The sequence below is a fragment of the Bifidobacterium commune genome (assembly GCF_900094885.1).
Lineage (GTDB): Bacteria > Actinomycetota > Actinomycetes > Actinomycetales > Bifidobacteriaceae > Bifidobacterium > Bifidobacterium commune.
On the sequence record NZ_FMBL01000001.1, the window covers coordinates 152,867 to 210,537 of the forward strand.

The following is a 57,671-nucleotide window of genomic DNA, read 5'->3' on the forward strand; positions in this document are numbered from 1 at the left end:
AACATGTTGCTCATGTCGGTGACTTTGGCGGTGTCCCAGGTGTCGACACCTTCGATTCTGCCCAGTAGGGAGACACCCAGCATTTCCGTGTTGAGGAATCCTCCCTGGCCGTTGACAAGGTGGAGACCTTTGGTGGCGGTGAAGACTGCGAGGGAGGGCATGGGGCTGAACATCGCGTTGTCGTTTACGCTGTTGTCTATGGTCAGGTCACCGTCGATGCTGACGGCTGTGATACTGTTCCTCCAAGGGTGCCATGGGATGGCTGAGTCGGAGGAAAGGTTGCCCGATATAGAGCCGCTGGTGAGGTGGAGGGTGCACTGGTCGGTGTCGTTGGTGATTCGCCATGTCGTGTGGTACCAGGGTGTCGGTACGGCACGGTCGATGGGGCAGGGTGCGGCGGCCTTTTCAGTTTGCGGCCCGACTTGGTCTTGCTTCTGCAATGGGGCTCCAGTGACTGTGGGTGCCGGAGCTGAGGACCGCATGATTTCCCTGTCGGCCACATGGGTACCTTGCGAAAGAGAGGACTGATTCAGGTACTTTAAATCAGATTTGTCGTCTCGCTGTGCTGCGGCGACGGAAGCGAGGGCCATGGCTAGGCACGTTGCCAATGAAACGATACTTTTTAAAACACCCATGAATCTGGGCTCTCCTTCTTCTCTTCGGGGCAGAGAGCTGGGGCTGCGCACATTCAGCGGCAATTGTTATTGCTCGAGTGATGAAAACAACCATTCTTGAACCTGTCAGGCCTAAGTGGGACAAAATCGTATCATACTTATACGAAAAAATCTCGACGCACATCGGTTACATGGACGTGCTGCGCCACCGTGATTCGTTGTTCGGATGGTGTACTGGTGTTGCTGGTTCTTACACACTGATAAATGCTATTAAAGCGGCATCGCTTATGCGTTGCAAACGGTAAGAGCGCCATGTCCTGTACAATGGAGCAAAAAGCTGTTGTGTGGAAAGTGAAGACTTATGCGTTGAGCCGTTTCATTGACAGTATGGACATGCGTTGGTCTGGGTCGGAGTTAGTCAGGGTCACGCCACCTTCGCTATTCGGTTCGGCGAGTTTACGGGCCGCGGCGAGTATGTCGTGCAAATGGCGGACGGTGCCTTCATTTCCGTCGATGACGGCGGTAGACTTGGGCAGCAGTTCGCGAAAATAGTCATGGTAGAAAACGAAATGCGTGCACCCGAGCACCACGGAGTCGATGGTAGAAAGATCATAGTTGTCGAAATAACGGTGCAGGGTATCCATAACAAGATTGCGATTTTCGAGTTTGTCGTGTTCGACGATTTCAACCAGGTCGGGGCATGGCTGGCAAAAGATGGTGTTGGTGGTGCTAAAACGATGCATCAAAGCCGTAAACTTTTCTTCGCGTAGCGTCAGCGGTGTGGCTGCGACGATGACGCGTTGAGGCTTGCCGTAGCCGCGATCGCAAGCCACTTTTAGAGCCGGTTCCATGCTGATGATAGGCAGTTCGTAGGTTGCGCGCAAGTCGTTGACGGCGGCGGAAGTTGCTGTATTGCAGGCGATGACGATGGCCTTGACGCCCATGGTCACGAACCGCTCGACGATGGCAAATGAGAGGTCTCGCACCTCCTGAGGGGTTTTGGTGCCATAAGGGGCGTTAGCTGAATCTCCGAAATAGACAACCTGCTCGGCTGGCATCTGCTTGGTGAGCTCGCGCACCACCGAAATGCCACCCAGTCCCGAGTCGAACACGCCTATGGGAGCGTTGCTTGTCATGCCATCCTCTTCCTTTAGGTCAGATTTGCTTGTGAGCCCATTCAAGTCTAACGAGTTTTCGGCTATAGCGTTACCGCTGTCGGTGAACGAATTGTTGCTGAGGCTGTGTAGGCAGGGTGGAAGAAGCAGACGTCTGATTTTGCTTTTCTTGCTGTCATAGATGCGAAGGGGTGGGTAGACTAAAGCCATGAGTCTTCCTCAAGAGGTTTACAAGGGCCACGGCACCGGCAACGATTTTATCGTTTACATCGACAGGGACGGCGTGCAGGAGCCTACCGGCGACGAGATACGCCATGTGTGTGACCGGCATTTTGGTGTTGGCGCCGATGGTCTGCTGCGTTTGACCAAGCCGGAACATGTCAGCGACCTTTCAGATCGGCAGATTGTGCAATGCCGAGATGACGGGGCCGAATGGTTTATGGATTATCGCAATGCCGATGGGTCGCTGGCTGAAATGTGTGGCAACGGCACGAGAGTGGCTGCCCTTGTTGCCCAACGAGCCGGTATTGCTCAAGAAACGGGTGACGACTCGTTCAAACTCGGTACGCGCGCAGGGGTCAAGGTTCTGCGGTCGCTCGGACAGGTCGAGCCCTACGGCAATGACGTCTTTCAGGTGGGTCTCGGTGGCGGTGGCATCGGTGCGCTAGATGCCTATGAAGTGACGGTTCCGGGTATGGCAGGTACAGCGGCGGGAACATACGTCGATATGGGCAATCCCCATGTTGTCGCGGTTCTGGAAGAAGGCAGGACGAGTTTGCCTGCGGTCGAAAAGCTGGATTTGGCTGTTAAGCCTGTGGTGAAGCCGAAAATCGACACAGAACAGAACGTCGAATTTGTGCGAGTTGATTTCTGCGATGTGACGCAAGATTTCGGCCGTGCCACCATGCGGGTCAACGAGCGTGGCTGCGGTGAGACGCTCTCCTGTGGCACGGGACTGGGTGCCACGGCTGTCACACTGCGTGCGAAGACCGGAGTGAGCCATTGGGATATCATTATTCGTGGCGGCTTGGTGCATGTCGATGTCAGCGATGATGATGTCTTGTTGACTGGTGCCGCCGCCATCGTGGCGAAGGTGGAGTTGCTTTAGGCGAAGATTGCTGCACCTTCCTTGACGAAGATCAGGGTGAGGACGACCACAATCCAAACCATGTCGGCCATCCAGTCGTAGTGCATCCGATAATACATGTTCAGCACGTTGCGATTTTGAGGAATACCTTGCACTGTTACCGTGGCGTGAGACAGGGCCATGAACATGATGGTGGTCGCAAACATCATCGCCATGCACCACGGGCACAAAGCTTTGATGGCAAACATGGATTGACTTGCGAGCCAGTAACTGTAGCAAAATGCGAACAAACCGCCGAACCAAGTGCAGATGGAGAACCAGCGTGGAAGTTTGACGCCGCAAAGCCCTACTACGGCAACGGTGATGAACACGGAGTAAACGGCGATGCCGAAAAATGCGTTCGGGAAGCGCAGGTCTCCGAACCTGATGATTTCCGCCTGCCAGGATTTTGCCACATCGGAACAGGAGAGCACAGAGTTCACATCGCAGCTCAACGGTTTGTCAGGCGTACGAGCAAGCTTAAGGGTCTCCGCGGCGAGAATGAATGAAGTGAAAAGACCCACGGTGGCTGCGACCAGCATCACCCCATAGTTCCATATGTGTCCGTGAAAGAAACCTTTCGGCTCGCGATTGGCGCAAAGGGTAGTGGATTGCTGCGGTTCGAATGCTCTCTTGGGTTTTATGCCTGCCGTGTCGGCTGTATTCTGTCGGGACAAGTGCGCACCTCGTGCCTTCGGTAGTTGATTCGTGTCGGGCGCATAGGCTTACGATGGGCGTATGACGAGCGACGAATATAACGATTGTACCGTGGCTATAGGCTGGGATCTGCATTGTCATACGGTTTTCTCTGACGGCACCAAGTCACCGGCCCAGCTCGTCGCGCTTGCTTTTCGGCTTGGCCTTGATGGGGTAGCCATTACCGATCATGACACCACCGCCGGTTGGCCCGACGCCCAGCGGGCAGCACGGGAGCAGGGTCTCGCTTTGCTGCGAGGCAGTGAAATCACTGCACAGGATGATCTGGTTTCCGTACATGTGCTGGCATACCAATACGACCCGCACGATGCCGGAGTGGTTGAATTGTTTGCTTCGACCAAGGCCGCACGAATCGAACGGGCACGACAGATGATTGCCCTCTTGTCAAGGGACTTTCCCATCGAATGGGACGATGTGCTCCGACAGGCCAAAAAGGGCGCCGATACTACGGTCGGACGGCCTCATATGGCCGATGCGCTGGTGGAGGCAGGAGTATGCCGAAACCGTTCGGAGGCGTTCGATGGGCCTATGTCCGCTTCTAGCAAGTATTACATTCCCACGCCTTCTCCTACCGCACTGCAGGTGGTTCAGGTCGTTGAGCAGGCAGGGGGAGTCAGTGTCATTGCGCATCCGGCCGATCGCAGTCGCAACTCGGTGCTGCTTTCTGATGCCCAAATCAGACATCTGGCCCAAGCTGGTCTTGGTGGCCTTGAGGTTCGGCACCGCGGCAACGATGTTCAGTCTCGGAAGCATCTGCTCGAGCTTGCCGATGAGCTTGGTCTGCTGGTGACTGGAGGCTCGGACTGGCACGGCGATGGCAAACCGAATGTATTGGGGGAGAATCTCACACAGGACTCCGTTGTCGCGCAGATCGTGCGGCGAGGAGCCATTGATTTGGTGCAGTAGTCGGCTAAAATGTTGTGTGTTTTGCGGTGACAGGTCCGGGTTTGCAACTCGCGCAGCGTTTTGGTAACGGCAGCCTATGCAAGTGAGTCCTGAATACGGCGATGCCCGGCAGAAACAAGGTCTGTACCGCCGGACATCGTATCCTGATCCGTTGCCGCGTGCGCCGAACAGAGCGGCAACGAAGAAAGTTAAAGGGCGCCGAAACCGACGGCGTGCTTTGTCTCAGAGCCCACGATGGCATATCCCAAAGCGCCGGCGGGAACTATGATATGACGGTCCTTATCGTCGACCAGATCGATTGGGGTGCCTTGCGTCAGCTCCTCTGAAATCACTTTGCTGACCTCTTCGGCGCTTTGCGTGGTGGTGAAATGAACCGGACGTGCGACGTTCTGAATCCCGAGTTCTACATCCATGAGTTACCTCTTTCTTTTTCGAAATTGTTGTTAGGCTTTATCTTGTGTTTATCAGTGGCCGAGCGGGCTGTTCATCTTGGACTCCCCTCGGGTTTACTGTGTTGCTCGGAGTCCTTGGATTTGTTCGTGCTGGAATCCACAGGCTTGCTGATTGTCGTGGCTTTCTCGGATGCGCTGTTTGCTCCGGATTCAGAAGATGTCAAATCGTGAAGCTTATGTTCTTCGCTTTGTACTTGTTTGATACCTTTCTGGGCATCGCGCAATGCCCGCTCCGTCCGCTCGAGTTCGGGGATGACGGTGGTGGGAGCATCATGGTTCGTGAGAGTGGTAGGCACGGATTTGTCATTCGTGTCGTCAGTTTCGGAGGACTGCGTGCCTGATGTGGTCCCATCGGCTGTTGCGTCGTCATCTTCATGGACGAAGATGGAGGACTTACCTGCCTGTGTGAGGACCATGGTGGCCGATGAAGAGGGTGCGGGCATGTCGCGATACGAAGCTTCGGAGGCCTGCGCAGACTTTGGCTGCTTGCCGTTCGTCCGGTCTTCGTCGTCGGCACTGTCTTCCGGACGTTCCGTTGAAGAATCCGAGTTCGTTGAACGGCCGGTGGCCGTTTCGTGTTTCGATACGAGTTTGGTCACTTCGGCAGAGGCTGTTTTGTCGGTCTCGCCGGTGGTATCGTCTTCGGGTTCTGCCGCTGCGTCGGTATCGTCTGCGTTCTTGGCCGGCACGACGGGTGAGGACGCGGTGGCCGCCCCCGCCGCTTTGTTGGCCACAACGGTCAGTTGATGCGCCAGATGTTCCACCTGTGCCTTGAACTGAAGAATCTTGGTGTTGTCGGCACGACCGAGCGCGTCGATGAAATCACCCACCTGTTCCATTTGCAGCCACAGATTGGCCCGCAAAAGTATCAGGTCATCCATGCGGGACCCCATAATCGCGCCATAGGCACTCATAAGAGTATTTCGATGATCTTCGTCCAGCTTGGCGAAGATCCAAGCCAGGTCGCGAGCCGGGTCATTGACCTGCATATCTTGCCAGTTATTGACGGCAGTGATGGTGGAATCGGAGAAACGAAAATCGCCATCATGGAAGCCGCCGTGCGTAAGCGTGGTAGAAAATGACCACAGTCCATCGGTTTCGATGATCCTTGCCCAGCTTGTCGTAATCGCCGGAGGAACATGGCCGGCCTTCTGCAAACGCTTGATCCAACCGGTGAGCTGCGAATGAATCTGGCCGGTCGTGAAGGACGGGTAGTTGGCTTCGCTCAGGAATCCGGTGCGTTGACGATGGATAGCGCCGATCGCTGTGCCTACGCTGGCCGCGTCCTGCAACGTCAGCAGATCCAGAGGTCGAGGTTCGCCTTCTACATGCGGGGTCACCAGCACGCTCATTTTACCTGTTGCGCTGTGCGCCCCTGCGGCACTGAAAGCAAGTGTGCGATCAACGGCGAAGCCGAGACCTCCCATTTCGTGTGATTTGGACAATGCCTTCGAGGACTTGACCCGTTTGGACAAGAGCTTCTTGCCGTCGTCCGAGCTTGCCGCGAACACATCGTAGCGTAGGCCGCCGGAGTCCTGCACCACGGCGTACTCGATACCAGCCCCATTGTCGGTAACGTTGCCCTCGTCTTGTTCGTACACTCCGGACATGGATGTATTGGGCATGGCTGCCGATGCGAGCGCCGCCATCATAAACTTGCTTTGTAAAGTCACCCTTCCAGATTAATACACCGTATGTCCCAGAGGCTTCTTGATTCCATGTCGGTCGCCCTTCTATCGGGTGGCGCTGGCACAATAGACGGGTATGACCACGAACGATGCCGAGACAATACTTGAAGGACTGGATGACGCCCAACGTGCAGCGGCTACGGCCCTTGAGGGTCCTGTGCGCATTGTTGCCGGTGCGGGGGCAGGCAAGACCCGTACGGTCACGCGCCGTATTGCTTATGCTTGTGCCAAAGGAAAATGGCGGGCGAATCGCATCCTTGCCGTCACCTTCTCGGTGAAGGCCGCGGATGAGATGAAACAGCGGCTGACGAAGCTGGGTGTGGGGGATGAAGTCACCGCCGCAACATTCCATTCGGTGGCGTTGCAGCAGTTGCGTACCGTTTGGTACGACATCAGTGAAGCCCCGTTGCCGCACGTCGTTGATGATCCTCAAGAGATTGTGGCACGCGCTCTGAAACGTGCTACCAACACCGATCAGTACGATGGCATCGCTCGGCGTAACGTTTTGGCTGAAATTAACTGGGCGAAAGTCTCCCTGATTGCCCCTGGCGATTATGTGCGTGTTTGTGCCGCCACCCATCGTATTCCTCCCGCAGAGCTTGACCCGCAGGCGTTTTCAGAGGTTTATCTTGCCTATGAGCAGGAGAAGACCGCTCGTGGCGAAATGGATTTCAATGACATTCTGCTGCTGGATTGTCATGTGCTTGAGGCTTTTGATGAGCAGGCTGCGCAAATTCGACAATCGATCGGATGGCTGACCGTCGACGAATACCAGGATGTCTCGCCATTGCAGCACAGACTCATGCAGCTGTGGCTGGGAGAAAATCGCAACGTGTGCGTGGTGGGAGACCCTGCACAGACGATTTATTCCTTCGCTGGGGCTTCCAGTTATGATTTGCTTCATTTTAGTGACGAATTCGGACGGCTTACCGCGGACGTAAACCTCAACACGGACTACCGTTCCGTTCCTCAGGTCGTGAGTGCGGCCAATCAGCTGCTAAGCGCGGCACCCGACCGCGATCAATATCTTCGGCTGGTGTCCGCCAGGGATAAGAGTGCGGGCATGAGAGTGGTGAAAACGGCGTTCGAAGATGACGAACAAGAGGCGATGGGAGTCGCCAAGCGCATCGCCCAATTTGTTGCTGGGGGTGCCAAGCCTTCTGAGTGTGCTGTGCTGACGCGTCTCAATGTGCAGCAGCAGGTGGTTTGCAAGGCGCTGAAGGAACTTGCCATTCCGTATCAGACCCGTCGTGACATGGGCAGTGAGGGTTTAGTACTTCAAGATGAGAATGCCAGTCGCCGTGAGGCCTTGGAGATTCTTGCCAATAGGAAGGAGCACGGCGTTACGATTTCTTCAGTTCATGCTTCGAAAGGCTTGGAATTCAAACACGTGTTCATCATCGGTTGCTCAGAAGGGCTGTTGCCGTATGGTTCGCCGGCTCCCGGCGAGGCGTTGGAAGAGGAGCGTCGGCTTTTCTACGTGGCTGTTACCCGTGCCGAGGATTCGTTGCATCTTTCCTATGCGCGTAGCAAGGATGCAGGTTCGGCCTTTGCTCGTCTGCCCAGCCGCTTTTGGTAAAGCCTGCGGTATACCAATTCAAATGGGCCGGTATGCAACTGATGCCGTGCAACAGCTGCATACCGGCACGGAAAATCATAAGGACTACGATTTTATTCCGGCTGAGTTGATATCAGACTTCCGGGCCATCCCCAGCATCCTTGTTGTCCCCGTCTGTATCGGTGCTTTCATCGCCCGTTTCGCCGGGGTTGTCGGCATTTCCATTATCGGCATCACCTGCACTGTCACCGTCATTGTTTCCATCGTGTTGAGCGTTGAGTAGCTTCTCAAGTTCGGCGTCCCAATCGATGCCTGGTTTGCCTGAGACGGGGTCGTTGGCGGAGACGTCGACGTCGGTATCGATGGCGTTGCCGTCTGCACCGTCACCGTTGTCCGTGATTGTCGTAGGATCCTGAGTGCTGCCATTGTTGCCGTCGAGTTCCGGTAGTTTGGGCAGCAGATCGGGATGTGACCACATTTCGTCACGCGCTTGGTCGCCCTTTTCCGTTCCGATTTTTTCCCAGATTTCGGCTGCTTCCCGCATTCGCTTCGGCCGCAGTTCCATCCCGAGCAGGCTTTCGAAAGTCTGCTCGGCGGGACCACCTACCGCACGTTCGCGTCGCACCATTTCGCGCAACTGCTCGATGTGTGGGATATGGGCCATGCCGGCTTTCCAGGTCACCGCGTCAACCCAGCCTTCTACCAGCGCCAGCAGCGTTTCCAGGCTATTCAACGCCTCTTTTTGTTCCGGTGTGTCAGAGATGCCCACCTTTGTTAGATCAACGGCGCCGGAAATGGAGTCGGGATCCATCGATGTGGCTTCCCTCAGCTGTTCTTCCACAGCATCCAGATCAATGCTGATGCCGCGAGCATACTTGCCGATCAGTGCTTCGAAGCGGGGCATCAGCCATGGCACATGAGCGAAAAGCCTGGCGTGGGCAACTTCCTCGAGGGAAAGAAAAGCAAGTACTTCGTCTTCGTTGATTTCCAAGGTCTTGGCGTATTCGATCGCATTTTGGGCGATGAGCGCTCCGGCCGGGTTCTTTTGCAAGGCAATACCTTGGTCAAAGCTGCCGCGTACCTCATGGGAAAGCTCGCCTGCTGCACGACCGAGCTGTGTGGAAAACGCCGTGTTGCCGAGAACCTTGATGATGTTGGCGGGATCTTTCATGTTTTCCGGAATCGGAACGGGTATCGGCCCGGCGAATATACCGGCGATTTCACCGCCATCGAAGGCGTCGTTGAATCGTTCAGAAATGACGCTGGAAAGCGCATTGCTCATTGATTCTTCCACTGGACTGGCGAATTTGGCCCATGAGTCAAGCGTTGCGTTAACCCAGTCGGCACGTGTGAAGACCTGTGGTTCGCCCGGGGCGGGATCGATATCGCATGTCGTGTCAAGCCAGAGGTTCGCCTCGCTCATCGCGCGACGCACGGCCTCGCCTTGGGAAGCGCTGACACTTTGTTCGCTACCGTCGTCATTGGCGATGGCCAAAGCCAGCGAAATCGCCAACTTGGTGTTGACGGGTCCCTCGTCAGCGCTTTGTTGCATATCGCCAACGGTGTTGAGGCCGCTGGAAGTAAACGCATTCATCAGTGCTTTGACTTCCGAAGGTTTGGGCAGCTTAGACAGATCCTGCCCGATAAGTTGATTCTTGATGGAATCGGGCAAGGCGCTTAGTTGTTGGAAAGCCATGTCGCCCTGAATCTGCCCAAAGCAATCGATCAGCCATTGGTGGATCGTATTTTCGTCCATACCGTTTTGTCCTTTGCCGTCGCTCGTCGAAGCACAGTGCCTACAGACGATTTCTGATTCAATAGTATGGTCTTCCATGGTCTTCATCGCCATTATTTACGCCAAAGAATGATAATTGACGCGCTGTGTCATTCTTTATCTATGGCCTTTATTGAAGGGAGTCTCTACGAGACGGCATAATTGGTAGCTATGGTACGCAGTAAACACAGTCAAACGAACGGTCGTCGAACGTCCGCGGCTAGGCGGGGGCGTCATGCGACGGTTTCGCCATCTGTGCGGCGACGGAGTACCGGCGTCACGAAAGGTCTTCGGGTAGCTCCCAGCAATGGCGCAAGAAGTGAGAGTGAAGGTATAGTCGATACCGGTTCGGAACCTCAGAATCCCCGTAACGTCGCTAGTACCCGGGGCGGTAGCGGTTCACAGGTAACGGCCAATGGTTGGCGCGGCTTGCTCGATAAAGTCAGGTACCTCTTCCTCGGTCACTCGCTGAGGTACCTCGCTGGGATGATTTGCGCCATGCTGTGCTTGATCGTACTGGTTCTTCCGTCCCCATACGTCATCGAAACGCCAGGTCCGACTCAGGACGTGCTCGGCAAAGTCCACGGTAAGGAAGTCATATCGGTTGGCGATGTCGATTCGCATGCAACCACGGGCAAGCTTCTGATGCTGACGGTTAATACCCAGGGCGCGCCGGGAGGGTCTCACAATCTGGGTGTCCAGACCTTGATTGCATGGATCGCGCCCGCGCAATACGCCATTCCTACCGAGGCAATCTTCCCTGTGGGGCAGACGCGCGACCAATACATGAAAATTTCTGCTATACAGATGTCCAATTCTCAGAAGAGTGCCACCGCCGCGGCACTTGATTATGCCAAGGAGCGTGGAATTGACGGTGCTGATACCGCCAAGGTCAGTGTGCACATCGGAGATATTGGCGGATCTTCGGCGGGCATGATGTATGCGCTGGGTGTTCTGACCAAGCTCACACCGGAAGATGAAACTGGTGGTAAGACGATTGCTGGCACCGGTACGATTGATAAAAAGGGCGAAGTCGGTGAAATTGGTGGTATCCAACTCAAGATGCTCGCCGCCAAACGCGATGGGGCCACTTACTTCTTGGCTCCAGCGGCCAACTGTAATGAGGTGGTCGGGCATGTGCCTTCCGGCTTGCGCGTTGTGAAAGTGTCGACGCTTGATGAGGCATATAGGTCGCTTGAAGCTATCGGTAACGGTAGGGACGCGGATTTGCCGTATTGCACTGCAACTCGACCGGGAGTAGATCAGAGGCAAAACTGATTTAATCGTTACGCGAGGAAACTGCGACTCCGGGGTTGCCGCGTTACTGACGTGGCGGCCCCTTCATGGTTTCGTGCTGATTGACGATAGGGCGTCGATCATGAGAAAATCGTGCTTTGAGGACAATAATTCACGGTTTGGGTATTGCAATATGGTTATTTTCTCGGTTGTTTTGCGTACTGTTCCTTACGGTTTGATATATTGGAAGTGTGAATGAAACGGCATCAAAAAACGCTGAAGAGTTCGGTTTCCATGAAGGTGACATCGTACAGGAATGGCTGTGGGATGACGACGTAAGTGAGACCATCCGAGAAAAGATCATGGATCTGACCGGCCAGGATTTGGTCGACGAAGATTACGCTTCCGCAGTGGACGGCGTCATCATCTGGTGGCGTGACGGAGACGATGAGGACGATTTGGCCGATACCATTGTGGACGCATATAGCGTCGTCGGTGAAGACGGACCGTTGTGGATTATCACTCCGAAGCCTGGGCGTTCGGGTGCTCCGGCGTCCAATACGGTGCAATCCGCGGCGAAGACGGCCGGTATGAATGCTGCCACCCCGCTTACTGTTTCGGAGGATTGGAACGGCATCCGTTTGCGTGCCTTCGGCAAGGGACGTTAAATACAATGTTCAAGGCTTTCAAATCGTAGCTGATACCGATTGAGGGCATTAAAAAGTCTCCGCCAACGTGCAGTTGGCGGAGACTTTTGCGTCTGTATTGCTTTACAGGCCGGGGTAAAGTGGGAAATCCACGGTTAGCTTGGATACACGCGCGCTGAGTGCCTCCACATCGGCGTCTTTACCGTTTGCCAAAGCGGTGCCGATGATGTCGGCTACCTCCTCATACTGAGGGGCCGCGAAGCCGCGAGTTGCCAAAGCCGATGTGCCGATGCGTAGTCCGGAGGCAACCGATGCTGGTCGTGGATCGAACGGCACGGTGTTGCGGTTGACAGTGATGCCGCATGAGGCGAGTAGATTTTCTGCGGCCAATCCGTCCATTTCACTGTTGCGTAGGTCAACCATCACCAGATGCACATCGGTGCCGCCTGTCAGAACACTGATGCCTTGGGCCTTGAGGTCTTCGGAAGTGAGACGGTCGGCGAGGATCTTTGCGCCTTCGATCGTGCGTTCCATACGCTGCTTGAAGGCATCTGAACCGGCTACTTTGAATGCCACGGCTTTGGCTGCGATGATGTGCATCAGCGGTCCACCCTGCTGGCCAGGGAAGACTGCTGAATTGAGCTTTTTGCCATACTCTTCTTTGGACAGGATGAAGCCGGAACGCGGGCCGCCAAGCGTTTTGTGGGCTGTCGAGGAGACTACATCGGCGTAGGGTACTGGGCTTGGATGAAGTCCTGCGGCTACCATGCCGGCAAAGTGTGCCATGTCGACCCAGAACTTGGCGCCCACCTCATCCGCGATTTCCTTCATCGCCTTGAAGTCCTCGATGCGCGGGTAGGCGCTCCATCCGCCGATGATGAGTTGGGGGTGGGTCTCAAGTGCCCGCTGTCGTATGATTTCCGGATCGATGAGGAAGGTTTCGGGATTTACTCCGTATGTTTCCGCCTTGTAGAACTTGCCTGAGAAATTCATCTTGGTGCCATGCGTCAAATGCCCGCCGTGGTCGAGCGCCAAGCCAAGCACGGTGTCGCCCGGCTTGATAAGCGCTTGGTAAACGGCGGCGTTGGCCTGCGCGCCGGAATGAGGCTGGACATTGGCAAATTCCGCGCCGAACAGTTCCTTGGCTCGGTTGCGGGCGATCGTCTCGACGCCGTCTACGAACTCACAGCCGCCGTAATAGCGTCGTCCGGGGTACCCTTCCGCGTATTTGTTGGTGAGAACGGACCCCTGTGCATCCAGAACTGCACGAGGTACGAAGTTTTCGGAGGCGATCATTTCAAGACCGTTCTGCTGCCGCTTGAGTTCGCTGTCGATCAGTGCCGAGATTTCGGGGTCCATTTGAGCAATGGGTTCGTTGAACATATCCGACGAACGCTGCGCGACCGCAGGATTGAATGTGTCGGTTTTATATGGTTCCGCCATTGTTGACTCCTTGTATTTCGTTGAATTGTCTGACATTGCATCAGGTGATGCCCGTTCTGTTCTCAATCGGTTTTCGCTGCAAAGAGGAAAATCCTAGGCGTAATGTTGTACGGACATCCGCCTAGTTGAAAATATTGCCAGAAACGTTCATCGGATGCGTCGTTCATCCTACTTCGTGGATAAAAATGATTTTAGATTGTTGTATCAGGGACATTTAGAAGCGTAACGATTTGGCGAAATTGAAAGGGTGGGCGATGAGGGACTCGAACCCCCGACATCCACCGTGTAAAGGTGGCGCTCTAGCCAGCTGAGCTAATCGCCCGTAATCCTAAACCAGTGTAGCGCAACGCTTGTCCATCGGGGTGTCGGGCCTGTTTTAATTCGGGGTGTCGGTCCTGTTTTAATAAAAAGGAATGGATGATGTTACTTCTTAATGCTTAAAAGTTATATTTCGTGCTTATTGAGAGATGTAGAAAAACAGCGAGGATTCTAGGGTGAATGAGCAAGCTCCGGAGAGTTGCAACAAGGTGGAGACCATCGTTGATTCCGTGGTGGAATGTGACCCATATAGAGAGCAAATTCCGGTGATGTCGGATGGTCCGTCTGCATGTGACGAGAAGGTGTTTGATTTCACGCTGATGGGTCCGATGTGGTGGGAGTTCGTGATGGCGTCGAACGCCTACGGCCGCGGGCTGCGCAGTATTTTCCTGCCGTGGGCTCTGTTCTTCGTTCCTATCGTTTGGGTGTTCTGGGATTCGATGGTTGGGTCGTCCTTTAATGATTCCGCGGCGACGGAGGATTTTGCCATCTGTGTTGGTCTGATGGTGCTTTGTTTGTCTCTTTGTGGTGGTCCGCTGGCTTGTTGGGGTGTGGTGAACAACGTGGTGCGGTTTGTGTCGGGTTGGTTTCCGGTGCGTGGTTTGAACACGGTTGATATCTGGCGGGTTTTGATCCAGCGGCGCAGGGGTGTTTTTGATTCGCGTTGGAGTACGCCGTGCCGTCTGATGGTGGACGGGGACGGGTTGGTGCTGGAGCGTTGGTTAGAGCCGTGCGACGGGCGGGGGCGAGGCTGTGTATCGTGTGTCCGGCGTGAGCTGGCGTCGGTTGGATTGCGTGCGGTTGACGGAGCATGCGGTGGTGTTTTCATCGTCGGCGGGGGACGAGTCTTCCTCGGATGTGTCGTCTGCGGCTGCGCATGTGGAGGCGGCTGGTCTGGACGGGTGCGTGCTGGTGGATCGTTCGGTGGAGCATGTCGAGGACACGAACCGTCTGCTGATGATTGCGGGCGCGATGCAGCGTGACGAGGAGACCCTAAGGACTGAGTGCTGACGTGAGTGGCGGATGCTGATGAGACCTTTGTTGTTCTATAGTGCATCGTTGGTAGACGGCGACTGTGTGCAAGCTTCGGATCACCGGCGGGGCAACGGTTTGGAGATTATTTCGTTAGCGTTGCGTCTCAGCGCTCCCGTACAATAGGCGCATTGTGTATATCACTAGGAGGCACAACTGATGGATGGACAGTCAGAGAACAATCACAGCTCGACCGGAATCAATTTTGCGGGGAAGCGTAAATGGGGCTATGACGTCGATCAGGTCGATGCTTTCCTTGATCTCGCACACGAGAAGTATGACAGGAATGATGGCTCGCTTACGCAGAAGGACATTCAGAGTGCTGCCTTCAAGTTTGCGAAAGGCGGCTATGTCATAGCCGAGGTCGATGCTGCTCTGGCCCGCCTCGAGCGAGCGGTGGTCGATAGAGAGACTGCACGTCAGATTGCAGGCGAAGGCCGCGTGGCGTGGCAGGCTGAGACCATGAAGATCTATCAGATGCTGAGGGAACACGCGCAACGCGCGCGTCGTGAGCGTTTTATGCGTGGCGAGAAAAAGTCCCCGTCATACGACATGAAGCAGGTTGATCGACTCATCGACCAGATCATCATCCGCACGTCGGATGATCTGGGAGTTGAATCCATGACTAAAGCCGAATCCCGCAACCTTGCTGATCTCAATGCCAGCGCTGTTTCCAATGTTATCTTTACACAGCGCAAGGGCAAGCGCGGTTACGATGAACGTCAGGTTGACTTCTATCTTCACGTGTGTGTTCGGTTGCTCAGCCGCATCGAATCTTATGAGCGTGTGGGTGATAATCCCGAAACGGGCAACACACAAGCTGTTTCCGCGCAGTTCGCGACGGGCCACACCATGCCATTGCAGAGTCCTGAGCCGGCTAATACCGGGGTCAGTCCGTTGATTGACGAGGGCGCCATGGCCGCGTTCAGTGATTCTGCGTCTGTTGTGCCCCAACCTGAACCAATGACCTCGGCGCAATCGTCAGTGCTCAACGATTTACCTTTGACAGCAGCTCAGCCGGATTCTGATTCTGTCTTCCAGACTCCTGTCCAGGCTGCTCCCGTTCCGGTCGTTCCGGAATCGCCCGGTACTCAGCCCGTTGTTTCCAATGACCCACCGGTTATTCCAGTGTTGCCTGATAATGCCGTCACTTCCGCTCAGGCGCAAAGTGTGCCGTCTGTGCAGAATCCTTCCTTTGCCGAGGCGAATACTGGGTCCGACGGTAATTCATCGTTGGCTGCTCTGGCCAATCTTTCAAATCCCCCCGAGGTTCAGGGGGAAACTGCTTCGTTTGGTTCTCCGGTGTCGGATACCGCGGCTGCACAGGTCAGTGAGAGCACCATGGTTGATTCGTTCGGGTACGTAACGAACGGCGACAGCGACGATGCGGGCATTCCGAATCTATCCTTCCAAGATTTCGAGACTTTGAACCACGAAGAACCGAAGTCCGGCGAATGATCGATTTCCGGAAAGGCTCGATGGAAACGATTATTACTCACTATGCATACTGCGCCATGTTCGCCGTCTGACAAGAACGATGTTCAGACTCGAGATAGCCATGCTTCGTCCGTCGGCTCCAGTTTGGAGGATGCGTCGATGAGCGGGGTCAATCGTAAGGGTGGACAGGGCGATTCCGGCACCGGCACAATGAGTGCTGATGAGTCTGTCAGCGTTTCTCGTCATAGGGATGCATGGAGTCTAGGTCACCGCCTATTGGTGACCATTCCCATCTTCATCATTTTGTTGGGTGTCCTCGTCACTGTCTCAAACCTGACCAGTGTACCTTGGAAACGTGAACCGACGGAACAGTCGATTGCGACTCTCTCACCCGATACCGCAGTTACGTTTGACAATTCTCAAGGTCTGCCGTTGGCGCACAAGGGTAGTTTTGAGGTCGAGTCCCATACGGTTGTGCTTGACATTGTCAGACCCGCCACAGGCGAGGTTCAGCATGTCAATGTTTTGATTCGTCAACCGAGTGATCCCGCCGGAGTTGAGACGAAACATCCCGCAGTAGTGTTCATGCATGGCGCGGGTTATGGTACTGCCGAAAACAGCTTTGGTGACGTTGCACAGGATCTTTCATCGGCTGGCTTCGTCACTGCAGTGCTTGACAAGCCCGTCTGGTCGACCAGCGACGTCAACCGAGATTATCTGGGGAGTGCCAAAGCCTACGACCAGGTGGTCGAGTATCTGCGTGACCAAAAAAACGTCGATCCCGATAAAGTCGGGCTTTACGCAACTTCCGAAAGTACCTGGATCTCGCCTTATGTCATCAAATACGATAAGCGCATTGCCTTTCAGCTGCTCCTGAGCCCAATGGCCTATGAGCCACGACAATCGCTGGGATTCTTTGTTGCACAGGACTTTTCGTTGGTTGGCGCCAATAACGGTTATCAATCCATTGTCCGCAGACTTTTCCATGCGGATACCACGATGTTCGGCAATGATACGCTCGATTTTCCCATGGACTTGCCGCAGGCGTATTCCGTGCCGACAATGGTGGTGTATGGTTCCAAAGATGTGTTGACCGCTCAGGTCGAAGGATTGGAGCACATCCTTGATTCCGCGCACCGATCGGGCAATCAAAACGTGACCGTGCGCAGCTATTCCGTGGCCAACCATGTGCTGAGACTCGGCGATGAAGCCGAAACCGGAACTCCGTTCGCAGATGATTACATCAACGATGTCGTTTCCTGGTCCGTGGGCACCGTTTCCGGCCTTAAGCAGACCAGCGAGCCGATTGCGGGCACCACAATTCGCCAGTCCATCGCCGTGCCGGTGGAACTTGAAGCTGACCGCAGGCTCACTGTGTACGGAACCATCGTCAACGCTTCGATGATGGTGCTGCTGGTTGTGACACTGCTTGTGGCGTTGGTTGCTTGTGGCATCAAAATCTTCCGTGTCGTCCGGCATGATCGTGCCAAGGTGTTCGGCTTCGTGCGTGGTTTCGGGGGAGAGCTGTCGGCCATAGCCGTCACAACGTCGGCAACGCTTGTATTGTTCGCCGCCGGTTTGGGGCAGGTCATTATGGCGGTGGTCAAACTCGGTTGGGGTAGTGCCCCCACGGAAGATCCGGGTATGATGTACTGGAGTTGGCCAGTTATCCAAGTGGTTTCGATTCTCGTCGTGTGGGCTTGGGCTCACATTCTTGCTCGCTGTATCGAGGTGGCGCAAACACATGGGTTGGCTCAGATTCCTCCTCGAAAAGATGCGATTCACGATGCACTGCACGGACGTGAACCGGTGTTCGCATCGAAGCGTTTCGGTCGTCTCTTCTTCTGGCTGGTCGCGGCTGCCATGTTCAGCGTACTGTTGTTCTTCGCGTTTTGGGGATTGTTCATCTTCTAACGAACGTAGATCTGCGTGGGTAGTGTGTCGATAGCAGTGAGAAGGTGAAGGATATGTCGTTGTATCGTGACGAGGGTGTGGTGCTCAAAACCGTAAAATTGGGGGAAGCCGATCGAATCGTTACCCTGATGACCAAGAATCACGGCAAAATCCGAGCCATTGCCAAAGGTGTTCGGCGCACCAAATCGCGTTTTGGTGGCCGTGTCGAACCCTTTATGCGCGATGACTTGCTTATCGCTGAAGGTCGTTCGCTTGACGTCATTTCCCAAGTGGTTTCCATTTCCTCATATGCCGCTCATATCTGCATGGATTACGACGCGTATACCGCTGCCAATGTCATTGCCGAAACAGCGGACAAACTCATCTCGAATGAGCATGAACCCGCCACGGGTCAATACATGCTGCTGATTGCCGCGTTGGCGGCTCTTAGTCGGGAGAGTCACTGTCCGCAGACCATCAGCGACTCCTATGTGATGAGGACGCTCGCACAGGCCGGTTGGACCCCGCGTCTTTCCTCATGCACCGTATGCGGTAAACGCGATGACTTGGATTATTTTTCCGTCTCCGGCGGCGGGATTCTTTGCTCCACCGACCACACTCCGGATTCACGACGCATCGATCTTGTCGGTCGAGAGCAGATGGAAGCGCTGGTCGAAGGTGATTGGAACGTGCTAGACCGTGCGCCGATCAACCCCGAAATACGTCGATTAGTTGAAGAATGGGGAGAATATTATCTGGAACGACCAATCCGTTCACTGGGATTGCTAGATTCGTAGTATGGCTTTTGAACATGTGGACTACACCTCGCTTGATGTTCCAGCGGCTCCTTTCTCCGACCCTTCCATCATTCCTGCGTTTCCGAAGAACAAGGTGCCCCGTCATATCGGCATTATCATGGACGGCAACGGTCGTTGGGCCCAGCGGCGAGGTCTGACCCGTACCAACGGACACCAGGCAGCGGAACCAGTGGTGTTCGACACCATCGCCGGCGCTATCGAGGCGGGTGTGCGCTATCTGAGTCTCTATACCTTTTCGACTGAAAACTGGAAACGCAGCCCACAGGAGGTGCGCTTCCTGATGGGATTTTCACGTGACATCATCCACCGACGTGTCGCTCAGATGGATGAATGGGGAGTGCGGGTGCGTTGGTCAGGGCGTCGTCCTAAGTTATGGAAATCCGTGATTGACGAACTTGAAGTCGCCATGGAACGCACGAAGTACAATTCGACCATCGATGTGGTTTTCTGTATCAATTATGGTGGGCGTGCCGAAATTGCAGATGCGGCTGCCGCCATTGCCAAAAAAGTTCGTGACGGCAAAATCAGCGGTGACCGGGTTACCGAGTCGATGGTTGCCGAGCACCTGTACAATCCGGATATTCCTGATTGCGATCTGGTTATCCGCACCTCAGGGGAGCAACGCACTTCGAACTTCCTGCCATGGGAAGCTGCTTATGCCGAACTTGACTTCTCGTCCCAACTGTTTCCCGATTACGGGCGAAAGGCCCTCTGGCGTTCGATAGATCATTACGTGCACCGTGACCGACGTTTTGGTGGTGTCAACGCGAAGTAAACCGTCATCATGGATACGGATATGCCATGCGCAGATCAAGCGTTTGCGATGATTGTGCAAGCTCCGGCAAGGTGTACCGTAGAGGCGATGGCAACTGAAGGTAGTCCAAGGTTATTCAGGTTTGTTTAGAATCTTGTTAACAAGACGTTGCTTTTCCTTGAGTTGTCCTGAAAAACCAGGGCGTATGTCGAGTTTGAGCGTGACGCCCGTGCGGTATCCCTGGCTTGCCAGCACCATCGTTGCGTCGCGCACGGTTCGAAGCACCTCGTCCAAATCACCTTCGATATTGGTGAACATTGCATTGGTTTCGTTCGGCAGACCCGATTCGCGGATGACACCGATGGATTGTGCGACATACTCGCTCAGCTCGGAACCTGTTCCGCTGGGAGCGATGGCCACAGCGGCGACGGTGTTGATGTAGGGCTTGCCGGTTTTCGGGTCGTTTGGAACGGTCTGTTGAATCGAGTTTCGCTCGATACTTTTATCCATGAGAATCTCCTTCAATCGCTGATTGCATGATACTTGTATGGCTCGGCATTGACGTGCTCTGAGCACGCTTCAAGTGTCACACTCTGCCGATACAGTGAACGCATAACTGATTCTCATGAAACGGCTGATTAAAGCCGATAAGCGGAAGGTGTGTCGTGGCTCAATCCAAACTTGATGAAGTGGTGTCGCTAGCCAAGCGGCGTGGTTTTGTGTTCCCTGCTGGTGAGATTTACGGCGGCACGCGCTCCGCGTGGGACTACGGTCCGTTGGGCATGGCTCTGAAAGACAATATCAAGCGTGAATGGTGGCGTGCAATGGTGGTCACTCGCGGCGATGTGGTCGGCGTCGATTCCTCCATCATCCTGCCGTCCGCCGTTTGGGAGGCCTCGGGCCACGTCAAGGTTTTCAACGATCCGTTGGTCGAGTGCCTCAACTGCCACAAGCGTCAGAGGGCGGATAAACTCGAGGAGTCCTATGCCGAGAAGCATGGCGACAAGCTCCCTGAAAACGGTTTGAAGGATATCGTGTGTCCAGGCTGCGGAACCCGTGGAGAATGGACCGAGCCTCGTGACTTCAACATGATGCTGCGTACGCATCTGGGGCCGGTGGACGACGACAACTCTTTGCATTATCTGCGTCCTGAGACCGCACAGGGCATTTTCGTGGACTTCAAGAACGTCATGGCCTCTTCGCGCAGCAAGCCTCCGTTCGGCATTGCCAACATGGGCAAGTCGTTCCGTAACGAGATTACGCCGGGCAACTTCATCTTCCGAACCCGAGAGTTCGAACAGATGGAGATGGAGTTCTTCGTCGAGCCCGGCACCGATGAAGAGTGGCATCAGTACTGGATCGACACTCGCACCCGTTGGTACACCGATCTTGGCATCAATCCCAAGAATCTTCGTCATTACGAGCATCCGAAGGAAAAGCTTGCGCACTATGCCAAGCGCACCGTCGACATCGAATACAAGTTCGGCTTCCAAGGTTCCGATTGGGGTGAACTCGAGGGTGTGGCTAACCGCACTGATTTTGATCTTTCCGCGCATCAGGAGCATTCCGGCGAAGATTTGAGCTACTTCGATCAGGCAACAGGCAAGAAGTACATTCCTTACGTCATCGAGCCGGCAGCGGGCCTGACCCGTTCGCTGATGGCCTTCCTGATGGATGCCTATGCCGTCGATGAGGCGCCGAACACCAAGGGTGGCGTCGACCGTCGCACCGTGCTGCGTCTTGACCCGCGCCTTTCTCCGGTCAAGGCCGCTGTCTTCCCACTGAGCAAGAAGCCCGAGCTGCAGGCCGTCGCACATGATTTGGCGGCCGAATTGCGTCAGCACGACTGGATGATTGATTACGACGAAGCCGGGGCCATCGGACGTCGTTATCGTCGTCAGGACGAAATCGGTACGCCGCTGTGCATCACAGTCGATTTTGATACCGCCGACGACCACTCAGTCACCATTCGTGAACGTGATTCTATGAAGCAGGAGCGCATCGATCTGGATAACGTCGTCAAGTATGTAGCCGATCGCATCGGTGAAAAGCGCGTGCGCTACGCTGAAGGCCCTGCTTCCATCGTGGGCAATGCCGCAGCCGACGGGGGAGTGGACTTCGCGAAGGAATCCGGAGTGGACGAGTCCGACCCGGTTAAGGTTATGGAAGCCGGAGGACTGTATTAAAGCGCATTGAAGGCCCCAAAGGACGTGAATCGACGAAAGTGACTGGATGCTATAGGGTGTCTGGTAAATACTGTCCGGATACCCGCTTGGCTCAGCCACGTGCCGGTTCCTCTCATAAGTCCGGTGTCCAACATGGGTTAAGGGCCGAATTTGAGGGGTGAATCCGTTCGGTTCCGTGTGGGCAGGATGGATGAAGGCGGTACTTGGTCAAAACGGAACCGAACGGCCTTAGGTTTGGTCGGGAGATCTGGAAAGCGTCGGGCATAGCATCTGCCTCAAGTGCATTGGTCAACGGTTAGTTGTGATAGAACAGGTGATAGGTGAAGAACTTTAAGCAATGGCTGAGCGCTGTCGATTATTCACTGGCTCAGCAACGGTTCGATGAAGGCTGGGACGAGGTGCTCGCAGGGCTGCCTGGTCTTGATTTGGGTGGGCATGACGAGCAGGTCGGCGGCGACCCGGCTGAAGATGGTACCAGCGGCGTACCGAAGATCGCACCGGTAGATTTAGGGCCGTTGCACATCGAGACCCCAGTTGTGCTTTCCCCTATGGCGGGAGTCACGAACTGGCCATTCCGGTCGATTTGTCGGGCGTACGGTCCAGATGGACTTTATGTTGCCGAAATGGTTACATCCAGGGCGCTTGTTGCTCGCAATCCCAAGGCGTTCCGCCTGTGCCGGTTCGCTCCGACCGAAGAGATTCGTTCGCTTCAGCTTTATGGTGTTGATCCCAATATCACCGCTCAAGCCGCGCAGATGATGATCGACGGCAATCTCGCGGATCATATCGATTTGAATTTCGGTTGTCCGGTTCCTAAGGTCACGCGTCATGGTGGCGGTTCCGCTTTGCCTTGGAAAAGCGATTTGTTCCGCGAGCTGATTCATCGCGTGGTTCAGGTGTGCAGTGAATCCAACATTCCTGTGACGGCCAAGATTCGAGTCGGTGTTGATGCGGACCATACGACGTTCCTCGATGCTGCGCGCATCGCTGAAGATGAAGGCTGCGCTGCGGTGACTTTGCATGCGCGGACTACTGCGGAGTACTACGGCGGGCATTCCGACTGGAGCCGAATAGCCGAATTGGTGCAAGCCGTGGATATTCCCGTGTTTGGAAACGGTGACATCTGGGGAGCTGAGGATGCACTGGAAATGGTGTCCCAGACGGGTTGCGCTGGTGTTGCAATCGGACGCGGATGCCAAGGTCGTCCGTGGATATTCTCCGATATCAAGCATGCCTTCGCAGGGCAAGGCGAACGATTTAACCCCACACTTGGTGGAGTCTGTCAGATCATCATGGCGCACGGTCGACTGCTGGTCCGTTTCTATGATGGCGACGAAACGATGGCTGTGCACGATCTGCGTAAGCATATCGCCTGGTATCTCAAAGGATTCCCGGTCGGCGGGAACACTCGCCGTGAGTTCATGGAGTCGGAGACATTGGACGATGTCCGAAAGGTGATGGACCATCTTGATCCTTCGGTCACCTACCCGGAACGTGTGGCTGACAAGCCCCGGGGTCGTGTGAGGTACGCAAAAAAAGTGCATTTGCCATACGGCTGGCTCGATTCAAGAACCACCACCCACGAGGAGCGTGAACAGCTTTTCGGTGATGATCCGATGGATGCCAGCTACTGATTTCAAAAACCGAAATAAAAATTGTGGTACACCCCGAGAAATAGTCTAAGCTTAGGCGTGTTCTGCGATAGAGTATTAGGTGTAACCGTGAAGTGACAGGAGACAATGGTGAGTGAGATTGCCCAGAATGACAACTTCAACGATAAAACAAGCATCAAAGTAGTCGGTGTTGGCGGTGCAGGTGGCAATGCCGTCAACCGAATGATTGCCGAAGGCTTGCAGGACGTTGAATTTGTAGCAATTAATACCGACGCAAAAGACTTGCTTCGCAGTGATGCGGACGTCAAGATTTCTTTGAGTGACAATACCAGTCGGGGACTGGGGGCAGGGGCTGATCCGGAAAAGGGCTCCAAGGCCGCTCAGGATCATCAGTCTGATATCGAGGAAGCGCTTAAAGGCGCCGATATGGTCTTCGTAACTTGCGGCGAAGGCGGTGGTACCGGCACCGGCGCAAGTCCCATCGTTGCCCGCGCGGCGCACCAGCAGGGTGCGTTGACGATCGCGGTTGTCACTCGTCCGTTTGTCTTCGAAGGTCCTCAGCGCGCCGCTTCTGCCAAGCTCGGTATCGAGAATTTGCGCAAAGAGGTCGATGCGCTGATCGTCATTCCCAACGACCGTCTCCTTGAGCTTTCCGATAAGACCATCGGCATCGTTGATGCCTTCAAGACCGCAGACACCGCATTGTTGGCCGGTGTTCAGGGCATCACCGACCTGATTACCACCAATTCTTACATCCACGTTGACTTCTCCGATGTCACGGCCATCTTGCGTGGTGCGGGAACGGCTTTGTTCGGTATCGGTTCCGCCCGTGGTGAGGATCGAGCCACCCAGGCCGCCGAGATCGCCATCAGCTCGCCGTTGCTTGAGGAAAGCATTGAGGGAGCGCACGGTGCCCTGATCAACATCGCAGGCCCGACGGACCTCAAGCTCCAAGAGGCGAGCGATGCTACCGAGTTGGTACGCAAGTCTATTCATCCGGAAGCACAGATCATCTGGGGCCTTGCCTTGGACGATGCCTACGGCGACGAAGTGCGTGTTACTGTTATCGCCGCAGGTTTCGATGCTGAAGGCAAGAAGGAGGAGGCGCAGCCCAACCAGGCGGTTGCAGGGGCTTCGTCTCCTGCAGTTGCGCAATCGCAGGTGAGCTACGAATCCGAGCCTCAGGACGCGCAACCAACGGCGCAGCCTTTGCCCGATCTGGACGCTCCAGTTATTCCAAACCAGTCGGAATCTGAGTTGTACGCGGACTCCGATAAGCCAACTTCTCCTGAAGATCCGGGCGATCTCGACATTCCCGATTTCCTGCGCTAAAAGAAGTTGAAAGGATTCTCCTATGGCTGGATACATGAAAAAGGCTATGTCTTACTTGGGCATGACTGATGTCGTTGACGACGATGAGATCGACCTGCAGGACGATGAGGATGTGACTTCGTCCGATTTTGACTCGGAGAGCACGGTAACGCCGATAGTGCAGCATGAGTCCTCGTCATCTCAGCAGGCCAGTGCGGCCAGGTCGAGTTCGATAAAGCCGTTTCCTGCGGGACCGGTAAATCGCATCACCACACTTCACCCCAGGACGTATGAAGAGGCGAAGAAGGTCGGTCGCGCTATCCGAGACGGTGTCCCCGTGGTGCTCAACCTCACCGGAGTAGCCGAAGCGGTGGCATATCGCATCCTAGATTTTTCGGCCGGTGTGGTGTTCGGTGTCCATGGTTCGCTTGAACGAGTCACCCCCAGGGTCTTCCTTTTGAGCCCTGCTCAGGTCAACATCAAAGTGGACCAAGCGCCATCCAGTGGTTCGGAAGAAGAGCTGTTCTGAGGGTCGTATGCTAATCCTCGTTCTGTCCCTGCTTAAATGGCTTATCGGCGTCTATGAGACTGTGCTCCTGATCAGAGTGCTGCTCGATTGGTTCTTTGTGTTGGTGCCTCAATGGAGACCTGGACGCGTGATGAGATCCGTCGTTAATGTGTTCTACGTGCTGACTGAACCGCCATTGAGATGGCTTCGTCGTTTTATACCTGTTATCAGGGTTGGTACAGGTGGACTGGATGTCACTCCTATGGTGCTGTGGTTCGGCCTCGCGGTAGTCGCCGCAATCATCTGAGCTGAGGCCTATCGGGAGATGTTCAGGTATACTGTTTGGTGTAGCATTTGGTTAAGAGTTGAAAATAAGAGGCATTATGCCCAAAGTGAGGTGTAAAAGTTTATGGCACTGTTAACGCCGAAGGATATCAGGGAACATGCCTTCCAAACCGTACGTTTCAAAGAAGGGTACGACGTCGAAGAGGTCGATGATTTCCTCGATCAAGTAACCGAGACCGTAGAAGCTCTTGGCAAGCAGGCTGTAGCGAACGACAACGGCCAGTCAACGCAGTCGTTGGGTCCGGATGTCAGTAAGCTGAACTCCAAGATTTCCGATCTTACCTCGCAAGTGCAGTCATTGAGTCGCGAAAACCAGGCGTTGAAGGCTGCTAGCAAGAATACCGATGCCGACAAGACCTCGATGGTCGCCGCATCCAAGCTCGCTGAAGTCGAAGAAAGTAACAAAAGCCTCACTCAGCAGAACAAGCAACTCAAGGATCAGATCGACCGCCTGAATTCCCAGATCGACCAGCTCACCGCTCAGGCCGCTCAGGCCGTTGGCAAGAAGGACCTCAACAACCAGCTTGTTGCCGTTCAGCAGGAGCGCGATGAGTTCCGTTCTGGTAACGAGAAGCTTTCTCGTGAACTTGAACAGGCTAAGAAGCAGCTGGCTAGTGCGAGCTCCCAGACTCAGCAGATTCAGGATCTTTCTCGACAACTTCAGGAGTCCAAGCAGCGCGAAAATCAGCTGCGTGCACAGGTCTCTAAGATTGAGCCGAACACAGAAACCGGCAGCTTGCAGAAGATTGCGGGCGCTGCCGCCGGCGCTTCCAGTGAACCCGAGCGCGCAACTGCTATGCTTGCGCTTGCCATGCAGCTGCATGACCAGTATGTGGATAAGGGCAAAGCCAAGGCCAAGGAAATCACTGAAGCCAGCCAGGTGAAGTATCAGGAAATACTTACCAAGGCCAACGATTATTCGACTCGCACCCGTGGGGAAGCCGATGAGTACGCCAAGCAGACGCGTGGCAAGGCTGAGGAATACTTGAAGCACACCCGCATCGAAGCCGATGGGTATGCGCAGAAGACCCGGACGGCCGCTGACGACTATTCAACTCAGAAGCGCGCCACCGCTGATGCTTATGAGGCAGAGGTCCAGCGTCGTGCCGGCGAGTACGATCAGAAGACCCGCTCCGCAGCTGAGGTTTACGCCAAGCACGTGCGTGAGAACCTTGCGGAGGAATCCAAGGCAGCTGAGGCCAATATTCAGAGCCTCAAGCAGTTCGAGACCGAGTATCGTTCTCGTCTCACTGATTTCCTCAAGCAGCTGGTCTCTCAGGTCGGCGAAAGCGACTCGTACAATGCCGTGGAAGAGTCCAAAGACTGACTTGGTCACGGTATGAAGAGCATATCAACTAAACGGCTGCGCTTTCGTGTGGCCGTTTTTCTTGCCGTAGCGGTCATAGCCGTATTGCTTGACCGTCTGACCAAGTTATGGGCTTTGGCATCGTTGGACGGTGATGAGAACGTCGTCGTTGTTCCCAAACTCCTTAGCTTGACTTTGGTTCATAATCCGGGTGCGTCACTGGGGCTTGGATCTTCCGTGACGTGGCTGATCTCTTGCCTGGCATCTGTCGCATGCGTTGTGCTGGCATATCTGGGGCTGACTACAGGTTCGCTGTGGTGGGCATCGGGGCTGGCATTGGCGTTTGCTGGTGCGTTCGGCAATCTTACTGACCGTGTGGTATACGCGCGTGGATTCCTTAACGGTTCGGTGGTCGATTTTTTGAACTATGGTTGGTCAGTGGGTAATGTGGCTGATATTGAGTTGGTGCTCGCTGTGGTAATTATCGTGGTCTTGTTGTTTGTTGGTGTGCCGTTGCGTGCGAAGGAAACACTTGAGCAGGCATCCGCAACCGCCGCGGGCAGTGGAGTGGATGACCGATGAGTCGCCTCGTGCCCGCTCCAGATGCTTTGATCGGCAAAAGATTCGATGTAGCCGTATCAAAGATGTTGGGTGTTTCTCGTTCTAAAGCAGTTGACCTTATTGATACCGGTGAAGTCAGCATTCTTCAGCGCGCACTTTCGAAATCAGGCACCCTTTCCAAAGGTGATACAGTTCAATTCAACCTTCAAGGCAAGCAGCTCGAACCGGAACCTCTTGCTGTAGATATGGCTGTTGTCTATGAGGACGAGGACATTGTCGTCGTTGACAAGCCGGTTGGTGTGGCAGCGCATGCTTCGGTTGGATGGACTGGTCCCACTGTACTTGGTAGCCTTCAGGCGCGGGGGGTGCATATCACTTCTCTCGGTGCCCCGGGCAGGCAAGGTATCGTCAGCCGGCTTGATGTGGGCACGAGTGGTTTGATGCTGGTATGCAAATCCGATCTGGCCTACCGCGAGATGCGTCGTCAGTTCGCCGAGCACGAGGTGACAAAAATCTACCATGCGTTGGTACAGGGAAATCTTTCGCACGATAAGGCAACCATTGAGGCGCCAATCGGACGTGCCAAAGTTTCGGATTTCCGGTTTACGGTTACTCCTCTTGGCAAACCGGCAATTACCCACTGGGATGTGCTGGAACGGTTCAGTGAAGCCACGCTGGTAAGTGTCAACCTTGAGACGGGTCGTACGCACCAGATTCGTGTCCATTTTTCTTCAATCGGACATCCACTGGTGGGCGATTCGATGTATGGGGCCAATCCGGTGTTTGCTCAGAATCTTGAGTTGGGCCGGCAATGGCTGCATGCCATGAGGTTGGAGTTCAGGCACCCACGTACTCGTGTCTGGACAACGGTTGAATCGCATTACCCCGCTGATCTTCGGCATGTCCTTGACCGAGTGCGTGCTGATAGGTAATAATTTCTGATTGTTTTTGGTTTGTCCTGCTTGCGACGAAAAATCCCGTGGGTCCGCGTTGACCCTTACATGAGGTTCCATCCCGCTTCATCTCAAACGAAGCTGTTGAATGATTATGTGGCAGGAGCCGGTGCGGCTGACCGATTGCGAAATTACCGTTTCGTGAATGACTGAATATGCGATACATTTATATTTTGATTGGATAAACGTATCTGCTGGTAAGGAGACTGACCGATCGAACAGCTTTCTAGACGTGGAGAGAGAGGAGCATGATTTTTCGTTTATCGATGATGTGCGAGCCTGTCCGTTTCGAAATCGTATGCGGGACAAGCTCACAAACTATAAGAACAGTGTGATCCTAATTGATTAATCGATCGTTTTCCGTTGGGTGAGTTTAACTTGTTGCGGAAACACAGAAAAGGGATGAAATGGAATTTACGTTTCTTCAAAAACTGGCGGCTGAGTTTCTTGGTACGATGATACTGCTGATTCTCGGTAACGGATCTGTAGCCAACACAGACCTGAAGGGAACAAAGGGGCATGCATCCGGGTGGCTTAACATCGCCTTGGGATATGGTATGGGCGTTATGGTCCCTGTAATGATGTTTGGCGGTGTTTCCGGTTCTCACATCAATCCCGCGATGACATTGGCGCAGGCTTTCACCGGACTTTTCCCGTGGTCGCAAGTGCTTCCTTACATCGTGGCGCAGCTGCTCGGCGCCTTCGTGGGACAGCTCATCGTCTTCATCATCTATATGCCACACTTTGAAGCGGAAACTAATCCCGACTTGATTTTCGGCTGTTTCAGTACATCCGACGCTACCGGCAACAAGATCAATTATTTCCTTACCGAGCTTTTGGCAACCGCTGTTCTTGTGTTCGCATCAGTGGCATGCCTGAAACTGCCTTGGGGGCAGGAGAATCCTGCTGTCGCTGCCATTATCCTTGGTCTGATCATCACCGCTATGGTAACTTCTATGGGTGGTCCCACCGGTTGTGCCTTGAACCCCGCACGTGACCTCATGCCGCGAGTCCTGCATCAGATTCTTCCCATTGCCAATAAGGGGACGTCGCGTTGGGAAGAAGCCTGGATTCCTGTGGTGGCTCCAATTGTTGGTGCGATCATTGGTCTCGGCTTGTTCAAGATCTGCTTCATGTAATCCGGCACTTTGCAGGAGTTCTTTGGCATCAGCAGAACAGCTGGCGACGATAACTAGTTCAAGAATATCTGAAATGAGAACAAGGCTCACTTTACCGCTTTATGGTGAAGGTGAGCCTTTCTGTGTTTCTGAGACCATCACCGCTGTGGCATGTTTTTCCCGACTGCTTATAGTCGCCTTGCTTCGCTATCGTTGAGGGCATGGCTCAGTCGGGAAATTTTGTTCACTTGCATAACCATACACATTATTCGTTGCTTGATGGCGCATCAAAGATTCCCGATTTGATTTCGCGCGCCAAGGAACTTGAAATGCCCGCCATAGCTATCACCGATCATGGCAACATGCACGGTGCTTACGAAATGTGGAGCAATGCCGTCAGTGCCGGTATCAAGCCGATTATTGGCATCGAGGCGTATGTCACGCCTGAGACGGCCAGGGGTGATAAGTCGCGTGTTCGCTGGGGAACCGAGGCTCAGCGCAGCGATGACGTTTCCGGTGGTGGTTTCATCACCCACATGACGATGTGGGCGGAAAACGACGAGGGGCTGGTCAATCTGATGAAGGCCTCGTCGGTGGCCAATCTTGAGGGTCGTGTCGGCAAATGGCCCCGTATGGATTATGACGTTCTGGAAACGTATCACAAAGGGATCATAGCGACTTCCGGGTGCCCCTCGGGCATCATCCAGACGCGTCTGCGCTTGGGGCAATACGATGAGGCCTTGCGTGCCGCACATCAGCTGCAAGACATATTCGGCCGCGACAATTTCTACATCGAACTGATGGATCACAATCTCGAGATTGAAAAGCGAATCGTGGGTGATTTACTTAAGATTGCCAAAGATTTGAACGCTCCCATCATCGCCACGAACGATTCGCATTACGTTCATGAAGCGGACCGCGGCTCACAGGATGCGATGCTGTGCATTAACTCGGGTTCGCAACTGGATGACCCGAACCGTTTCAAGTTCGACGGTTCCGGCTATTACATCAAATCGGCTCAGGAGATGCGCGAACTATTCAAGGAATTCCCCGAAGCCTGTGACAATACACTTGAAGTGGCCGAGCGTTGCAATGTCATGTTCGACGACCATGAGGATGGCGCATTCATGCCGGTCTTCGACTGCCCCGAGGGTTGGGATGAGACTTCCCTCTTCCTGCACGATGTGCAAAAGGGGCTTGAGAATCGTTATGACGGAAACATACCGGACGATGTGCGCAAGCAAGCGGATTACGAGTGCGGTGTGATTTGTCAGATGCAGTTCTGCGGTTACTTCCTCGTGGTTTCCGACTACATTAACTGGGCCAAGACCCATGGTGTCATGGTGGGTCCTGGTCGTGGCTCCGCCGCAGGTTCGATGGTCGCGTATGCGATGGGCATCACCGAGCTTGATCCGCTCAAGCACGGCCTGATTTTCGAACGCTTCCTGAACCCCGAGCGTGTGTCCCTGCCTGATATCGATATTGATTTCGATCCTGAGGGCCGGCAGAATGTTCTCGATTACGTGGCTGACAAATATGGGCATGACAAGGTGGCGCAGTGCGTCATCTACGGTACCATCAAGACGAAGCAGGCTCTGAAGGATTCCGCGCGAATCATGGGCTACGAATATTCCGTCGGGGAAAGAATCACCAAAGCGTTGCCGCCTAGCAAGAATGGCAAGGACGCAAGCCTCGTAGAGATATTCGACACGAATTCCAAGCATTATGCTGAAGCGCGCGAATTCCGCGAGCTCTATGATGCCGATCGGGATGCGAAGCGCATCACTGACCAGGCCAAGGGTATCGAGGGCCTGATTCGACAGACCGGCGTGCACGCCTGCGCCACAATCATGTCGGCTACTCCGATCACGGACACCTCGCCGTTGCTGGAACGCACCGATGGAACGGTGACCACGACTTTCGAGTATCATACGTGCGAAACCATGGGGCTGGTAAAGAACGACTTCCTCGGCCTGTCCAACTTGACGGTTATTCGCGATACGTTGAAGAACATCGAGCTCAACGGCAAAGAACCGATTGACTACACCAAGATTCCGCTGGACGACAAGGCCACATACGAGCTGCTGGCACGAGGGGACACACTTGGAGTTTTCCAGCTCGATAGTGATGGCATGCGGGCGCTGCTTAAAAGCCTTAAGCCCGATAACTTCAACGATATATCCGCGCTCATCGCGCTCTATCGACCGGGCCCGATGGATATGGATTCGCACAACAACTATGCCAAACGCAAGAACGGCCTGCAGCCGATTACGCCCATCAACGACGAGGTGGCCGAAGTGCTTGCACCGGTGCTCGACGAGACCTATGGTCTGATCGTTTATCAGGAGCAGGTGCAGTCCGCCGCTCGGATTTTGGCGGGATATTCCTTGGGGCGAGCCGATGTTCTGCGACGTGCAATGGGTAAGAAGAAGCCCGAGGTGTTGGCCAAGGAACAGATACCGTTCTTCGAAGGTATGAAAGAGCATGGGTACTCGCGCAAGGCGGCACAGGATGTCTGGGATATTCTCGTTCCGTTCTCAGGATATGCGTTCAACAAGGCGCATTCGGCGGCGTATGGCTTAATTTCCTACTGGACCGCCTATTTCAAAGCTCATTATCCGGTCGAATTCATGGCCGCCTTGCTGCAGAACGAACGTACCAACAAAAACAAGACCGCGCTTTATCTTGGTGAGGCCCGACGTATGGGCATCCAGGTGTTGCCGCCGGATGTCAACGAGTCACGGTTGGAATATGCCCCTGTCGGGGACATCATCCGTTTCGGTCTCGGCGCCATCCGCAATGTGGGTGACAAGGCCGTGCAGGACATTATCGCCGAACGCGAGAGCAAGCGCGGCAAATACGTCAATTTCATTGATTTTATTCGCCGTGTGCCGTTCAGTGCCATGAATCGACGGTTAGTGGAATCGCTGATCAAAGCAGGTGCCTTCGATTCCATCGACCCCAACCGTCGTGCGATCTATCAGATCCACGAACCGGCTATCGATTCGATGGTTGGTCTGAAACGAAAGCAGGCTGAAGGACAGTTCGATCTGTTCAGTGATCTGGATTCCGATGGCGGCGGCGAAGGCTCCGAAGCTGATTCGATGGGCGACGCTCAGGTCAGTGTCCCAGATATCGAGGAATGGGACAAGAAGACGAAGCTCAACTTTGAGCGTGAGATGCTTGGTCTCTACGTTTCGGACCATCCGCTTTCGGGTATGGCTTCCGTTCTCAACAGCCTGCGTGACATGTCCATCGCCCAGCTGATCAACAGCGCACCGAAAATGGATGACCGACAGCAGGTCACGATAGCGGGGCTGATCACTTCCGTTGACCGCCGTGTTTCCAAAAAAGGCAATCCTTGGGCCTTGGTAACCATCGAGGACATGGAAAGTTCCATCCAGTGCATGTTCTTCGGCAAGGCATATACTGCGTCCGCGGAATCGATGGCCGTAGATGAGGTGGTGCAGGTTCGAGGGCAGATCGATCTGCGTGACGAGACGGTGAGCATGAGGGCCAATGAAATGATCGTCCCCAACCTCGTGTCTGAAGATGAACGTCCATTGGTGCTGACTTTGCCGCAGACCGCTCTGAATCGTTCTCATGTCATGAAGCTGGGTCAGGTACTTGTTCATCATCCCGGCACCTGTGAGGTCAAGTTGGCCATTATCGATGGCAATGGCAGTGCGCAGGTATTGACGTTCGGCGACCGATTCCGTATCAAGCGTGAGACCTCATTGTTTGCGGAAATTAAAATCCTGTTCGGTCCAAAGTGTCTGCCGGCTTCCTAAGGGTCTACCGCACGCCTATTTGTTGGTGCGCGTGAAGGTTCTGGTTGCAAAGCCGTTACAGTTTCCATTGGGAACTGTAGCTTTGTGCCATACGCAAGTGATGTACGAGGTTGTTTGAGGGTCACGAAATCTGCAGGTAATGACCGGCTGGCACTCGTAATGCGTGAAGGTCTCAGCATATGAATCGTGTTTGTTGATATATAGGATGTGCCGGATACGATAAATCAGTATGAACGGTACTGTTATGCGAATGATTGACCTGCGCGGAAAGCGCCTCACCCGTGCGCAAATGCTGGAAGCCATGCCCAGAGCCGAAATGGGCACTGACGAAGCCAGCGATGCTGTGCGTCCCATCCTCGAAGACGTCAAGGCTCGCGGTGCTGCAGCATTGCGCGATTTTGAGGAGAAATTCGATCACATTCGTCCAGTTCATTTGCGTGTGCCGGTTGAGGCGATGTATAGCGCTCTTGAAGAGTTGGACCCGGAGATTCGTGCAGCCATCGAGGAGTCGGTGCGTCGTATTCGTAAGGTGTGCATTTCGCAGGTGCCGGAGAACTTCTATACCGATTTGGCCAAAGGTGCCAGGGTTTCGCAACGCTGGATTCCGGTCGAGCGCGTTGGTCTTTACGTTCCGGGCGGTAAGGCTGTTTATCCGACCTCCGTCATTATGAACACCGTTCCGGCTCAGGTAGCGGGTGTCTCCTCGCTGGCCATCGCCACACCTCCGAGTGCCGATAACGATGGTTTACCCAACAAGACCATCCTCGCCACATGCGCCGTTCTTGGCGTTGACGAGGTCTATGCGGTTGGTGGAGCCCAGGCCATTGCCATGTTTGCCTATGGTGCGAACGGTTCCGAACCGCAAGATGGCAAGGTGTTGTGCGAACCGGTCGACAAGATTACCGGTCCGGGCAATATTTTCGTGGCTACAGCCAAGAGCATGGTCTCCGGCATCGTCGGGATCGATGCGGTTGCGGGGCCTACGGAAATCGCTATATTGGCCGATAAGACAGCCAACCCCGACTGGGTGGCAGCCGATCTGATCGGTCAGGCCGAGCATGACGAGCTTGCCGGTTCGGTGTTGATTACCGACAGTGAAGAGTTGGCTCGCAATGTGCAGAAAAGCCTTGATTGCCGGGTGCCGAGGACGATGTCTCATGAACGAGTGAGCACATCCTTGGCCGGTCGTCAATCAGGCATCATTCTCACTGACGATCTTGAGCAGTCCGTCGATGCAGCCAATGCGTATGCCGCTGAACACCTCGAGATTCAGGTCGAAAACCCGGACGAGGTCGTGCCGCAAATCAAGAATGCCGGTGCAATCTTCTGTGGGCAGTACTCCCCGGTGCCCCTTGGTGATTACATGTCCGGCTCCAACCACGTGCTTCCCACCGGCGGTACCGCTCGCTTTGCCTCTGGTCTGGGTGTGCACACCTTTATGAAGCCGGTAGAGGTCATTGAATACGACGAGCAGGGATTGAAGGCGATTGCTTCCAAGATCAACACGTTCGCTGTTTCCGAAAGTCTGCCGGCGCACGGTGAATCGGTGCTCAGTCGTTTCGTTGACGATCCATACGATAAGGCCACGCTTAAGGACCAGGAGCGCCAGGCAGGGCTGCGATAATAGTGCGTTTTGAAAACGGGGCATTCGTTGTTAGTAGTGTCCCGAAGCCAAGCGTACGAGAACAAAGGAAGATGATGAGCGAATTGATTCCCAGCAGTCTGCCGCTGCGTAATGACCTCGTGGGTGAGGAACCGTACGGTGCTCCTCAACTTGATGTGCCGGTATGCCTGAACGTCAACGAGAATCCCTACGAGCCCACGCTTTCCGTGGTTGATGAGATTACTCGGGATGTGCGCAGCATCGTCCCGACCCTCAACCGTTATCCGGATCGTGAGCACATCGCGTTGCGTGAGGCTTTCTGCAAGTACTTGGAACGTGAATCCGGGGTGACGCTGGAAGTTGAGCAGGTATGGGGAGCCAATGGTTCCAACGAGATTATGCTTCAGCTTTTCCAGGCGTTTGGTGGTCCGGGACGTAAGGCATTAGGGGCCGCCCCGACCTACTCCATGTATCCGGAGTATGCGCGTGACACGTTCACTGGTTGGGCTACTGTCCAGCGCAACTCCGATTTCTCGCTTGACCTTGAAGGATTGCTGACTGCAATGGAGCGCGAACGACCGTCGATCGTACTGTTGACCAGTCCAAACAACCCTACAGGGACCATACTGCCGATGGATCAGCTTGAGAAGGTGCTTCAGGCATCGCAGCATATCGGGGTTGAAGGAGCCGGGCCTCACGTGCATCCGGTGGTCGTCGTGGATGAGGCATATATCGAGTTCCGCAACCTTGGCACGCCTACGGCGCTGGATCTGCTAGGGTCATATTCCAACCTAGCCGTGAGTCGGACTATGAGTAAGGCGTTCGCGTTCGCTGGTGCCCGTGTGGGATACGTTGCTGCGGATCGAGGCATCATTGACTGTCTGCGCATTGTACGTATGCCTTACCATCTTTCCGCCATCACCCAGGCCACCGCGCTCGCAGCGTTCAAACACACCGATGAACAGCTCGGCCAGGTGAATCACTTGCGTGAGGTTCGTGAGGAGACCGCTGAGTGGCTCAGGTTGCAAACCTGGCACGGCAAGCCGTTGCAGGTTGCAGCTTCTCAGTCCAATTTCCTCTTGTTCGGAGGTTCTTTCGAAGATCGCGATCGTATCTTCGAAGAACTGCTCAAGCGTGGTGTACTCATTCGTGTAGTCGGTCCTGAGGGTTGGATGCGTGTGTGTATGGGCAAAGATGAAGAGATGGCTCGTTTCCGCAAGACGTTGGCTGAAGTATTGGCTAAACTGGAAGAAGAGTAGCAATCGTTGTGATTTCGTGTACGCGCAAGAAAGTCGTGCACGGAATTTCCTGCTTTCTCAGTTCGGCGAAGTCGGATGCCTTGGTGATCAGGGCGTTGGGATCCTGATGGTTTCTCGCCGGCGTTGAGTGTCCACGTGGGTTTTGACGGCATCGCAGACCGTACTGGTCGTGCATCGTGGTGGGTGATTGCTAACGTAGGGCTGTGAACCAGCAATAAGGAGAAGTGGTATGACACGGACGGCTACGATAGTGCGTGAAACCAGCGAATCGAAGGTTGAACTGAGCCTGAATCTTGATGGTACGGGCAAAACCGACATCGAGACGACAGTGCCTTTCTATAACCATATGATGACCGCGCTGGGTAAGCATTCGTTGATTGACTTGAAAATTCGCGCCAGGGGTGACACGGATGTTGACGTGCACCATACTGTCGAAGACACGGCCATCGTCTTTGGCGAGGCACTCAAGCAGGCGCTGGGCGACAAGCGCGGCATCCGCAGGTTCGGTGATGCCACCGTGCCGTTGGATGAGGCGCTCGCGCGTGCAGTGGTTGATATTTCTGGCCGTCCGTATGCGGTGTGTACCGGTGAACCGGCAGGTTTTGAATATGCCATGATCGGTGGGCACTTCACTGGTTCGTTGGTGCGTCATGTCATGGAATCCATCGCTTTTCACGGTGGTCTGTGTCTGCATATGCAGGTGCTTGCGGGCCGCGATCCGCATCATATCGCTGAAGCCGAGTTCAAGGCACTGGCTCGGGCGCTACGTGTCGCCATCGAACCGGATCCGCGTATTGCTGGCATCATTCCCAGCACAAAAGGGGCGCTGTGATGGGCGAATATCGCGATGACGGTCAGGATTCGGACAAATTTGACGATGCCGAGAACAACGAGAACGACAACCTGTTCAGTGATGATGAGCTTGATGCGGCGCTTGCCGGTTTCGAAAAAGAATTTACCGATGATGCTGAGGACCCTTCTGCACAGTCCGATCGCAGTGTTACCGACGAACTCGACAGAATGGACTTTGACGAAGAGCTCGCTGGGCTCATCGGCAACAAAGCTAAGGTTGCAGTACTTATCACTCGGTTGATTTCTGCGGATTTGCTTGCGGCATTTTGTCAGATTTCCGACATTTCGGCTGACTGTGTAGCCGACAAGAACGGTGCTGTTGCGATTCTGCGCAATCTTGACGGGGATGCACCCGAATCCGCGGCAAAGGACCTGACGAATGTGGTCAGTGGAATGCCGGCCGTGTTGTCCGTTAATCGAGCGGACAAGTTGGTCTCTACACTGTATATGGCAGGGGAGCCCGGTCAGAAGTTCGCACCCCCCGTGCTGTTTGCGACAACGCCGGAATGCGTTGAAGATCTGATGCTCGGTATCACCAATGTGGCCGCGCTTCGGTCACAGGGAACACATGTGGTGTCAACGGCCGATTTCGACCGAGAGAAAGCCATTCGGGTTATTGCCGATTACACGCACCCGCGTGGCCGCGGCAAATCGAGTATCGGTTAGGCTGATCTTATTCGCCGCTATGCACTGCCGTCACGCTGGAATGTCGGCATTGTCGGAGGCGTTGGACCACGGTCGGTGCCATGGCTTGTCTTACGATAATCGGTGTGGCGGTTTTACCGGTGCATAGAGTAAGGAAAGTCGGCGGGCGGAAAGGTCCGGATGCTGGATGTTTGGAAAGATTCCTCTTGCGGTGCATTGATACTTGACATAGGCCGGCATACGGGAGGATGAGACGAAGGGAGCGACAATGGCGACAGTGGTGGTGTTTGATTACGGGTACGGCAATGTTCGCTCCATGATGCGTGCGCTCGACCATGTGGGGCTGGACTCGATATTGACCAGCGATAGTAAACAGGCCCTTGAGGCTGACGGACTGGTCGTCCCCGGAGTGGGCGCTTTTGCTGCTTGTATGGATGGCCTGCAGGCCATCCATGGTGGCCAGATCATTCTTGATCGTCTGGCGGCCGGTCGTCCGGTGCTTGGTGTCTGCGTTGGTTTGCAGGTCATGTTCGCACAAGGTGTGGAAGGCGGGACCTCAACGCATGGGCTTGGAGTCGTGGACGGAAGCGTGAACCTGCTTGACGCTGATGTAATACCCCACATGGGTTGGAACACTGTCGAAGAGCCGGAGGGGTCTGTGTTGTTAAATGGCCTTGAAAACGATCGTTTCTATTTCGTGCATTCATATGCCGCTATGGAGGCGCGAATTCCGGGTGAATCACCAAAACTCGTTGAGGAAGATGCCGATTTGGAGTCGGACGGCTATCGTGGCCATGCCCAGCCGAGTATCACCGATGTTGGAACCCAGAAGGTGGGTTGGTGCAACTACGGTCGAAGTCGCTTCGTAGCGTCCTACGAGCGTGGCCCGCTTTCTCTCACCCAGTTCCATCCCGAGAAGTCGGGTGAGGCAGGGGCTCACCTGCTTTGCAACTGGGCCGCAACATTGTAAAACCTGTGATCGGGGAAATGATGGGGATACGATAAGTCGCAGACTGTTGTTGTGCATGGTTTTCGATGCGTGGCAAGTTGCGATATTGTGTTTTCATTGCTGGCAGAACACATAACTGTTTTTATGAGACGTTTCAACATGAAGGAGACAGGATGCTGACATTGCTTCCAGCTGTGGATGTTCGCGGTGGCAAGGCCGTGCGCCTGAGGCAAGGCGAATCTGGTTCCGAAACCGATTACGGCAGCCCGTATGAGGCTGCCTTGACGTGGGCTGAAGAGGGCGCGAATTGGATTCATCTCGTCGATCTTGACGCCGCGTTCGGCACTGGTGATAACCGTGAAAAGCTGTGCGAGATAGGTGAGCGACTTGGAAACACAGTTCACATCGAGATGAGCGGCGGTGTCCGTGACGACGAGAGCATCGAGGCTGTGTTTGAGGCTGGTGCGGCACGGGTCAATATCGGCACTGCAGCATTGGAAAATCCCGAATGGACCGCGCAAATTATCCAGCGTTATGGTGAAAAAGTGGCAGTAAGCCTTGATGTGAAAGATCATGCGCTGGCTGGACGCGGTTGGACCAGTAAGGGTGGTGACCTCTTTGAGACCATGTCCACGCTTGATGAAGTAGGATGCCGACGCTACGTGGTCACAGACGTGGCTCACGACGGTATGATGGACGGTCCGAACCTCGAATTGCTTAGGGAAGTCGCTGAACGTACACCCGCTAACGTCACCGCTTCTGGCGGTATTTCAAGCATTGATGACATTCGAGCCGTGGCGCAGCTGGAAGAGGTCGGAGTTGATGCCGTGATTCTCGGCAAATCACTGTATGCGCATGCTTTCACACTCTCGGAGGCGTTCGAGGCGGTGCGTGACTGAAAATTGGTGTAAAAGTGGAGCACCGGCTTAGTTTCCAGCGTTCCACGGTAACAATACCCGCTTCTGTTTGGGTTCTGCCAGCTTATTGGAGATGTTTTTGGCTGTCGCTTTTAGCAAATCGGCAAGTTTGGGTCCCAAAGCGACCGTTCCTGTCTTGACGACGATGCCGATGGCCGCAACGGCATTCGTTCCTTGGATAAATATTGGAACGGCAATCGAATTGACGGGAATGTCTTTTAAATCAAAAAAGCAATGCGTTTGTGTGTGATTTTTTCCAAAGCCTCATGCACTGATTGTGAATTCGGACATTTGGTTTCTCATGAAGGCCAGATGAAATTGTCGTGGTCCAATACGGCAGACTGCATGGAGGGTGGGGCAAATGCCAACAGCACTCGTCCCACAGCAGTGGGTAACAATGGCAAAATATCGCCGATGTGATAATAAATCGACAACCGTTGCTTGCCGTTGTGACATGGTGAAGACTACGACGATACGATGCAAATCGAGGGTTGGCGGCCTGCGGTGACCATTGATCACGGCACCGATATGTTTGCTGACCGACTCAGCCCGCCGTTGAGCATTGACGAATATCTGGAGGTCAAAGGAGATCATTACTACTCCCACCGGTGAAACCGTACTTGATTTCGGTCAGAACCAGGCAGGCTGGCCGGAGTTCTTCAACCGCGAGCCCGAAGGTACCGCAATCACGTTGCAGGTCGGCGAAATTCTGCAGGACAGCAACTTCTATCGTGGCAATCTGCGCGAGGCTCGTGCGGCTTTTAACTCTACGTCTCTGGTGGGAAGAACTGTGGGTGCGTCCACATTCACATACTACGGGTAGCGCTACGTCAAGGTCACGGACAATACCAAACCGTTGCGGGCTGAGGATTTCCTGGGCAGCCGTCATGTTTCGAAGATGGACGTTACCGGTGGCATCGAAACCGACAACCCTAAGGTCAACCGACTCTTGAGCAACATTCTGTGGAGTCAGAAAAGCAACTGCTTCGATGTGCCGACGGACTCTCTGCAACGCGACGAGTGTCTCGGCTGGTCGGCTGACGCCGCTGTATTCTGTTCAACTGCGTTGCTGAATATGGATTCCTATGCCTTCTACAAGAAGTATGCCAAGGATATGCAGATCGAACAGAATCAGCATGACTGCATGCTCCCCGTGTTTGCCCCGGCGATGCCAACCTGTAGACCGATGAAGATTTCATCGCATCGGTCTACTACTACCGTTTCAGTTCCATTGTCGCGCGCACGACGGAACTGCTCGGCTTGTGTGAGGATGCCGAGCATTGCGAGGTACAGGCGGAGACCATCAAGGAAGCCACTGCGAAGGAATTCATCACTGCCAACGGCCGTCTATTAATCGACACCCAGACCGCCTATACTTTGACGTTGTACTGCGATTTGCTGCCGAAGCACCAGCAACAGTGCGTGCTGAACAATCTGGTTGTGCAGTTAGGAAAGGACGATAATCGCCTGAAAACCGGATTCGTTGGTACGCCGCTGATTTGTCAAGTTCTTTCCGGTACCGGGCAGCATAAGCTTGCGACCCAGTTTTTCCTCAACGAGGATTTCCCGGTCTGGCTTTATGCGGTCAACCTTGGTGCGGCTACCGTTTGGGAATGTTGGAATCCGGTGCTTGCCATTCCATTGTCATGACCGTGCAGATGCTGTTCGGGCAAGAAGTGAGCGTGAGGCTTCCGCGCTCGCAAGGTGCCGAAATCGTCGTCAATGGCGAAGCGTGCGAAAAGCAGCTGGTGCTGACCGGCGGAACATATCGGATTTCATATCGACCCGACACGACTATATTGAATACTGCGACCTCGGCATGTTGGTGTCGGCTATTATGTCCGACAAGGAATTACTGAAGCAGCTTGAACCCATCAATGGTGTCTTTGGATTCTTGCAACAGGATGGCAAGCTTGATAATTTTGGTTCGCTTTCCCTGGTTACGATGAACACGATGTTTCCATTCGTTAACATTCTGTCGGAGGAATTCGACGAAATCAAGGCCGTGATGGACAAGACCCCTCTCGAAAGTGAAAGGAGGTTCCTTGGTGAAAGGAGCACTCTTTGATTTGGGCGGCGTGATCGCCGATACTGCTGTCTACCATCTTAAAGCCTGGAGCAAGCTGGTGAAAGATCATTTCGACCGTGAACTTCCCGACAAACTCGAAGAGAAAACCTCAGGGGTCAGCCGTACCGATTCCTCAAGGTGATTCTTGATTATCTTGATTCACAGTTCCACTGGATCAGTTCGATGAAATGGCTGCCAAAAAATGAGGCGTATCGTGCGCTTCTGACAGGTTTGACCGCTGTGCCGATATTCTCCCCGGTATTCCCGAACTGATTGCCGCGATGAAGGAGCGCGAGGTCAAGCTTTCTCTGGCGTCGGCCAGTATGAACGGTCCTTTCATTCTTGAGAAACCTGATCTGTCGGATGCCTTCGACGCCATTGCCGATCCGAGCAAGGTCGCCGAAGGCAAGCCCGCTCCGGACATCTTCCTTGCCGTCGCGTCGGCCATTGGTCTTGATGCCGGCGATTGTGTGGGAATCGAGAATTCGGTTGCTGGCATAACCGCCTTAATGCCGCTGGAGCGTTTTCGGGTGGGTGTCAGCAGCCCTGATGAACTCGGACAGGCAGGATGCTGGTGCCAAGCACTGCGTAGCTTCGATTCGATGGCATCGAACAAGCTTGGCAACGTCGCTGAACCTCGAATAAAACCTCGAAATCGGTTAGCCGCACCGAGCATGCTGAAATTTCGGTAGCTCGAATGTCTGCTGACCGGTTTTGCGTTTCGAGCCATGTTGGTAAGGTGAGGAAACGTACAATCACCTCGTCATCCTTGCCGACTGGCATTTAACTGAAATGTAATAGTGATGTGAGACCATAGTAAGTATGGATAAACAGCAAGAGTTCGCTTTGCGTACCGTTGAGGAACGCGACGTGCGATTCATTCGTTTGTGGTTCACCGATGTGCTGGGGACGTTGAAGTCCGTGGCCATCGCACCTGCGGAACTTGAGGATGCCTTCGAGGAGGGCTTGGGCTTCGACGGCTCGGCAATCGAGGGTATGACTCGTGTTTCCGAGGACGATATGATCGTCAAGCCCGATCCGTCGACGTTCCAGTTGTTGCCTTGGCGCGACGGCCCTCAAGGGACGGCACGCATGTTTTGCGACATTCTGACTCCCGATGACGAGCCGTCGTTGGCCGACCCGAGACACGTTTTGAAACAAGAGCTCGACAAGGCCAAGAAAAAGGGCTTTACCTTCTATGTTCACCCTGAAATCGAATTCTATCTTTTCGAGCAGCAGGACGATTGGGGCATGGTTCCCAAGCCCGTTGACCATGGTACATACTTCGATCACGTTCCGCGCAGTCCGGGGATGGATTTTCGCAGGGCCGCAGTCAATATGCTTGAGCAGATGGGCATCTCCGTCGAATACTCGCATCATGAAGTGGGCCCGGGCCAGAACGAGATTGATCTGCGCTACGCCGACGCGATGGCGACTTCCGACAACATCATGACCTTCCGTACAGTGGTTAAGGAGATTTCGCTGGAGCGCGGCATCCATGCAAGCTTCATGCCCAAGCCCCTGACCGACGAACCGGGCAGCGGCATGCACACCCATCTTAGTCTTTTCGAGGGGGATTCGAACGCCTTCTACGAGGCCGGCCAAGAGTTTAATATGTCGTTGATCGCCCGACAGTTCGCTGCAGGCATTTTGTACCATGCCCGTGAGATCAGCGCCATCACCAATCAGTATGTCAACTCCTACAAGCGACTTTGGGGCGGCAAGGAAGCCCCAAGCTACGTGTGCTGGGGTCACAACAACCGTTCGGCGCTGCTGCGTATCCCGCAGTATAAGCCCGGCAAGGGCAATTCGGCCCGTATGGAATTCCGTGCGCTTGATCCAGTGGCCAACCCGTATCTGGCGTTTTCGGTGCTTCTGGCATCCGGTCTCGACGGCATTGAGCAGAAGATGACCCTTGGCGAGCCGACTAGCGATGCTGTTTGGGATATGACGGATGCTGAGCGCAAGGCGATGGGTATCGAACCGCTGCCCCAGAACCTTGACGAGGCCCTCAAGGTCATGGAGAAGTCCGATTTCGTCGCCGGAATTCTAGGTGAACATGTTTTCGAATACTTCTTGCGCAACAAGCGTCAGGAATGGGAAGATTACTGCCGTCAGGTCACACGTTACGAGCTGGAAAAATTCCTGCCGAAGTTGTAGGCGATTCGGTCGGGGGTTGGAATCCACCCACCCCCTAATGGTTGGTTTGCCGGTTGTGAATGCGCATGGTGTCCGTCATGGGCGTCGATGGTGAACCGTCTTCGCCCTATGAGGGAAGGAAACGCATGACGTTGGGGGTTGATGAGCCGATCCGCGGGGTGAACCTCGGCAATTGGCTGGTACTGGAGAAATGGATGTCTCCGGGACTGTTCACTGAGTGCGGCGAAGACGATGAAATCTGGATGCATAGGAGCATGGATCCGCAGCGCTTGAAGGTCAAACTCAAGCAACATCGCGACAAATATATTCGTTTTGAAGATTTTGAGGCCATCGCTGAGCATGGCTACAACCTTGTGCGTCTGCCCGTTCCGTATTTCGTTTTTGGTGATGTTGAAGAACACCCTGGTTGCATCGCATACGTGGATGATGCGTTGCGATGGGCGAACAAAACCGGTCTGAAGGTCTTGCTGGATCTGCATACCGTCCCAAGGTCGCAGAACGGGTTTGACAACGGCGGTCTCATAGGGGTCTGCAAGTGGCACAAGGATCCTGAAGCAGTCGAATATGCCTTGGATGTTTTGACCCGGTTGTCCAGGCGTTATCGAGACGATGAGGCCCTGTACGGCATCGAAGTGCTTAATGAGCCAGCTGATTGGCGTGCGTACGCGACTTCCCCTTCCACCGGTCAGGCCAAAAACAAGGACGAAGCCGAGGGAAGCGGCTACATTCCTATGGGATTCCTCAAGGATTTCTATCGTCGTGCCTACCAGATGCTTCGTCCGATTTTGCGAGATGAAACCGTGATTGTGTTCCACGACGGTTTCCGGCTGCGTTTCTGGGGAAACTGGTTCAGCCGACAGGCGATGCGCAACGTCATGCTTGACACGCATGTCTATATTCACACGCTGGAACAGTTCTTGCCGCTGCGAAACATGCTGGTCTATAAGTGGTATATCGCGTACAACAAGCGGATGATCGCGCGTGCTGCCCGCCATATTCCGGTGGTTGTCGGTGAATGGAACATCGTCAATGACTTGGCAGACCGCAAGGCAGATGGAGCGGGGAAGGATGAGGGGCGTGTAAGGCGTGATATCTACCGCCAAATAGCTCGTTTCGAGTTGTCTGCGTGGGAGGTCTGCGCCGGTCATATCTATTGGAGTTACCGCTTGAAGAGAAACTGGCGGGAAGTGGACCCGGACGGACATGGTGGTAGCGAGGACTTCGAGGCATGGGACCTGACCCGAGTTTGGGCGCATCGTTGGATGGGGGATGGAAAGCGAGGGCGGTAGCCGATCTTTGGCTGCTAACTATTTACGTGGATCTCCGAACCAGTTGTTGTAGATTAAGGCGAAATTGCGGTTGCCGTAGCTGGAGCAGGAATCACCTTCGCCGAAACCTGCCGCCAGCGAAGCCGTGTTGGGCTGATAGGGTGTGTAGACATAAAGCAGGGCAGTGGCGGAATTGCGGATGTAAACCTGAGAGCCGCCGCAACTTTTGTTCGGGTGATACTGCACGTAGTTGAGTGTATTGGGATGATAGGCGTATTGGTTTTCGTAGGCTTGGTAATACTTAAACCGTTTGGCGGAGCCATAGACCTGGCGGAAGAAGCCAGCATACCGAGGGTCGCAATCCGCGTCATCAGGACAGCTAAGGCCCATGGCGGACTTGTATTGAAAGTCGCTGGGGTTGGCGGTACCGATGAGATGCTGCTCCTTCTGCATGACGGTGAGCAACACTTTTTCGCTGATGCCGCATGCTTGCGATGATTTGTAAATGATGGCGCTTGCGGTTTCCGCCTTGGCGCCCTTGTATGCCTTGCACAACTCGTCGGCCGGCATATCTTCGGTGTCAAAGGTTTTCAGTGGCAGGCAGTCGGACGAGGTGCAGTTTGGGCCATGCTTGATGATGAAGGCCTGTACCTGGGCCTGGCTCATGGCGTCTGGATTGAAGAACTGAGCGTCGGAAATGATATTGCCTGGGTCGAAATCGTACTTTTTGACCAGCGCTTCCTGTTGTTTCTGCGCATCCGTGACTTCGATATGCCATTGGACCATCCGAATGAGTCCCATTACCAGTGCCATCACGCAAATCATCGCGATGATGCCGAAAAGTGTCACCCCGACTTTGGCGGGGGTGTCAGCCTTGTTCCACTTGCGTTTGCAGGACGTAGGGAATGCTTTGGGGGATTGCGAACGGGGACGAGATTTCGAAGATGGTGCCACAGCTCCAATGCTAACGCGCGCCGTGAATGTTGAACACGGTGATTCGCATTATGAGCGATATTCGGTTTTTGACAGCTGGACGGAGAACGGGTTTGCATATATCGCTGTACAGAAATGAGTGTGCTGTCTGATCGATGCACGTCTAATAAGTACGCAGCATGGCCTTGATATGTCCGTATGCCTACGCTGATGGGTACGGATGAGATCACTGTTATGATTCCAGCAGTTTACGAATGCGCTTGAGACTGGCGGGTGATTTCGTACCCAGTTCCTGCGCCCACAGCGAGACATAAAACTCCTCCAGCATCCAGCGGGCCTGTTCCACTCGTGCGCCAAACGATTCTCGTTTCGGTCCTGCAGGTTCGCCCTTGAGCTTTTCTTTTGCTTCAGCGACCACAGCTTTGGCTTCATCGGCTTCCCAGGCCCAGCGTACATCGCGGTTCTTGTCGACTTTGGCCTTGTCCAGTCGCATCAGATCGGCGTGAAGGTATCGTTCGATGTTTGGCAGCGCCTCTGGTGGTGTTTTGCCGATGAAACCGGGATAGACGAGTGTGGCGATATGTTCCCGCACCGATTGGAGAACGGCCAGCATTGCCAGATCGGCTTTTCCCGCCACTGCTGAGTCCACGACCGCGTAGCGTTTGAGAATGGCAATGACATCGTGTGCCACCGAATAAACGGTATCTTCAAAAGTCTGCGTGACATCGTTGATGGCTTCGGCCAGTGCTGTGTCGTCCGTCAGTTGGTCGATGTGGGGAAGCAGTCGTTTGACAGCCGCAAGTTCGAGGTCGTCAACCAGCTGTTTCGTGGATTTGTAGGGTGCGCTGGCCAGCATCAACGCCTCTGCGCTAAGCCAGCGAGACGAGATGCGCGCCTCGGGCAGTTTGAGCTTTTCGCACGCAGCTTGCCATAGCATCTCGGCACGGGAAGCCGTGGTGGCTCCTGCCTTGTGCAAAAGATTTGCCTGGGTAACCGCTTTGCCTTGAGTTTTGGCTTTGTTGGCCTGTCGTTCCACGGTTTTGCGGGCGCTGGCCTGTGCCTGTCGGATGAATTTGCGTTGCAGTTCCGTCAGTGATTTTCCGCAACCCAGCACTCGATAACGTTGGGCTTTGCCCTGTCGTTGACTGCGGAAAGCTGCATCGTCGATGACGGTCGGTTTCTCTTTGCCGTTTGCATTGTGCACTTGTTTGTCGTCGGAGCGGTTGCGGGAGCCGTGTCTTCCTTTTTCGGACAATTCGGGCAGCGGTTCCTCGATGCTGAAGGTGACGCGCAAATAAGGGGGAAGCTTGTCGAGCTGGTCGCTGTTGAAATCCTCAGGATGAATGGTGGCATTGACGCTGTTGATTGCGGTGTAAGTGAAGGCATGTGCAAAATCGGGCCAGCGTATGGTGCCGTTTGCTTTGTCCACCGGTGGTAGGTTTGGTTTGCCTTCTGAGCCCGATCCGGGCAGATTCGGGTACTGCTGATCAAGAGCGGCTCGAATGGTGCGGGCTGTGTCTGGTGCCGGTACGAACTGGACACGCAACGATTTCGGAAGTGACTTGATGTACCCCAAAATCAATTCGTCCAAAAACCCCGGAACATTCCATGTGAACTGCTCAGGTGTCAGTCGAGACAATGCTTTGATGGGGATATGTACCGTCACGCCATCGGCCGGGTCGTTGGGATTGTAGGTATAACTCAATCGCAGGTCGATGGGCAACCCGTCGGTGCCGATTGTGTGCCATTGATCGGGGTAGTCCCGCAAATCTACTGATTCGCGAGATTGCAGACGTTCCACCTTTTCCGGGTCGAAGTCAAGCAGGTGAGGTTGCGTACCGTGGATGGATTTAACCCATTTGCCCAGATCGGCCACGTTGGTCACATCTTGCGGGATAACGGCATCGTAGAAGTCGAACAGGTCCTCATCGCTGGCGGAAGCGGAAACTTGCCGTGTTCGGTTGGTGTCGTCTACGGCATCCTGGAGAACGTCTCGGTTCGCGTCGATGAAATCGTCATAAGGGAAGCGCTGCTGAATGTCCCCTTCGACCAAACCTTGGCGGATAAGGAAATCACGCGCTTCCTGAGGATTGATACGGCCCCATTGCACAGGTCGGTTCTGCACGATAGGCAAGCCGTAGAGCAGAACTTTCGAGCTTGCGATGGCACTGCCTCGCAAACCAGACCAATGTGGCTCGGTGTAAGTGACACGTGTGAGACTTCCCGCCAGTGGTTCGGCCCAAGCGGGATCTATGGCAGCGGAATAACGTGCCCAAAGTCGTGAGGTTTCCGTTAGGTCTGTTGACATCACCCACGGCGGTGTTGACTTGGAAACCGACGAAGCCGGAAATAGGGCAAAGTGCGTGCCTCGTGCACCTTGATACTCATTCTTGGACTGCTTGGCCGCCCGTTTCATGGCGCGTGCCTTTGCTGCCCCTTTAAGCCCGGAGAAGTCAGACGCCTTGGGTTCGCGTACCACCTGCATGCCCATCATAGAGAGCAAGCCGGCGAGCATCGACGAATGAATGCCCTGCGTATCCCAGGAACAGCATAGTGAATGCGCCGCCTGCTGGTTGATGGGCAACATGAGGATTTCCGGAGTCGGCCGTGAAATCGGCTGAGGCTTGCCTACTTTGAAATGCATCTGTCGACACATCTGCCGTAGTTGTGAAACCAAATCACGCCATTGGCGCAACCTGATGAAACTGAAATATTCGGACTTGCAAACCTTGCGCAGGTTGGCATTGCTGATGCGTTTGCCGTCATCGCCTTCGTCGAGACCGAAAATGTGGTCCCATATATTTAGGGCTGTGAGGAAATCGCTGCTTTCATCGGCGTAGCGATTGTGCACGCGGTCGGCTTCTTCTCGAATCTCGTCAGGCCGTTCTCGCGGATCCTGCAAGCTTAGGAATGCAACGATTACCAGCACGGCAGCCAGTGTGTTTGGAGTCGCCTTATGCGCCGCTTCGAGAATCATACGGCCCAGCCGGATATCGATGGGGATGCGTGAAAGTTGGCGTCCGGTGTGCGTTAGGCGTACTTCGCCGTGTTTGCGGGCGATGGCGCCGAGTTCGGTCAGCTCGTTGAAACCGTCGGAAACCGAACGTGTGTCTGGCGGGTCGATAAAACCGAAATGTGTTACATCGTCTGCGGTGTGGGCTACACCTACCGAAAGCATATGCAGTACCACTGCTCCAAGTGAGGTACGTAGAATCTCGGGTTCCGTGAAACGGGAACGGGACTCGTAATCGTCCTTTGAATACAGACGGATGGCGATGCCGTCGGCTATGCGTCCGCATCGGCCGCTGCGCTGGTCGGCGCTCGCTTGGCTGATAGCTTCGATGGGCAGACGCTGCACCTTGGCGGATTTGGAATATCGCGAGATGCGCGCTTCACCAGGGTCCACCACGTATCGAATGCCGGGAACGGTCAGTGAGGTCTCGGCCACGTTGGTGGCAATGACGATGCGCTGATGTGGATGATGTTCAAAAACGCGATGCTGTTCCTTGGATGAGAGTCGGGCATAAAGAGTAACGATTTCAAGTGCGTCGGGGCGGCGCATGTCCGAAGTTCGGGTGCCGAAATGGTGACGGATAGCGTCTTCATACTCACGGATGTCGCGCTCGCCGGAAGCAAAGACGAGAATGTCTCGAGCGCCGTTGTCGTGGGAGGAATGGATGACCAGCTCCGCACAGGCCCGTGCCACGGCTCGAGGCACGTCTTCGTTGCCGGTGGATCCGCTGCCGCCGCGGCCGTCGGTTCCGTTCGTGGATCTGATCTCACCGTTCTCGTCGGGAAGTGACCCGTCGGCAAAACCCGGCACATGCTGCATCAAGGACGGCATTGCGCCAAGCGGTTCGTATAGGATTTGCACAGGATAGGTGCGACCGGAAACTTCGATGACGGGCACCTTGGTGTGAAGTGTGTCCTCGAAATGCTCCTTGAATTTTACCGAGTCGATGGTCGCGGAGGTGATGATGAGCTTGAGATCTCGGCGCTTGGGTAGCAGTGCGGTGAGGTATCCGAGCAGGAAATCGATGTTGAGACTTCGCTCGTGCGCCTCGTCGATGATGATGGTGTCGTAGCGAGATAGTTTCGGGTCGTGCTGGATTTGGGCGAGCAGAATACCGTCGGTGACTATGCGTAGGCGGGTTTCAGGTGAACTCTCGTCTGTGAATCGTACTTGGTAGCCGATTTCCTTGCCGAGTTCTACGCCCATCTCGTCGCAGACACGCTCGGCTACCGTGCGTGCGGCCAGACGGCGCGGCTGTGTGTGCACGATCTGATGGCCGTGAGTACCACGCCCCATCTCAAGCATCATCTTCGGTATCTGGGTGGTCTTACCGCTTCCGGTCTGGCCGGAAACAATAACAACCTGCGAATCCCGAACGGCCTGCTGGATTTCGTCATGTGCCGCGCTGACCGGCAGTTCTTGTGGATATTGGTATTTCATGTGTGTCTCTATTGTACGCATACGGCCAGTCGGATATTGGCAAGGGCCCGATGGCGCCATCGCGGCTGTGTGCATATCCCGTCACGGATTGCCCCTGTTGTCTGGGTGCTGTTCTGACAGTGCCCGTGTGTGGCATACGCCCGTATTGACGGTTGTACGCGTTATTGCTAATTGCGACTTACTTCGATAATGCGATAGCCTTTTGAACTCGCATATTTTCCGACTGTGAACTCCTCGCCAAGTTCGGCATCGAGCCACTTGATTAGCGAATCGCTGCCCAGGTTCTTCTGCACGACGAGATAGGCATATCCGCCGACCTTCAAGCGGGGGAGCCAAGACATGAGCAGGATGTGCAGTTCTTCTTTGCCTACCCGGATCGGCGGATTCGACCAGATCAGATCGAAAGTCAGGTCCGCCGGGATGTCCATGGCAACGCCGGTGTGCACATGGTCCAGTCCAAGGTTACGGGCGTTGGTCGCCGTCAGATCGAGTGCCCGTTCGTTGATGTCAAGTGCCCAGACCTCAGCCTCGGGCGATTCCAGCGCCATCGCCAGTGTGATTGGTCCCCAGCCGCATCCGATATCGAGAAATGTGCCGTTTCCCGGTGCTTGCGGTGCTTGTCGGAGTAACACCGAAGTGCCTAGATCGACGCGGTGCGAGGCGAAGACCCCATTGGAGACTTCGACATCGACCTTATGTCCGCGTAGGGAAACAAGCAAGTGTCGGCGCACATCTTGGGAAGTGGGAACGGCCGAAAAATACTGTTCCGCAGGCTTCTCGACGATGTTGCTATCATCTGTGCGATTATCTGGCTGATTGCGCATGGTTCCCCGTTCGATTCTCATGCCCGTTGGCGTCTTGGTTTCCTGCACAGGGCAGGACTTCAATATTAGTTCCACACAGGAACAGTGAAATGCGTTCACCGCTTCGAATATGCTGGTAAAAGAGAATGCATATCGAAAGGTGTTTTTTTGACAGTCGAAGAAGATCGCGAGACCGACAAGGACGAGGTGCTCGCGCATCAGTCCGACATTTTGCAGGAACACTCGGATGGATTGGCTTCGGGCGCCGAGCAGTGGAACGAACGTGAATCGCGTAACGAGCTCAAGCATGTTTCCGGTTTGGGCGAGATGCAGGACGTCAGTGATGTCGAATACCGAAAGGTTCGTCTTGAGCGGGTCGTCTTGGTGGGAGTGTGGTCCAACGCCGACACCACCATTGAGCAGGCTGAGGAATCTCTTCGTGAGTTGGCGGCTCTGGCGCAGACGGCAGGTGCCGTGGTCTGCGACGGTGTTCTTCAGCATCGTCTCAAGCCTGACGCCGCAACGTATGTCGGCCGTGGCAAAGCCGAGGAAATCTCCGGTATCGTCGCACGGTGCGAGGCTGATACTATCGTCGTCGACGGCGATCTGGCCCCAAGTCAGCGTCGCGCGCTCGAGGACGCCGCAAAAGTAAAGGTTGTTGACCGTACAGCTGTTATTCTCGATATTTTTGCAGCTCATGCCACCAGTCGTGAAGGCAAGGCGCAGGTTGAGTTGGCGCAGCTGGAATACATGCTTCCGCGTCTACGTGGTTGGGGCGGTTCGTTGTCCCGTCAGGCTGGTGGTCAGTCGGCCGGTGTCAACGGCGGCATCGGTTCCCGAGGTCCCGGTGAAACGCAGATTGAGCTGGATCGTCGTGTTATCCGAACCCGTATCTCGAGGCTCAAGAAGCAGATTCGTCAGATGGCACCGGCCCGAGCAGTCAAACGCGGCTCGCGGCATCGTTATGGATTGCCCACCGTGGCGGTGGTGGGCTACACCAATGCCGGCAAATCTTCGCTGGTCAATCGCCTGACAAACTCCGGCGAGTTGGTAGGCAATGCGCTGTTCGCCACCCTCGACACGGCCGTTCGGCGTGCCAAAGCCGGTGATGGGCGGCTTTATGCCTATGTGGATACCGTCGGGTTTGTTCGGCGGTTGCCGACGCAGTTGGTTGAGGCATTCAAATCCTCGCTCGAGGAAATCGATGAAGCCGACGTTATCTTGCATGTGGTCGACGCTTCCACGGTTGACCCGTTCGCGCAGATTGAAGCGGTGAACGACGTGCTTTCCGGCATCGACGGAGCATCCGACATTCCCAGTATTCTTGCGTTCAACAAAGTTGATCAGGTCGATCAGGCCACGATTGATCGCTTGAGTAATATTCGCCCAGATGCTGTCATGGTTTCAGCAGCCGACGGCAGCGGTGTGGAAAAACTGCGGATTGCCGTGGAACAGCTGTTGCCCATTCCAAAGGTTCATGTCGAAGCGTTGTTGCCTTATGGGGACGAGGCGGGTTCTTTGCTTTCCCGCGTGCGTCAGTATGGCAAAGTGGAGAAAGAAGAGTATCTTGCAGAAGGTGTCGCGATTGAAGCGGATGTCGACTCCCACTTGGCGGCGCAGGTGATGGGTTTGGCGGTGGACTGAACCAAACGTTTCGACGAAATAGAATGTGCAGCAGTGGATGTACTGGACGTCTTCTGTCTTTGTGGAGGCCCCGTCGCCCCGACATGTCGTAATGATCATGATTTTGCCCGTAATATTTTCGCCAACAGTGTTAATTCCGGAGCGTATACATACGGATCGGCGCACCTTTGCGTTGCATTGCGTCGTATTTGCGACTTTCCCGCGGTTGCCGTGTTTTATGAACTCCCCGTGCTACAGTGGAAAACACTGCAGATGTTCGTCCGCCGTCGTACTGAGACTGATTGGGCGTTTGCCGGTGGCCGTGGAAGTGTGGATTGTCTAACGGTCGATCCAGTTTGCGGTAATCACAATGATGAGGTTGCATGGCATGGCAGGTATGTTCACGCCGTTGCATGCTTGTCGGTTGTGCCAAGAAAGGTTCTGCTGCGCTGAAAGGCTAAGACCGGCGCCGGATGTCTTTGTAAACATTCATTTTGAAAGGGTTCAGTTATATGGCCAATTCGATTAAACCAACCAAGCTTGCGATCATCGGTGCCGGTGCTGTCGGCTCCACACTCGCCTTCGCTGCCGCCCAGCGTGGTGTCGCGCGCGATATCGTGCTTCAGGACATCAACAAGGATCGCGTAGAGGCCGAGGTGCTCGATATGCAGCACGGTTCGAGCTTCTATCCTTCTGTCTCGATTGAAGGTTCGGATGACGTGGAGATTTGCCGTGACGCCGACATGGTCGTTATCACCGCCGGTGCTCGTCAGAAGCCCGGACAGACTAGGCTTGATCTGGCCGGCGCGACCATCGACATGATGAAGTCCATCGTCCCGGGCGTTATCAATGTCGCTCCGAACGCAATCTACATGCTTATCACCAACCCTGTTGATATCGTCACGCATGTCATGCTTAAGCTTTCTGGCCTGCCGGTTAACCAGATTTTCGGCTCCGGCACCAACCTGGATACCGCGCGTCTGCGCTTCCTGATTGCCGAACAGACCGGCGTCAACGTTAAGAACGTCCATGCATACATTGCTGGTGAACATGGCGATTCCGAGGTGCCGCTGTGGTCTTCCGCCACGATCGGTGGTGTTGGTATGTGCGATTGGGAAGCTTTGCCCGGACACGAACCGCTCGATGCCGACAAGCGCGAAGAAATCCACCAGGAAGTGAAGAATGCCGCCTACCGCATCATCAACGGTAAGGGTGCTACCAACTTCGCCATCGCCATGTCCGGTGTCGATATCATCGATGCGGTGCTCAATGATTCGAACCGCGTATTGCCGGTGTCCTCGCTGTTGCAGGATTTCCACGGCATCTCGGATATCTGCATGTCCGTACCTACGCTGGTGAATCGTTCCGGTGTCAACTCGCATATCAACACGCCGCTTTCCGACCATGAGCTCGCTCAGCTGCGTCGTTCGGCCGATACGCTGAAGGAAACCGTCGCTAAGTTTGGTTTCTGATCGCTCGACAAATGCGGGTCCTTGTACCCGCTTTCCGATCGGTTGTGCTGATCGGTGATTGATCTGGCAGTCTCATGTCGTCCGCCTTGCTAAGGCGGACGACTTTTTTATGGGCCATGTATATCTGCACCAGCTGCGCTGCCAGGCTTGAGAACGGCGGCTTATCGATGGTTTGAAATGCTAAAGTAGATGAGCGTATTGGGTCGTTCGGTATTGCCGTTTTATGTGAGAATGATTGTCGGTCTCAGTGTCAAAAACACGGCAACATCACAATGTTGTTTGAGTCTTGTTTCCTTAAGCTCAGAGTCTCAAAAGGCTACTGCCATATAGGTTTTGTTCGGTATAGTGTCCTGCGTGCGCGGCTGCGCTGAGGCGGAATACAGAAATGTGTTTTGCTTGGGTGTTTTCGCAAAACCGCTGACCGTTGAGGAACGACGAATCAATAGTCGGAGATGAACCATGAAAGCGCGGGCGGAACGACCAGTGGAGGAACAGAACGATATGAATACCAACAAGGCGAAGGGTAATCAGAATCGACTGATAGTGACTTTGGGGCTGACGTTGACGATTTTTGCGGTTGAGGTGATCGGTGCCCTGATGACTGGCTCGTTGGCGTTGTTGGTCGATTGCGCGCACATGCTTACGGATGTGGCAGTGCTTGCAGCTTCTACGATGGCTGCCGTGCTTATGCGTAAGAAACCGGATAAGGAGCGTACTTGGGGGTGGGCCCGGCTTGAACCGATTACTGCGGGTTTGGGCGCACTGATTCTGATAGCTGTGGGTGTCTACGCTCTGGTTGAAGCGATATTGCGCCTGGCTGGCTTATCCGGTGAAGAGGTGCAGGATATGGGCATGCTGCTCGGTTTTGGCATTTTGGGCCTTGTGTTCAACCTGGTTTCGGTTCTGGTGCTTTCCGATCAGCGTGAAGACAATATGAATATGCGTGCCGCGTTTCTGGAAACTCTCAACGATGCAATGGGCTCGTTTGCCGTAGTTGTTTCGGCAGTTGTAATCATGGTTACCGGGTGGCATGGGTTTGATGCTGTTGCTGGTGGCATCATTGCATTGCTTATCGTGCCGCGCGCTTTGGTACTGATGAAAAACTCTGTGAAGATTCTTCTCGAAGAAACCCCGAGCGGACTTGATCTTGATGAGGTTCGTAAGCACATAAAAGATGTTGAACGTGTCGTCGGCGTTCATGACATCCATGCTTCCACGGTGGCGACCGGCATGCCGATTCTCACCGCTCACGTTGTTGTGGAACGGGGGCTTTCGATGGAACAGGGTGCCAAGATTCTTCATCAGCTACATGACTGTCTGACCGATCATTTCTCGGTTTCAATCCCGCATACGACTTTCCAACTTGAGCCGGAAGGGTTCTGTAGCCTGCAAAGCGAGCAGGTTCATCGTTAAAGAAACGGTGAAACCCTTCAAAGGCGACGTATCGGCCTCAGATTTTACGCAGTACGGTGACGACCTTACCCATAACGGTGGCATAAGTGCCGTCGATGGGCGAGTATGCCGGGTTGTGCGGCATGAGCCACACATGCCCGTGATCTTTCTGGAAGGTCTTAACCGTGGCTTCTCCATCAAGTAGAGCTGCCACGATATCGCCGTTTTCCGCAGTCTCCTGTTCCCGGACGACAACGAAATCGCCATCGCAAATGGCTGCATCGATCATTGAATCGCCATGAACCTCAAGCATGAACAGGTTGCCGTTTCCGGTAAGTCGTTCCGGCAACCGCATCACGTCTTCGACGTGTTGTTCGGCGGTTATGGGGGCGCCTGCGGCAATCCTGCCAACCAGCGGGATGTCGTGGGATTCGGCGATGGCTTCGCTCAAGTCCAGATCCGGGCCGAAGGGGAAAACGTTCGATATATTGTTCGTTTCGCTTACGTTCGGTTCGTTGTCGACCAATTCGATGGCCCGACCCTTGTTGGCATTCATTTTGATGTAGCCCTTTTCTTCGAGGGTCTCCAGCTGATGCTTAACCGAAGAAGGGCTCTTTAGGCCGGACACCTCGCCTATTTCACGGAATGAAGGGGCGAAGCCGTAACGCTGGATATGCTTGCGGATAGCGTCCAGCACTTTTTGCTGACGGTCGGTCAGCGGCTGGTCATGCTCGGAGCGGATGGCGTTCCCGTTCTGGTTCTTGGTGGAGAGGGTGCTCACAGTACTTCCTTTCAGCGTTTGACTTACAGCATAACCCTTTTCGCTTGTGAAATCAAACAGATGTTCGATTCCGGCTTGCAAACATCGAACAAATGTGCGAATATAGAACAAACGTTCGTTAGTACATATGTTCGAAGGAGTGCAAAAATGAGTGAAAAAGCCGGTAAATCAAGTTCTGTTCGTAGTCAGGCGCATCGTCGCCCGATTGCATTTCACCGCTTTGTCGTCGCTCTGATGTTGGCTGCGGTAATCTTGGTCAGTTGGAAGATTGCGGCACCTCATGTCGCCAATTCCGCTGAAGGTGATGCTAATCTCGTCGGATATACCGTTCGTCCCGGCGACACTCTTTGGTCATATGCGACAAAAATAACGCCTGCTGACAAGAACGTGGGGGACACCGTCGATCGGTTGATGCAGCTGAATCAGTTGGATTCCGCCGAGCTGCAACCGGGGCAAAGGCTTGTTGTGCCTGAGGCATAAACGCAGTCTTCGGGGCCTTTGACTAGGCTGAGTACCATGCACTGTCCTTTTTGCCAGAATGATGATACCAAAGTCGTGGATACGCGTATCAGTGAGGATGGCCACTCCATCAGGCGTCGGCGTGAATGTCCGCATTGCGAACGCAGGTTCACGACCGTTGAATCGACTATGCTGTTGGTGACCAAACGATCGGGGAATCTTGAACCCTTTGATCGTCGGAAAGTTATTGTCGGAGTACGTAAAGCATGCCAAGGCAGGCCGATTGATGAGGATGCATTGAAGCAACTCGGACAGCGTGTCGAAGAGGATTTGCGCAGTCAGGGTCTCGCCGAGGTAAAATCCGAGGACATTGGCAGGGCCATTCTTAAGCCGTTGCGTGAGTTGGACGAAGTTGCCTATCTGCGTTTTGCAAGTGTTTATCAGAACTTCAACGGACTTGACGATTTTCAGACGGCAATTAATGATTTGAAGCAGGGCAAAAGTTCCGATAAGTAATGCAAAGCGCTGGTACGGAACTTTGTAACTTGGAGTTCCGCACCAGCGTTTTGCATCCCATTTATATGCTTAGTATCTCTTTATCGGATTTCGTCTGAACGATAACAAGGCGCTGTGTTGGTCTGGTCAGCGCCACGTAAAGGTCAGCTGCACCGGATGGTCTCGATGGGGCGCTTTCTGAAATCGCTCCAGGTTCCGCGAGGACTACTGCGTCATATTCTAACCCTTTAATGGTTTGGGCGTCGCATACGCTTAGCGGTGCGTCGCTGAGTGAGTCGGAAGTGATCCTGCTTTCATA

51 protein-coding genes, 1 tRNA gene and 2 pseudogenes (1 of these 54 cut by a window edge) are annotated in these 57,671 nt (G+C 54.4%); 39 read left to right on the forward strand and 15 right to left on the reverse strand.

Annotated elements, in window-relative coordinates; genetic code table 11:
* The coding region (locus GA0061077_RS06810; protein WP_159426888.1) for a hypothetical protein at window positions 1–635 on the reverse strand (635 nt) is incomplete at its 3' end.
* 338 nt (window positions 636–973) lie between these two features.
* Entirely contained in the window at window positions 974–1,750 is a 777-nt protein-coding gene (gene murI / locus GA0061077_RS00530) for a glutamate racemase (protein WP_091847541.1), read from the reverse strand.
* A 187-nt stretch (window positions 1,751–1,937) separates the two neighbouring features.
* On the opposite strand from murI, the gene dapF reads away from it, so the two are divergent.
* Window positions 1,938–2,837, forward strand: a complete 900-nt coding sequence (gene dapF / locus GA0061077_RS00535; RefSeq protein WP_091846998.1) for a diaminopimelate epimerase — start codon at window positions 1,938–1,940, stop codon at window positions 2,835–2,837.
* Here dapF and GA0061077_RS00540 read toward each other — a convergent pair.
* Entirely contained in the window at window positions 2,834–3,499 is a 666-nt protein-coding gene (locus GA0061077_RS00540; protein ID WP_375773983.1) for a vitamin K epoxide reductase family protein, read from the reverse strand. The two genes, dapF and GA0061077_RS00540, sit on opposite strands and share 4 nt — an antisense overlap.
* Window positions 3,500–3,593: 94 nt before the next feature.
* Here GA0061077_RS00540 and GA0061077_RS00545 point away from each other — a divergent pair, with 94 nt between their 5' ends.
* Window positions 3,594–4,478, forward strand: a complete 885-nt coding sequence (locus GA0061077_RS00545; protein WP_091847000.1) for a PHP domain-containing protein — start codon at window positions 3,594–3,596, stop codon at window positions 4,476–4,478.
* A 188-nt stretch (window positions 4,479–4,666) separates the two neighbouring features.
* On the opposite strand, the gene GA0061077_RS00550 is transcribed toward GA0061077_RS00545, so the two are convergent.
* On the reverse strand, window positions 4,667–4,891 hold the full coding sequence (locus GA0061077_RS00550; RefSeq protein ID WP_091847001.1) for a DUF3107 domain-containing protein: 225 nt from the start codon (window positions 4,889–4,891) through the stop codon (window positions 4,667–4,669).
* A 71-nt stretch (window positions 4,892–4,962) separates the two neighbouring features.
* Window positions 4,963–6,582, reverse strand: a complete 1,620-nt coding sequence (locus tag GA0061077_RS00555) for a phosphotransferase (RefSeq protein ID WP_234696442.1) — start codon at window positions 6,580–6,582, stop codon at window positions 4,963–4,965.
* Window positions 6,583–6,694: 112 nt separating this feature from the next.
* On the opposite strand from GA0061077_RS00555, the gene GA0061077_RS00560 reads away from it, so the two are divergent.
* Window positions 6,695–8,197 (forward strand): ATP-dependent helicase, encoded by a 1,503-nt coding sequence (locus tag GA0061077_RS00560; RefSeq protein ID WP_091847002.1) that lies wholly within the window; start codon window positions 6,695–6,697, stop codon window positions 8,195–8,197.
* Between the two features lie 112 nt (window positions 8,198–8,309).
* Here GA0061077_RS00560 and GA0061077_RS00565 read toward each other — a convergent pair whose 3' ends face one another.
* On the reverse strand, window positions 8,310–9,932 hold the full coding sequence (locus tag GA0061077_RS00565; RefSeq protein ID WP_091847003.1) for a zinc-dependent metalloprotease: 1,623 nt from the start codon (window positions 9,930–9,932) through the stop codon (window positions 8,310–8,312).
* 504 nt (window positions 9,933–10,436) lie between these two features.
* Between GA0061077_RS00565 and GA0061077_RS00570 the strand changes: the two genes are divergently transcribed.
* Both GA0061077_RS00570 and GA0061077_RS00575 read left to right on the forward strand, forming a co-directional pair.
* Window positions 10,437–11,228, forward strand: a complete 792-nt coding sequence (locus GA0061077_RS00570; RefSeq protein ID WP_091847004.1) for a YlbL family protein — start codon at window positions 10,437–10,439, stop codon at window positions 11,226–11,228.
* Between the two features lie 209 nt (window positions 11,229–11,437).
* A complete protein-coding gene (locus tag GA0061077_RS00575; RefSeq protein ID WP_091847005.1) occupies window positions 11,438–11,854 on the forward strand; it encodes a DUF3052 domain-containing protein in 417 nt (138 codons plus the stop codon).
* A 102-nt stretch (window positions 11,855–11,956) separates the two neighbouring features.
* Here GA0061077_RS00575 and glyA read toward each other — a convergent pair whose 3' ends face one another.
* Together glyA and GA0061077_RS00585 are read right to left on the reverse strand one after the other, a co-directional pair.
* Entirely contained in the window at window positions 11,957–13,276 is a 1,320-nt protein-coding gene (glyA, locus tag GA0061077_RS00580; protein WP_091847006.1) for a serine hydroxymethyltransferase, read from the reverse strand.
* Window positions 13,277–13,524: 248 nt separating this feature from the next.
* Window positions 13,525–13,598: transfer RNA gene (locus GA0061077_RS00585), tRNA-Val, on the reverse strand.
* Between the two features lie 172 nt (window positions 13,599–13,770).
* Between GA0061077_RS00585 and GA0061077_RS00590 the strand changes: the two genes are divergently transcribed.
* From GA0061077_RS00590 to GA0061077_RS00610, 5 genes are all read left to right on the forward strand, one after another.
* Window positions 13,771–14,577, forward strand: a complete 807-nt coding sequence (locus GA0061077_RS00590) for a hypothetical protein (RefSeq protein ID WP_091847007.1) — start codon at window positions 13,771–13,773, stop codon at window positions 14,575–14,577.
* Between the two features lie 208 nt (window positions 14,578–14,785).
* Window positions 14,786–16,084 (forward strand): DivIVA domain-containing protein, encoded by a 1,299-nt coding sequence (locus tag GA0061077_RS00595; RefSeq protein ID WP_091847008.1) that lies wholly within the window; start codon window positions 14,786–14,788, stop codon window positions 16,082–16,084.
* A gap of 189 nt (window positions 16,085–16,273) precedes the next feature.
* The gene (locus tag GA0061077_RS00600; RefSeq protein WP_091847542.1) at window positions 16,274–17,977 is read left to right on the forward strand and encodes an alpha/beta hydrolase family protein; all 1,704 of its coding nucleotides are present in this window, start codon (window positions 16,274–16,276) and stop codon (window positions 17,975–17,977) included.
* 53 nt (window positions 17,978–18,030) lie between these two features.
* Window positions 18,031–18,753, forward strand: a complete 723-nt coding sequence (recO, locus tag GA0061077_RS00605; RefSeq protein ID WP_091847009.1) for a DNA repair protein RecO — start codon at window positions 18,031–18,033, stop codon at window positions 18,751–18,753.
* A 1-nt stretch (window position 18,754) separates the two neighbouring features.
* Window positions 18,755–19,549 carry an isoprenyl transferase gene (locus GA0061077_RS00610; protein ID WP_091847010.1) on the forward strand — a complete coding sequence of 265 codons (795 nt, stop codon included), beginning with the start codon at window positions 18,755–18,757 and terminating at the stop codon, window positions 19,547–19,549.
* A 111-nt stretch (window positions 19,550–19,660) separates the two neighbouring features.
* On the opposite strand, the gene GA0061077_RS00615 is transcribed toward GA0061077_RS00610, so the two are convergent.
* Entirely contained in the window at window positions 19,661–20,038 is a 378-nt protein-coding gene (locus GA0061077_RS00615) for a thiamine-binding protein (RefSeq protein ID WP_091847011.1), read from the reverse strand.
* A gap of 155 nt (window positions 20,039–20,193) precedes the next feature.
* On the opposite strand from GA0061077_RS00615, the gene GA0061077_RS00620 reads away from it, so the two are divergent.
* The 16 genes from GA0061077_RS00620 (at window position 20,194) to priA (ending at window position 39,427) form a co-directional block, all read left to right on the forward strand.
* Window positions 20,194–21,714 carry a glycine--tRNA ligase gene (locus tag GA0061077_RS00620; RefSeq protein ID WP_091847012.1) on the forward strand — a complete coding sequence of 507 codons (1,521 nt, stop codon included), beginning with the start codon at window positions 20,194–20,196 and terminating at the stop codon, window positions 21,712–21,714.
* 548 nt (window positions 21,715–22,262) lie between these two features.
* Window positions 22,263–23,348 (forward strand): tRNA dihydrouridine synthase DusB, encoded by a 1,086-nt coding sequence (dusB, locus tag GA0061077_RS00625; RefSeq protein WP_091847543.1) that lies wholly within the window; start codon window positions 22,263–22,265, stop codon window positions 23,346–23,348.
* Between the two features lie 108 nt (window positions 23,349–23,456).
* The gene (gene ftsZ / locus GA0061077_RS00630; RefSeq protein ID WP_091847544.1) at window positions 23,457–24,659 is read left to right on the forward strand and encodes a cell division protein FtsZ; all 1,203 of its coding nucleotides are present in this window, start codon (window positions 23,457–23,459) and stop codon (window positions 24,657–24,659) included.
* Between the two features lie 22 nt (window positions 24,660–24,681).
* Window positions 24,682–25,167, forward strand: a complete 486-nt coding sequence (locus GA0061077_RS00635) for a cell division protein SepF (RefSeq protein WP_091847013.1) — start codon at window positions 24,682–24,684, stop codon at window positions 25,165–25,167.
* Window positions 25,168–25,174: 7 nt separating this feature from the next.
* Window positions 25,175–25,453: a YggT family protein gene (locus tag GA0061077_RS00640; protein ID WP_091847014.1), complete on the forward strand. Its 279-nt coding sequence runs from the start codon at window positions 25,175–25,177 to the stop codon at window positions 25,451–25,453.
* Between the two features lie 102 nt (window positions 25,454–25,555).
* Window positions 25,556–26,818, forward strand: a complete 1,263-nt coding sequence (locus GA0061077_RS00645; protein WP_091847015.1) for a DivIVA domain-containing protein — start codon at window positions 25,556–25,558, stop codon at window positions 26,816–26,818.
* Between the two features lie 12 nt (window positions 26,819–26,830).
* On the forward strand, window positions 26,831–27,379 hold the full coding sequence (locus GA0061077_RS00650) for a signal peptidase II (protein ID WP_091847016.1): 549 nt from the start codon (window positions 26,831–26,833) through the stop codon (window positions 27,377–27,379).
* A complete protein-coding gene (locus GA0061077_RS00655) occupies window positions 27,376–28,290 on the forward strand; it encodes an RluA family pseudouridine synthase (RefSeq protein WP_091847017.1) in 915 nt (304 codons plus the stop codon). Before GA0061077_RS00650 ends, GA0061077_RS00655 begins: the two co-directional genes overlap by 4 nt.
* 428 nt (window positions 28,291–28,718) lie before the next feature.
* The gene (locus GA0061077_RS00660; RefSeq protein ID WP_091847018.1) at window positions 28,719–29,450 is read left to right on the forward strand and encodes an MIP/aquaporin family protein; all 732 of its coding nucleotides are present in this window, start codon (window positions 28,719–28,721) and stop codon (window positions 29,448–29,450) included.
* A 200-nt stretch (window positions 29,451–29,650) separates the two neighbouring features.
* On the forward strand, window positions 29,651–33,220 hold the full coding sequence (dnaE, locus tag GA0061077_RS00665) for a DNA polymerase III subunit alpha (RefSeq protein WP_091847019.1): 3,570 nt from the start codon (window positions 29,651–29,653) through the stop codon (window positions 33,218–33,220).
* A 244-nt stretch (window positions 33,221–33,464) separates the two neighbouring features.
* Window positions 33,465–34,844, forward strand: coding sequence for a histidinol dehydrogenase (hisD, locus tag GA0061077_RS00670; RefSeq protein ID WP_091847020.1), 1,380 nt, complete (start codon window positions 33,465–33,467; stop codon window positions 34,842–34,844).
* Window positions 34,845–34,915: 71 nt separating this feature from the next.
* On the forward strand, window positions 34,916–36,082 hold the full coding sequence (locus GA0061077_RS00675; RefSeq protein WP_375773980.1) for a histidinol-phosphate transaminase: 1,167 nt from the start codon (window positions 34,916–34,918) through the stop codon (window positions 36,080–36,082).
* Between the two features lie 229 nt (window positions 36,083–36,311).
* Entirely contained in the window at window positions 36,312–36,914 is a 603-nt protein-coding gene (hisB, locus tag GA0061077_RS00680) for an imidazoleglycerol-phosphate dehydratase HisB (RefSeq protein ID WP_091847022.1), read from the forward strand.
* Window positions 36,914–37,600 carry a hypothetical protein gene (locus tag GA0061077_RS00685; protein ID WP_091847023.1) on the forward strand — a complete coding sequence of 229 codons (687 nt, stop codon included), beginning with the start codon at window positions 36,914–36,916 and terminating at the stop codon, window positions 37,598–37,600. The genes hisB and GA0061077_RS00685 overlap by 1 nt, the downstream gene beginning before the upstream one ends.
* A gap of 247 nt (window positions 37,601–37,847) precedes the next feature.
* Window positions 37,848–38,549 (forward strand): imidazole glycerol phosphate synthase subunit HisH, encoded by a 702-nt coding sequence (gene hisH / locus GA0061077_RS00690; RefSeq protein WP_091847024.1) that lies wholly within the window; start codon window positions 37,848–37,850, stop codon window positions 38,547–38,549.
* 152 nt (window positions 38,550–38,701) lie between these two features.
* Window positions 38,702–39,427: a bifunctional 1-(5-phosphoribosyl)-5-((5-phosphoribosylamino)methylideneamino)imidazole-4-carboxamide isomerase/phosphoribosylanthranilate isomerase PriA gene (priA, locus tag GA0061077_RS00695; RefSeq protein WP_091847025.1), complete on the forward strand. Its 726-nt coding sequence runs from the start codon at window positions 38,702–38,704 to the stop codon at window positions 39,425–39,427.
* A 317-nt stretch (window positions 39,428–39,744) separates the two neighbouring features.
* On the opposite strand, the gene GA0061077_RS07285 is transcribed toward priA, so the two are convergent.
* Window positions 39,745–39,879 carry an IclR family transcriptional regulator gene (locus GA0061077_RS07285; RefSeq protein WP_091847026.1) on the reverse strand — a complete coding sequence of 45 codons (135 nt, stop codon included), beginning with the start codon at window positions 39,877–39,879 and terminating at the stop codon, window positions 39,745–39,747.
* Between the two features lie 128 nt (window positions 39,880–40,007).
* Between GA0061077_RS07285 and GA0061077_RS00705 the strand changes: the two genes are divergently transcribed.
* From GA0061077_RS00705 to GA0061077_RS00735, 8 genes and pseudogenes are all read left to right on the forward strand, one after another.
* Window positions 40,008–40,268: a family 78 glycoside hydrolase catalytic domain gene (locus GA0061077_RS00705; RefSeq protein ID WP_091847027.1), complete on the forward strand. Its 261-nt coding sequence runs from the start codon at window positions 40,008–40,010 to the stop codon at window positions 40,266–40,268.
* Between the two features lie 75 nt (window positions 40,269–40,343).
* Window positions 40,344–40,615 (forward strand): annotated as a pseudogene (locus tag GA0061077_RS07195) (alpha-L-rhamnosidase-related protein); the annotation flags it as partial.
* A 24-nt stretch (window positions 40,616–40,639) separates the two neighbouring features.
* Window positions 40,640–41,095, forward strand: a pseudogene (locus GA0061077_RS00715) (alpha-L-rhamnosidase-related protein); the annotation flags it as partial.
* Between the two features lie 169 nt (window positions 41,096–41,264).
* Window positions 41,265–41,513: a hypothetical protein gene (locus tag GA0061077_RS00720; RefSeq protein WP_143249572.1), complete on the forward strand. Its 249-nt coding sequence runs from the start codon at window positions 41,265–41,267 to the stop codon at window positions 41,511–41,513.
* Window positions 41,494–41,655: a hypothetical protein gene (locus GA0061077_RS06700; protein ID WP_183193137.1), complete on the forward strand. Its 162-nt coding sequence runs from the start codon at window positions 41,494–41,496 to the stop codon at window positions 41,653–41,655. The genes GA0061077_RS00720 and GA0061077_RS06700 overlap by 20 nt, the downstream gene beginning before the upstream one ends.
* Before the next feature lie 106 nt (window positions 41,656–41,761).
* On the forward strand, window positions 41,762–42,205 hold the full coding sequence (locus tag GA0061077_RS06705) for an HAD-IA family hydrolase (RefSeq protein ID WP_267886415.1): 444 nt from the start codon (window positions 41,762–41,764) through the stop codon (window positions 42,203–42,205).
* Between the two features lie 130 nt (window positions 42,206–42,335).
* On the forward strand, window positions 42,336–43,673 hold the full coding sequence (gene glnA, locus GA0061077_RS00730; RefSeq protein WP_091847031.1) for a type I glutamate--ammonia ligase: 1,338 nt from the start codon (window positions 42,336–42,338) through the stop codon (window positions 43,671–43,673).
* Between the two features lie 125 nt (window positions 43,674–43,798).
* A complete protein-coding gene (locus tag GA0061077_RS00735) occupies window positions 43,799–44,962 on the forward strand; it encodes a glycoside hydrolase family 5 protein (protein ID WP_091847545.1) in 1,164 nt (387 codons plus the stop codon).
* A gap of 18 nt (window positions 44,963–44,980) precedes the next feature.
* Here the strand turns inward: GA0061077_RS00735 and GA0061077_RS00740 are convergent, their stop codons facing one another.
* The 3 genes from GA0061077_RS00740 to GA0061077_RS00750 all read right to left on the reverse strand — a co-directional run bounded on the left by GA0061077_RS00740 (window position 44,981) and on the right by GA0061077_RS00750 (window position 51,151).
* Window positions 44,981–45,895, reverse strand: a complete 915-nt coding sequence (locus GA0061077_RS00740; RefSeq protein WP_234696444.1) for a hemagglutinin — start codon at window positions 45,893–45,895, stop codon at window positions 44,981–44,983.
* 211 nt (window positions 45,896–46,106) lie between these two features.
* Complete coding sequence (locus tag GA0061077_RS00745; RefSeq protein WP_091847032.1) at window positions 46,107–50,327, reverse strand: DUF3418 domain-containing protein; 4,221 nt, start codon at window positions 50,325–50,327, stop codon at window positions 46,107–46,109.
* Window positions 50,328–50,494: 167 nt separating this feature from the next.
* On the reverse strand, window positions 50,495–51,151 hold the full coding sequence (locus GA0061077_RS00750; protein WP_091847033.1) for a class I SAM-dependent methyltransferase: 657 nt from the start codon (window positions 51,149–51,151) through the stop codon (window positions 50,495–50,497).
* 147 nt (window positions 51,152–51,298) lie between these two features.
* Between GA0061077_RS00750 and hflX the strand changes: the two genes are divergently transcribed.
* From hflX to GA0061077_RS00765, 3 genes are all read left to right on the forward strand, one after another.
* On the forward strand, window positions 51,299–52,774 hold the full coding sequence (gene hflX, locus GA0061077_RS00755; RefSeq protein WP_375773979.1) for a GTPase HflX: 1,476 nt from the start codon (window positions 51,299–51,301) through the stop codon (window positions 52,772–52,774).
* A 491-nt stretch (window positions 52,775–53,265) separates the two neighbouring features.
* Window positions 53,266–54,225, forward strand: a complete 960-nt coding sequence (locus tag GA0061077_RS00760; RefSeq protein WP_091847035.1) for an L-lactate dehydrogenase — start codon at window positions 53,266–53,268, stop codon at window positions 54,223–54,225.
* Between the two features lie 501 nt (window positions 54,226–54,726).
* Window positions 54,727–55,638, forward strand: coding sequence for a cation diffusion facilitator family transporter (locus GA0061077_RS00765; protein ID WP_091847548.1), 912 nt, complete (start codon window positions 54,727–54,729; stop codon window positions 55,636–55,638).
* A gap of 37 nt (window positions 55,639–55,675) precedes the next feature.
* On the opposite strand, the gene lexA is transcribed toward GA0061077_RS00765, so the two are convergent.
* Window positions 55,676–56,359 carry a transcriptional repressor LexA gene (gene lexA / locus GA0061077_RS00770; RefSeq protein WP_234696492.1) on the reverse strand — a complete coding sequence of 228 codons (684 nt, stop codon included), beginning with the start codon at window positions 56,357–56,359 and terminating at the stop codon, window positions 55,676–55,678.
* Window positions 56,360–56,545: 186 nt separating this feature from the next.
* Between lexA and GA0061077_RS00775 the strand changes: the two genes are divergently transcribed.
* Together GA0061077_RS00775 and nrdR are read left to right on the forward strand one after the other, a co-directional pair.
* Complete coding sequence (locus tag GA0061077_RS00775; protein ID WP_091847037.1) at window positions 56,546–56,878, forward strand: LysM peptidoglycan-binding domain-containing protein; 333 nt, start codon at window positions 56,546–56,548, stop codon at window positions 56,876–56,878.
* Window positions 56,879–56,914: 36 nt separating this feature from the next.
* Window positions 56,915–57,373, forward strand: coding sequence for a transcriptional regulator NrdR (gene nrdR / locus GA0061077_RS00780; RefSeq protein ID WP_091847038.1), 459 nt, complete (start codon window positions 56,915–56,917; stop codon window positions 57,371–57,373).
* A gap of 61 nt (window positions 57,374–57,434) precedes the next feature.
* Here nrdR and GA0061077_RS00785 read toward each other — a convergent pair whose 3' ends face one another.
* Window positions 57,435–57,671, reverse strand: the final stretch of a protein-coding gene (locus GA0061077_RS00785; protein ID WP_091847040.1) for a HelD family protein. Its footprint extends 2,082 nt past the window's final position; only the last 237 of its 2,319 coding nucleotides appear in the window; the start codon falls outside the window, past its right edge — the gene reads right to left on this strand; its stop codon occupies window positions 57,435–57,437.

What these genes read in the sequence shown, in the direction of transcription:
- murI (WP_091847541.1), bottom strand. Translation starts at nt 1,750, where the DNA reads ATGACAAGCAACGCTCCCATAGGCGTGTTCGACTCGGGACTGGGTGGC.
- dapF (WP_091846998.1), top strand. Translation starts at nt 1,938, where the DNA reads ATGAGTCTTCCTCAAGAGGTTTACAAGGGCCACGGCACCGGCAACGAT.
- GA0061077_RS00545 (WP_091847000.1), top strand. Translation starts at nt 3,594, where the DNA reads ATGACGAGCGACGAATATAACGATTGTACCGTGGCTATAGGCTGGGAT.
- GA0061077_RS00550 (WP_091847001.1), bottom strand. Translation starts at nt 4,891, where the DNA reads ATGGATGTAGAACTCGGGATTCAGAACGTCGCACGTCCGGTTCATTTC.
- GA0061077_RS00555 (WP_234696442.1), bottom strand. Translation starts at nt 6,582, where the DNA reads ATGATGGCGGCGCTCGCATCGGCAGCCATGCCCAATACATCCATGTCC.
- GA0061077_RS00560 (WP_091847002.1), top strand. Translation starts at nt 6,695, where the DNA reads ATGACCACGAACGATGCCGAGACAATACTTGAAGGACTGGATGACGCC.
- GA0061077_RS00565 (WP_091847003.1), bottom strand. Translation starts at nt 9,932, where the DNA reads ATGGACGAAAATACGATCCACCAATGGCTGATCGATTGCTTTGGGCAG.
- GA0061077_RS00570 (WP_091847004.1), top strand. Translation starts at nt 10,437, where the DNA reads ATGATTTGCGCCATGCTGTGCTTGATCGTACTGGTTCTTCCGTCCCCA.
- glyA (WP_091847006.1), bottom strand. Translation starts at nt 13,276, where the DNA reads ATGGCGGAACCATATAAAACCGACACATTCAATCCTGCGGTCGCGCAG.
- GA0061077_RS00595 (WP_091847008.1), top strand. Translation starts at nt 14,786, where the DNA reads ATGGATGGACAGTCAGAGAACAATCACAGCTCGACCGGAATCAATTTT.
- GA0061077_RS00600 (WP_091847542.1), top strand. Translation starts at nt 16,274, where the DNA reads ATGAGTGCTGATGAGTCTGTCAGCGTTTCTCGTCATAGGGATGCATGG.
- recO (WP_091847009.1), top strand. Translation starts at nt 18,031, where the DNA reads ATGTCGTTGTATCGTGACGAGGGTGTGGTGCTCAAAACCGTAAAATTG.
- GA0061077_RS00610 (WP_091847010.1), top strand. Translation starts at nt 18,755, where the DNA reads ATGGCTTTTGAACATGTGGACTACACCTCGCTTGATGTTCCAGCGGCT.
- GA0061077_RS00615 (WP_091847011.1), bottom strand. Translation starts at nt 20,038, where the DNA reads ATGGATAAAAGTATCGAGCGAAACTCGATTCAACAGACCGTTCCAAAC.
- dusB (WP_091847543.1), top strand. Translation starts at nt 22,263, where the DNA reads ATGGCGGGAGTCACGAACTGGCCATTCCGGTCGATTTGTCGGGCGTAC.
- GA0061077_RS00635 (WP_091847013.1), top strand. Translation starts at nt 24,682, where the DNA reads ATGGCTGGATACATGAAAAAGGCTATGTCTTACTTGGGCATGACTGAT.
- GA0061077_RS00640 (WP_091847014.1), top strand. Translation starts at nt 25,175, where the DNA reads ATGCTAATCCTCGTTCTGTCCCTGCTTAAATGGCTTATCGGCGTCTAT.
- GA0061077_RS00645 (WP_091847015.1), top strand. Translation starts at nt 25,556, where the DNA reads ATGGCACTGTTAACGCCGAAGGATATCAGGGAACATGCCTTCCAAACC.
- GA0061077_RS00650 (WP_091847016.1), top strand. Translation starts at nt 26,831, where the DNA reads ATGAAGAGCATATCAACTAAACGGCTGCGCTTTCGTGTGGCCGTTTTT.
- GA0061077_RS00655 (WP_091847017.1), top strand. Translation starts at nt 27,376, where the DNA reads ATGAGTCGCCTCGTGCCCGCTCCAGATGCTTTGATCGGCAAAAGATTC.
- GA0061077_RS00660 (WP_091847018.1), top strand. Translation starts at nt 28,719, where the DNA reads ATGGAATTTACGTTTCTTCAAAAACTGGCGGCTGAGTTTCTTGGTACG.
- dnaE (WP_091847019.1), top strand. Translation starts at nt 29,651, where the DNA reads ATGGCTCAGTCGGGAAATTTTGTTCACTTGCATAACCATACACATTAT.
- hisD (WP_091847020.1), top strand. Translation starts at nt 33,465, where the DNA reads ATGCGAATGATTGACCTGCGCGGAAAGCGCCTCACCCGTGCGCAAATG.
- GA0061077_RS00675 (WP_375773980.1), top strand. Translation starts at nt 34,916, where the DNA reads ATGATGAGCGAATTGATTCCCAGCAGTCTGCCGCTGCGTAATGACCTC.
- hisB (WP_091847022.1), top strand. Translation starts at nt 36,312, where the DNA reads ATGACACGGACGGCTACGATAGTGCGTGAAACCAGCGAATCGAAGGTT.
- GA0061077_RS00685 (WP_091847023.1), top strand. Translation starts at nt 36,914, where the DNA reads ATGGGCGAATATCGCGATGACGGTCAGGATTCGGACAAATTTGACGAT.
- hisH (WP_091847024.1), top strand. Translation starts at nt 37,848, where the DNA reads ATGGCGACAGTGGTGGTGTTTGATTACGGGTACGGCAATGTTCGCTCC.
- priA (WP_091847025.1), top strand. Translation starts at nt 38,702, where the DNA reads ATGCTGACATTGCTTCCAGCTGTGGATGTTCGCGGTGGCAAGGCCGTG.
- GA0061077_RS00720 (WP_143249572.1), top strand. Translation starts at nt 41,265, where the DNA reads ATGTTGGTGTCGGCTATTATGTCCGACAAGGAATTACTGAAGCAGCTT.
- glnA (WP_091847031.1), top strand. Translation starts at nt 42,336, where the DNA reads ATGGATAAACAGCAAGAGTTCGCTTTGCGTACCGTTGAGGAACGCGAC.
- GA0061077_RS00735 (WP_091847545.1), top strand. Translation starts at nt 43,799, where the DNA reads ATGACGTTGGGGGTTGATGAGCCGATCCGCGGGGTGAACCTCGGCAAT.
- GA0061077_RS00745 (WP_091847032.1), bottom strand. Translation starts at nt 50,327, where the DNA reads ATGAAATACCAATATCCACAAGAACTGCCGGTCAGCGCGGCACATGAC.
- GA0061077_RS00750 (WP_091847033.1), bottom strand. Translation starts at nt 51,151, where the DNA reads ATGCGCAATCAGCCAGATAATCGCACAGATGATAGCAACATCGTCGAG.
- GA0061077_RS00760 (WP_091847035.1), top strand. Translation starts at nt 53,266, where the DNA reads ATGGCCAATTCGATTAAACCAACCAAGCTTGCGATCATCGGTGCCGGT.
- GA0061077_RS00765 (WP_091847548.1), top strand. Translation starts at nt 54,727, where the DNA reads ATGAATACCAACAAGGCGAAGGGTAATCAGAATCGACTGATAGTGACT.
- GA0061077_RS00775 (WP_091847037.1), top strand. Translation starts at nt 56,546, where the DNA reads ATGAGTGAAAAAGCCGGTAAATCAAGTTCTGTTCGTAGTCAGGCGCAT.
- nrdR (WP_091847038.1), top strand. Translation starts at nt 56,915, where the DNA reads ATGCACTGTCCTTTTTGCCAGAATGATGATACCAAAGTCGTGGATACG.